Annotated in this window: 49 protein-coding genes and 3 tRNA genes (1 of these 52 running past the window's edge); 25 read left to right on the top strand and 27 right to left on the bottom strand. The window is 72.2% G+C overall.

Annotation, left to right across the window (positions count from 1 at the left end; genetic code table 11):
* The 5 genes from ACZ6NC_RS29570 to ACZ6NC_RS29550 form a co-directional block, all read left to right on the top strand.
* On the top strand, window positions 1-654 hold the end of the coding sequence (locus ACZ6NC_RS29570) for a S53 family peptidase (protein WP_465736820.1). It extends 1,506 nt beyond the left edge of the window; only the last 654 of its 2,160 coding nucleotides appear in the window; its start codon lies off the left edge, out of view; it ends in the stop codon at window positions 652-654.
* Window positions 655-895: 241 nt separating this feature from the next.
* Window positions 896-1,957: a hypothetical protein gene (locus ACZ6NC_RS29565; protein ID WP_465736819.1), complete on the top strand. Its 1,062-nt coding sequence runs from the start codon at window positions 896-898 to the stop codon at window positions 1,955-1,957.
* A 190-nt stretch (window positions 1,958-2,147) separates the two neighbouring features.
* Complete coding sequence (locus ACZ6NC_RS29560; protein WP_465736818.1) at window positions 2,148-2,618, top strand: VOC family protein; 471 nt, start codon at window positions 2,148-2,150, stop codon at window positions 2,616-2,618.
* A 47-nt stretch (window positions 2,619-2,665) separates the two neighbouring features.
* Entirely contained in the window at window positions 2,666-3,583 is a 918-nt protein-coding gene (locus ACZ6NC_RS29555) for a pyridoxamine 5'-phosphate oxidase family protein (protein ID WP_465736817.1), read from the top strand.
* A 229-nt stretch (window positions 3,584-3,812) separates the two neighbouring features.
* Entirely contained in the window at window positions 3,813-5,141 is a 1,329-nt protein-coding gene (locus ACZ6NC_RS29550) for a peptidoglycan-binding protein (protein WP_465736816.1), read from the top strand.
* A 40-nt stretch (window positions 5,142-5,181) separates the two neighbouring features.
* Here ACZ6NC_RS29550 and ACZ6NC_RS29545 read toward each other — a convergent pair whose 3' ends face one another.
* The 4 genes from ACZ6NC_RS29545 to ACZ6NC_RS29530 all read right to left on the bottom strand — a co-directional run bounded on the left by ACZ6NC_RS29545 (window position 5,182) and on the right by ACZ6NC_RS29530 (window position 9,363).
* Window positions 5,182-5,979, bottom strand: a complete 798-nt coding sequence (locus ACZ6NC_RS29545) for a TrmH family RNA methyltransferase (RefSeq protein WP_465736815.1) — start codon at window positions 5,977-5,979, stop codon at window positions 5,182-5,184.
* Between the two features lie 211 nt (window positions 5,980-6,190).
* Window positions 6,191-7,432 (bottom strand): HTTM domain-containing protein, encoded by a 1,242-nt coding sequence (locus ACZ6NC_RS29540; RefSeq protein WP_465736813.1) that lies wholly within the window; start codon window positions 7,430-7,432, stop codon window positions 6,191-6,193.
* Entirely contained in the window at window positions 7,429-8,088 is a 660-nt protein-coding gene (locus tag ACZ6NC_RS29535; RefSeq protein ID WP_465736812.1) for a DUF5819 family protein, read from the bottom strand. Before ACZ6NC_RS29535 ends, ACZ6NC_RS29540 begins: the two co-directional genes overlap by 4 nt.
* A 114-nt stretch (window positions 8,089-8,202) precedes the next feature.
* Complete coding sequence (locus tag ACZ6NC_RS29530; RefSeq protein ID WP_465736811.1) at window positions 8,203-9,363, bottom strand: rhodanese-like domain-containing protein; 1,161 nt, start codon at window positions 9,361-9,363, stop codon at window positions 8,203-8,205.
* Window positions 9,364-9,751: 388 nt separating this feature from the next.
* On the opposite strand from ACZ6NC_RS29530, the gene ACZ6NC_RS29525 reads away from it, so the two are divergent.
* Window positions 9,752-12,514 (top strand): ATP-binding SpoIIE family protein phosphatase, encoded by a 2,763-nt coding sequence (locus ACZ6NC_RS29525; protein WP_465736810.1) that lies wholly within the window; start codon window positions 9,752-9,754, stop codon window positions 12,512-12,514.
* A gap of 78 nt (window positions 12,515-12,592) precedes the next feature.
* Here ACZ6NC_RS29525 and ACZ6NC_RS29520 read toward each other — a convergent pair whose 3' ends face one another.
* The gene (locus tag ACZ6NC_RS29520; RefSeq protein ID WP_465736809.1) at window positions 12,593-13,285 is read right to left on the bottom strand and encodes a hypothetical protein; all 693 of its coding nucleotides are present in this window, start codon (window positions 13,283-13,285) and stop codon (window positions 12,593-12,595) included.
* A 298-nt stretch (window positions 13,286-13,583) separates the two neighbouring features.
* Window positions 13,584-15,404, bottom strand: coding sequence for a phosphatidylglycerol lysyltransferase domain-containing protein (locus tag ACZ6NC_RS29515; protein WP_465736808.1), 1,821 nt, complete (start codon window positions 15,402-15,404; stop codon window positions 13,584-13,586).
* 336 nt (window positions 15,405-15,740) lie between these two features.
* Here ACZ6NC_RS29515 and ACZ6NC_RS29510 point away from each other — a divergent pair, with 336 nt between their 5' ends.
* Both ACZ6NC_RS29510 and ACZ6NC_RS29505 read left to right on the top strand, forming a co-directional pair.
* Window positions 15,741-16,391 (top strand): response regulator, encoded by a 651-nt coding sequence (locus tag ACZ6NC_RS29510; protein WP_465736856.1) that lies wholly within the window; start codon window positions 15,741-15,743, stop codon window positions 16,389-16,391.
* Window positions 16,388-17,530: a sensor histidine kinase gene (locus tag ACZ6NC_RS29505; RefSeq protein ID WP_465736807.1), complete on the top strand. Its 1,143-nt coding sequence runs from the start codon at window positions 16,388-16,390 to the stop codon at window positions 17,528-17,530. The genes ACZ6NC_RS29510 and ACZ6NC_RS29505 overlap by 4 nt, the downstream gene beginning before the upstream one ends.
* 136 nt (window positions 17,531-17,666) lie before the next feature.
* On the opposite strand, the gene ACZ6NC_RS29500 is transcribed toward ACZ6NC_RS29505, so the two are convergent.
* Window positions 17,667-17,750 (bottom strand) — tRNA-Leu (locus ACZ6NC_RS29500).
* Window positions 17,751-18,168: 418 nt separating this feature from the next.
* On the opposite strand from ACZ6NC_RS29500, the gene ACZ6NC_RS29495 reads away from it, so the two are divergent.
* The 6 genes from ACZ6NC_RS29495 to pknB all read left to right on the top strand — a co-directional run bounded on the left by ACZ6NC_RS29495 (window position 18,169) and on the right by pknB (window position 26,777).
* Complete coding sequence (locus ACZ6NC_RS29495; RefSeq protein ID WP_465736806.1) at window positions 18,169-19,038, top strand: FhaA domain-containing protein; 870 nt, start codon at window positions 18,169-18,171, stop codon at window positions 19,036-19,038.
* A 46-nt stretch (window positions 19,039-19,084) separates the two neighbouring features.
* Complete coding sequence (locus ACZ6NC_RS29490) at window positions 19,085-19,624, top strand: FHA domain-containing protein FhaB/FipA (protein WP_148643805.1); 540 nt, start codon at window positions 19,085-19,087, stop codon at window positions 19,622-19,624.
* Window positions 19,625-19,677: 53 nt separating this feature from the next.
* A complete protein-coding gene (locus tag ACZ6NC_RS29485) occupies window positions 19,678-21,318 on the top strand; it encodes a PP2C family protein-serine/threonine phosphatase (RefSeq protein ID WP_465736805.1) in 1,641 nt (546 codons plus the stop codon).
* 141 nt (window positions 21,319-21,459) lie between these two features.
* Window positions 21,460-22,929 (top strand): FtsW/RodA/SpoVE family cell cycle protein, encoded by a 1,470-nt coding sequence (locus tag ACZ6NC_RS29480; RefSeq protein WP_465736804.1) that lies wholly within the window; start codon window positions 21,460-21,462, stop codon window positions 22,927-22,929.
* Complete coding sequence (locus ACZ6NC_RS29475; RefSeq protein ID WP_465736803.1) at window positions 22,926-24,380, top strand: peptidoglycan D,D-transpeptidase FtsI family protein; 1,455 nt, start codon at window positions 22,926-22,928, stop codon at window positions 24,378-24,380. The genes ACZ6NC_RS29480 and ACZ6NC_RS29475 overlap by 4 nt, the downstream gene beginning before the upstream one ends.
* 261 nt (window positions 24,381-24,641) lie before the next feature.
* Window positions 24,642-26,777 (top strand): Stk1 family PASTA domain-containing Ser/Thr kinase, encoded by a 2,136-nt coding sequence (gene pknB, locus ACZ6NC_RS29470; protein ID WP_465736802.1) that lies wholly within the window; start codon window positions 24,642-24,644, stop codon window positions 26,775-26,777.
* 127 nt (window positions 26,778-26,904) lie between these two features.
* On the opposite strand, the gene ACZ6NC_RS29465 is transcribed toward pknB, so the two are convergent.
* The 5 genes from ACZ6NC_RS29465 to ACZ6NC_RS29445 form a co-directional block, all read right to left on the bottom strand.
* Complete coding sequence (locus tag ACZ6NC_RS29465; RefSeq protein ID WP_465736801.1) at window positions 26,905-27,753, bottom strand: class E sortase; 849 nt, start codon at window positions 27,751-27,753, stop codon at window positions 26,905-26,907.
* Between the two features lie 60 nt (window positions 27,754-27,813).
* A complete protein-coding gene (locus tag ACZ6NC_RS29460) occupies window positions 27,814-29,073 on the bottom strand; it encodes a class E sortase (RefSeq protein ID WP_465736800.1) in 1,260 nt (419 codons plus the stop codon).
* A 5-nt stretch (window positions 29,074-29,078) separates the two neighbouring features.
* The gene (locus ACZ6NC_RS29455) at window positions 29,079-29,741 is read right to left on the bottom strand and encodes an aminodeoxychorismate/anthranilate synthase component II (protein WP_465736799.1); all 663 of its coding nucleotides are present in this window, start codon (window positions 29,739-29,741) and stop codon (window positions 29,079-29,081) included.
* 54 nt (window positions 29,742-29,795) lie between these two features.
* Window positions 29,796-29,972 carry a hypothetical protein gene (locus ACZ6NC_RS29450; RefSeq protein WP_174315663.1) on the bottom strand — a complete coding sequence of 59 codons (177 nt, stop codon included), beginning with the start codon at window positions 29,970-29,972 and terminating at the stop codon, window positions 29,796-29,798.
* A gap of 202 nt (window positions 29,973-30,174) precedes the next feature.
* Complete coding sequence (locus ACZ6NC_RS29445) at window positions 30,175-30,936, bottom strand: DUF881 domain-containing protein (protein ID WP_465736798.1); 762 nt, start codon at window positions 30,934-30,936, stop codon at window positions 30,175-30,177.
* A gap of 173 nt (window positions 30,937-31,109) precedes the next feature.
* Here ACZ6NC_RS29445 and crgA point away from each other — a divergent pair, with 173 nt between their 5' ends.
* Window positions 31,110-31,361, top strand: a complete 252-nt coding sequence (gene crgA / locus ACZ6NC_RS29440) for a cell division protein CrgA (protein ID WP_209415492.1) — start codon at window positions 31,110-31,112, stop codon at window positions 31,359-31,361.
* Window positions 31,362-31,701: 340 nt separating this feature from the next.
* Here crgA and ACZ6NC_RS29435 read toward each other — a convergent pair whose 3' ends face one another.
* A complete protein-coding gene (locus tag ACZ6NC_RS29435) occupies window positions 31,702-32,607 on the bottom strand; it encodes a rhomboid family intramembrane serine protease (protein WP_465736797.1) in 906 nt (301 codons plus the stop codon).
* A gap of 288 nt (window positions 32,608-32,895) precedes the next feature.
* Between ACZ6NC_RS29435 and ACZ6NC_RS29430 the strand changes: the two genes are divergently transcribed.
* Window positions 32,896-33,762, top strand: a complete 867-nt coding sequence (locus tag ACZ6NC_RS29430; RefSeq protein ID WP_465736796.1) for a DUF5324 family protein — start codon at window positions 32,896-32,898, stop codon at window positions 33,760-33,762.
* 84 nt (window positions 33,763-33,846) lie between these two features.
* Here ACZ6NC_RS29430 and ACZ6NC_RS29425 read toward each other — a convergent pair.
* The 12 genes from ACZ6NC_RS29425 to dnaA form a co-directional block, all read right to left on the bottom strand.
* Window positions 33,847-33,919, bottom strand: a tRNA-Ala gene (locus tag ACZ6NC_RS29425).
* 190 nt (window positions 33,920-34,109) lie between these two features.
* Window positions 34,110-34,238, bottom strand: a complete 129-nt coding sequence (locus tag ACZ6NC_RS29420) for a DLW-39 family protein (protein ID WP_014137031.1) — start codon at window positions 34,236-34,238, stop codon at window positions 34,110-34,112.
* A 540-nt stretch (window positions 34,239-34,778) separates the two neighbouring features.
* Window positions 34,779-34,855 (bottom strand) — tRNA-Ile (locus tag ACZ6NC_RS29415).
* Window positions 34,856-34,871: 16 nt separating this feature from the next.
* Window positions 34,872-36,257 carry a class I SAM-dependent methyltransferase gene (locus tag ACZ6NC_RS29410; RefSeq protein ID WP_465736795.1) on the bottom strand — a complete coding sequence of 462 codons (1,386 nt, stop codon included), beginning with the start codon at window positions 36,255-36,257 and terminating at the stop codon, window positions 34,872-34,874.
* 242 nt (window positions 36,258-36,499) lie between these two features.
* Complete coding sequence (locus ACZ6NC_RS29405) at window positions 36,500-37,252, bottom strand: DUF3566 domain-containing protein (protein WP_465736794.1); 753 nt, start codon at window positions 37,250-37,252, stop codon at window positions 36,500-36,502.
* A gap of 148 nt (window positions 37,253-37,400) precedes the next feature.
* Window positions 37,401-39,956 carry a DNA gyrase subunit A gene (gene gyrA / locus ACZ6NC_RS29400; RefSeq protein WP_465736855.1) on the bottom strand — a complete coding sequence of 852 codons (2,556 nt, stop codon included), beginning with the start codon at window positions 39,954-39,956 and terminating at the stop codon, window positions 37,401-37,403.
* Between the two features lie 107 nt (window positions 39,957-40,063).
* The gene (gene gyrB / locus ACZ6NC_RS29395; protein ID WP_465736793.1) at window positions 40,064-42,088 is read right to left on the bottom strand and encodes a DNA topoisomerase (ATP-hydrolyzing) subunit B; all 2,025 of its coding nucleotides are present in this window, start codon (window positions 42,086-42,088) and stop codon (window positions 40,064-40,066) included.
* A 258-nt stretch (window positions 42,089-42,346) separates the two neighbouring features.
* Window positions 42,347-42,901, bottom strand: coding sequence for a DciA family protein (locus ACZ6NC_RS29390; RefSeq protein WP_465736792.1), 555 nt, complete (start codon window positions 42,899-42,901; stop codon window positions 42,347-42,349).
* 189 nt (window positions 42,902-43,090) lie between these two features.
* Complete coding sequence (recF, locus tag ACZ6NC_RS29385; RefSeq protein ID WP_465736791.1) at window positions 43,091-44,224, bottom strand: DNA replication/repair protein RecF; 1,134 nt, start codon at window positions 44,222-44,224, stop codon at window positions 43,091-43,093.
* A 74-nt stretch (window positions 44,225-44,298) separates the two neighbouring features.
* The gene (gene gnd, locus ACZ6NC_RS29380; RefSeq protein ID WP_465736790.1) at window positions 44,299-45,174 is read right to left on the bottom strand and encodes a phosphogluconate dehydrogenase (NAD(+)-dependent, decarboxylating); all 876 of its coding nucleotides are present in this window, start codon (window positions 45,172-45,174) and stop codon (window positions 44,299-44,301) included.
* Between the two features lie 167 nt (window positions 45,175-45,341).
* The gene (dnaN, locus tag ACZ6NC_RS29375; protein ID WP_396322984.1) at window positions 45,342-46,472 is read right to left on the bottom strand and encodes a DNA polymerase III subunit beta; all 1,131 of its coding nucleotides are present in this window, start codon (window positions 46,470-46,472) and stop codon (window positions 45,342-45,344) included.
* Window positions 46,473-47,401: 929 nt separating this feature from the next.
* Entirely contained in the window at window positions 47,402-49,282 is a 1,881-nt protein-coding gene (gene dnaA / locus ACZ6NC_RS29370) for a chromosomal replication initiator protein DnaA (protein WP_465736789.1), read from the bottom strand.
* Between the two features lie 464 nt (window positions 49,283-49,746).
* Here dnaA and rpmH point away from each other — a divergent pair, with 464 nt between their 5' ends.
* The 9 genes from rpmH to ACZ6NC_RS29325 all read left to right on the top strand — a co-directional run bounded on the left by rpmH (window position 49,747) and on the right by ACZ6NC_RS29325 (window position 56,694).
* Window positions 49,747-49,884 carry a 50S ribosomal protein L34 gene (gene rpmH, locus ACZ6NC_RS29365; protein WP_148643823.1) on the top strand — a complete coding sequence of 46 codons (138 nt, stop codon included), beginning with the start codon at window positions 49,747-49,749 and terminating at the stop codon, window positions 49,882-49,884.
* A gap of 18 nt (window positions 49,885-49,902) precedes the next feature.
* A complete protein-coding gene (gene rnpA / locus ACZ6NC_RS29360; RefSeq protein ID WP_465736788.1) occupies window positions 49,903-50,331 on the top strand; it encodes a ribonuclease P protein component in 429 nt (142 codons plus the stop codon).
* Window positions 50,328-50,699, top strand: coding sequence for a membrane protein insertion efficiency factor YidD (gene yidD, locus ACZ6NC_RS29355; RefSeq protein WP_465736787.1), 372 nt, complete (start codon window positions 50,328-50,330; stop codon window positions 50,697-50,699). The genes rnpA and yidD overlap by 4 nt, the downstream gene beginning before the upstream one ends.
* Entirely contained in the window at window positions 50,696-51,865 is a 1,170-nt protein-coding gene (gene yidC, locus ACZ6NC_RS29350) for a membrane protein insertase YidC (RefSeq protein WP_465736786.1), read from the top strand. Before yidD ends, yidC begins: the two co-directional genes overlap by 4 nt.
* Window positions 51,866-51,948: 83 nt before the next feature.
* Entirely contained in the window at window positions 51,949-52,479 is a 531-nt protein-coding gene (locus tag ACZ6NC_RS29345; RefSeq protein ID WP_465736785.1) for a Jag family protein, read from the top strand.
* Window positions 52,480-52,660: 181 nt separating this feature from the next.
* Window positions 52,661-53,515 (top strand): 16S rRNA (guanine(527)-N(7))-methyltransferase RsmG, encoded by an 855-nt coding sequence (rsmG, locus tag ACZ6NC_RS29340; RefSeq protein ID WP_465736784.1) that lies wholly within the window; start codon window positions 52,661-52,663, stop codon window positions 53,513-53,515.
* 379 nt (window positions 53,516-53,894) lie between these two features.
* Complete coding sequence (locus ACZ6NC_RS29335; protein WP_465736854.1) at window positions 53,895-54,848, top strand: ParA family protein; 954 nt, start codon at window positions 53,895-53,897, stop codon at window positions 54,846-54,848.
* Entirely contained in the window at window positions 54,845-55,954 is a 1,110-nt protein-coding gene (locus ACZ6NC_RS29330; RefSeq protein WP_465736783.1) for a ParB/RepB/Spo0J family partition protein, read from the top strand. Before ACZ6NC_RS29335 ends, ACZ6NC_RS29330 begins: the two co-directional genes overlap by 4 nt.
* 122 nt (window positions 55,955-56,076) lie before the next feature.
* Window positions 56,077-56,694: a GNAT family N-acetyltransferase gene (locus ACZ6NC_RS29325; protein ID WP_465736782.1), complete on the top strand. Its 618-nt coding sequence runs from the start codon at window positions 56,077-56,079 to the stop codon at window positions 56,692-56,694.
* 110 nt (window positions 56,695-56,804) lie between these two features.
* Here the strand turns inward: ACZ6NC_RS29325 and trxA are convergent, their stop codons facing one another.
* Window positions 56,805-57,131 (bottom strand): thioredoxin, encoded by a 327-nt coding sequence (gene trxA, locus ACZ6NC_RS29320; protein ID WP_465736781.1) that lies wholly within the window; start codon window positions 57,129-57,131, stop codon window positions 56,805-56,807.
* Between the two features lie 139 nt (window positions 57,132-57,270).
* Window positions 57,271-57,671 (bottom strand): NAD(P)/FAD-dependent oxidoreductase (locus ACZ6NC_RS29315; RefSeq protein ID WP_465736780.1); only part of this gene is annotated, 401 nt, incomplete at its 5' end.

Here is a 57,671-nt window from a genome sequence, read left to right as displayed (position 1 = left end):
GTCCTCGGCGAGGCGAGCCCGAAGCTGTACGCGGTCGCCAACAGCAGCAGCTACGGCACGACGTTCCACGACGTGACCACCGGCAAGAACCAGGACTTCTCCACCAAGGCCGGGTACGACCAGGTCACCGGCTGGGGCAGCCCGATCGCGGACGCCCTGAACACCGCGCTGCTCGGCACCACCCCGCCGCCGTCCGGCGGCTGCACCGCGACCCAGCTGATCGGCAACGGCGGCTTCGAGACCGGCTCCGCCGCACCGTGGACGGCGTCCAGCGGCGTGGTCGACAACAGCACCGGTGAGGCCGCGCACGCCGGCTCCTGGAAGGCCTGGCTGGACGGCTACGGCAGCGCCCACACGGACACTCTGTCGCAGACCGTCTCGATCCCGGCCGGCTGCAAGGCCACCCTCTCGTTCTGGGTGCACATCGACACCGCCGAGACCGGCACCACCGCGTACGACAAGCTGACCGTCCAGGCCGGCTCGACCACGCTGACCACCCTGTCGAACGCCAACGCGGCCGCGGGCTTCGTCCAGAAGTCCTTCGACCTCTCGGCCTTCGCCGGCCAGACGGTGACGGTCAAGTTCACCGGCACCGAGGACGCCTCGCTGAAGACCAGCTTCGTGCTCGACGACGCCGCGCTCAGCGTCTCCTGATCACTCCCGTCCCCACCCCGTCGGGGCGGTCCGCACAAGGGCCGCCCCGACCGTGTGTTTCCGCACTGTTTCGAGATCGCTAACCTTGCGGTCGAACACCCGTGAGTACTGTCATACGCACGACTGATGACGTAGCCTCTCGACCGTGCATAGGGTTCCCCACAGCTCGGTGAAGCCGCTGACGGCGCGCCTAGGCGCCGGACCGGCCGCGCCGAACCCGCCTGCTGGGGAAGGTAACCGTATGGGCTCACAACACCCCCAGGACGCCCGGCTCAGGCTGGTCGGCCCGCGCCCCGGCGCGCCCGCACCCGCCGCCACGCCGATCCCGCCCGCCGCCGCAGTACCCACGACCGCAGTACCTCCGGCCCCGGCGCCCGCAACCGCAGCGCCCGGCGCCGGCCGACCCGCGCCCGCCGGTGGCTTCGCCGACGCCCTGAACCTGGCGATCGAGGCCAGCGGCCTCAGCCTGGACCGGATCCGCGCCGCACTCGCCCAACGCGGTGTCAGGGTCAGCGTCACCACCCTGAGTTACTGGCGGCGTGGCCGCAGCCAGCCCGAGCGGGCCAGCTCGCTGCGCGCCGTCCACCTGCTGGAAGAGCTGCTCGGCCTGCCGCACTCCACCCTCTCCGCGCTGCTCGGCCCGCCCCGCCCGCGCGGGCGCTGGGCCGCCGCCGCGAACACGGCACACCTGCGGCTGGAGGACGTCTGGCCGGGCGAGCAGGAGATCGCCGACGTCTTCGCCGAGCTGAACGCCCCGCCGGTCGGCGAGCTGGAGCGGCTCTCCATCCACGACTCGTACTACGTCGACGCCGAGCGCCGCGGCAACCTGCTGCGGATGCGCCAGGTCGTCCGCGCCACCGTCGGCGGGGTGGCCCGCTGCCTGGTCGTGCACAAGGCCGACGAGGAGGCCACCGGCTGCCCCGAGATCACCTCGGTACGGCACGGCCGGCTGGGCAGGGTCCGGCGCCGCCCGCAGGTCGGCCTGGTGGTCGGCGAGCTGATGCTGGACCGGCCGCTCGCGCTGGGCGACAGCACGGTCTTCGAGTACGAGGTGGAGATCCCGCCCGGCGGCCCGACGATGGAGTACAGCCGCCGTTTCGCCATCCCGGTCCGCGAGTACGTGCTCCAGGTGCACTTCGATCCCGCTGCCGTCCCGGTCCACTGCGAGCGCTACGACCGCGCCCCGGGCGAGGACGTCGACCGCCGCCGCGAGCAGCTCTGGATCGGCGCCTCCGCCAGCGCCCACGTGCTCGCCCCCGACCAGCAGCCGGGCCACGTCGGCATCCGCTGGGAGTGGGAGTAGTCCCACCGCGCACCGCGCGACCGGCCTCCGTTCCGCCACCCATTCTCTTGTCATGGCACCGACATCCCCTCGGAGCCTAACCCCTTCGATCGCGAGTACTGGTTGACGCCCTGTCATCTAACCATTAACGTCTATAACAACGGTTAGATGTCGGCGTCCCCGGACGTCCCAGCCACGGGAGTGATCAGCCATGTCCAGCACCACCCTCAGCAGCACCCTGCAGACCGGTCACGTGGGCCTGAACGTCACCGACCTGGACCGCTCGACCGCCTTCTACCGGCGCGCCCTCGGCCTGGAGCTGATCAACGAGGGCACCGACCCGGACCGCCGCTTCGCCTTCCTGGGCCGCGACGGCCGGCTGCTGATCACCCTCTGGCAGCAGAGCGCCGGCACCTTCGCCATCGCCGCGCCCGGCCTGCACCACCTCTCCTTCCAGGTCGACTCGCTGGACGAGGTCCGCGCCGCCGAGCAGGTGCTGCGCGAGCTGGGCGCCGAGTTCGCGTACGAGGGCGTCGTCCCGCACGGCGAGGGCGCGGCCTCCGGCGGGATCTTCTTCACCGACCCGGACGGCATCCGGCTGGAGATCTACACCCCGAAGGGCGTGGACGAGACCGAGGCGGCCGCCCCCACCGCGTCCGCCCCGACCTGCGGATTCTTCTAACCCGGACCGACCGGACCGACCACCCCGCCAGGATCAGGAGGCACGCCATGACCGGCAGTACGCCCTACCACCCGGGCGAGCGCGCGGTGCAGGCCCGGGCGGGCCGCAGCGACCGGGCCGACCACTCGGGCCGTTCGATCGGCAGCACCATCCCGGCCGTGGCCGCCCGCTTCCTGGCCGAGCGGCGGCTCCTGGTGATCGGCGCCGCCGACGCCGACGGCCGGCTCTGGGCCACCCAGCTCACCGGCGGGCCCGGCTTCCTCCGGGCCTCCGACGAGCGGACCCTCACGGTGGCCGCCCGCCCCGCCGACGACGACCCGCTGGCCGCCGCACTGGCCGGGCCGGCCGAGGTCGGCACCATCGCGCTGGACCCGGCCGGCCGGCGCCGGATGCGGCTCAACGGCCGCTCCGTGCCGGACGGCCGGGGCGGCCTGGTCGTCACCGCCGACCAGGTCTACGCCAACTGCCCGAAGTACATCCAGCGCCGCAGCCCGCTGACGCAGCCGGCCGCCGGGACCCCGCACGCGGTGGCCGCCGGGCCGGTCCTCTCCACCGTCCAGCAGCTGGCCGTTGCGACCACCGACACCTTCTTCGTCGCCACGGCCGGCCCGGACGGCCGGGTGGACGCCTCGCACCGGGGCGGCAACCCCGGCTTCCTCCGGGTGCTCGGACCGGACCGGCTGCGCTGGCCCGAGTACGCCGGCAACAGCATGTTCATGACCCTCGGCAACCTGGAGCTCGACCCGCGCGCCGGGCTGCTGCTGCCGGACTTCGAGACCGGCGGGGCGCTGCTGATCACCGGCGAGGCCCGGACCGACTGGTCCGAACAGGCCGCGGCCGGCCTGCCGGGCGCCGAGCGGGTGGTCGACCTCACCGTCACCGGCGTCCTCGAACTGGCCGACGCCACCCCGCTGACCTGGACCGATCCCGAGTACTCGCCCGCCAACCCGCCCGCCGCCGCCTGACCGGGCGTCGCACACCCGGTCTGACCGCCCGCCAGGTTCGTGTCGGCACTACCGTCTCCCCTCCGCCCGCGCCACGCCCGGGCCGCCGAACGGCCGTCACCCGCCCAGACCAACCCGCCGCGCCGCACACCCGTCCGGTTTGGGAGTTTGGTCCCGATGACACGCGCTATCGGCCTGGGAAGGTCAGTCCTGTCGAGCCGTCAGGGCCTGACCAGGAAAGAGGCGGAGAATGACCCCCACCGACCAGCTGACCCCGTTGCTCCGGTTCGACGAGGTCGAACCGGACGACGACTGCATATGCGGGGGCTGCGGCGCCCGCCGCCGGGCCCGGCTGCACGCCGCCGCGGTGCACGAGGGCGGCCACGCCGCGTCCCGCAGCGTCCGCCGCCGCGCCGCCGTGCTGATGGCCGCCGTCGGCACCGCGCTCGGCGGCGGCGCGGCCGGAGCCGCCGGTGCCGTCGCCGCCCCCGCCCCGACCCCGGGCGGCAACAGCGCCACCCAGCCGCCCACCACCCCGCAGGGCGGGGTCAGCGGCCTCCACGGCGACGAGGGCGGCGGCTTCGCCGCCCCGCACGCCACCGCCGTTCCGGTCACCCGGGCGCAGATCATCCAGCGGGCGCAGAGCTGGGTCGACCAGAAGGTCCCGTACGGCATGAGCCGCTACTGGTCGGACGGCTACCGCCAGGACTGCTCCGGCTTCGTCTCGATGGCCTGGGGCCTGGGCAGCAGCCAGACCACCTGGACACTGCCCGACTTCGCCGACCGGATCACCAAGGCCGACCTCCAGCCCGGCGACATCCTGGTCTACAACAACCCGGCCGACCCGCAGGCCGGCTCGCACGTCACCGTCTTCGGCGGGTGGACGGACTCCGCCCGCACCCGCTACCTGGTCTACGAGCAGACCGCGCCCGGCGCCACCAAGCGGGACACCCCGTACGCGTACTGGTCCAACTCCGCCTCGTACGTCCCGTACCGCTACAAGGCGCTCTCCGGCGGCGGCACCAGCAACGACGGCTCCTCGTCGACCGCCTTCCCGGGAGCCGACACGTTCGGCCCGGGCGCGGACAACGCGTACGTCACCGGACTCGGCCGACTGCTGGTGCAGCGCGGCGGCGGCCGGTTCTACACCGAGGGCCCCGGGCCGCGCTGGAGCGAGAGCGACCGCAAGGCCACCGAGGCGTTCCAGCTCGCCCAGGGCTGGCGCGGCGGCGAGGCGGACGGCCTCCCGGGCAAGGACACCTGGGACTACCTGGTCGACAACAGAGGCCACGACATCGACGGCGCCACCCCGCTGCCGCCCCCGCCGGTGACCCCCGGGGTGCCCGCCTTCCCCGGTACCGACAAGTTCGCCCCCGGCGCCGCCAACGACCACGTCCGGCAGCTCGGCGAACAGCTGGTCCGCAGGGGCTTCGGCCGCTTCTACACCCAGGGCCCCGGCCCGCGCTGGACGGAGAACGACCGCCTCTGCGTCCAGGCCTTCCAGGAGGCGATGGGCTGGCGCGGCACCGAGGCCGACGGCTACCCGGGCCCGGACACCTGGAAACGGCTCTTCTCCTGACCGCCGACCGACCGCCGACCAACCGACCACTGGCCGCCGACTAGCCGCCCACTGGCCCGCCCGTGCGTCCGCCCGGCAGGGGAGCACCGGGCGGACGCCCCGACATCCAGTGGAAGAGCCCCATCGCGACGCTGGTCGCCAGGTTGAAGCTGGAGACCCCGGGCTGCATCGGCACCGCGACCAGCCGGTCGGCGCGCGCCTTCAGCTCGTCCGAGACGCCGTGCCGCTCGGTGCCGAAGGCGAGCAGCGCGTCGTCCGGGAAGGACACCGTCCGCACGTCGGCCCCCTCCGGATCCAGGACGTAGAGCGGGCCGGCCGGCAGCTCCGGCAGCGCCAGCCGCTCGACGGCGGTGGCGAAGTGCAGGCCGGCGCTGCCCCGGACGACGGTGGGGTGCCAGGGGTCGAGGTCCCCGGTGGTCACCACGCCGGTGGCGCCGAAGCCGGCCGCCAGACGGATCACCGCGCCCACGTTGCCCAGGTTGCGCGGGTTCTCCAGCAGCACGACCGGCGCCGGCCGGGGCTGCCGGGCGAGCGCGGCCAGGTTGGCCCCGACGGTGGGCCGGGCGGCCAGCGCGATCACGCCGGTCGGGTGCAGCCGGGGCGCCAGCTCCCGCAGCTGCGCCTCCGGCAGCTCGGCCGCCAGGCCGTCCAGCGCGGGCACCACGTCCTCGGCCAGTTCGGCGGCGAGCGCCAGCAGCGCCGCCCGGTCGGCGGTCAGCACCTGCCGGACGTCCCCGCCGAAGCGCAGCGCGTGCTTCAACGCGTGGAAGCCGTCCAGCAGCACCGTCCCGGGCGCCCGGGCACCCGCCCGCCAGGCCCGCACCAGCTCGTCGTTCATGCCGCTCACTCTGCCACCCCGCCGGCCGGAGGCCGCAGCCGCCCGAGTCCGTGCCCGTGACGGCGCCCCTGCCCCTGCCCCTGCCCCTGCCCCTGCCCCTGCCCGTGGCCGTGGCCGTGCCCGTGCCCGTGCCCGTGCCCGTCCGGAACGCCCTGCCGGGTCCGGTCCGCGCGGTGTCTCGGAGTGCGGCGAACCAGGACATGACGGCAGCTCAGGGGAGGGGATCCTTCGGGAGCCGGAGGCCCCGGACACGCGCCCCCACGCCCCCGATCCGCGCGGCCGCCCAGAGCAGCGCCGCCGTCGGCAGGAAGACCGCGTCCGCCGCGACCATCGCCAGCGAGAACACCGGCAGCCCGAGCAGCACCGCGATCCCCAGGTGCTCGGCCATCATCACCACCAGCAGCGCGTTCTTGACCCGCCGGCTGACCAGCGTGAACGGGAACGCCACCTGGAGGATCACCGTGCCGTACGAGATCAGGAAGACCGGCAGCAGGGCCGAGGCGACCAGCCCCGAGAGCCACGGCCAGGGCGTGAAGTAGTCCAGGTGCAGCGGGTAGTAGAGCGCGGTGCCGTCCTGCCAGCGCGAGCCCTGCACCTTGTACCAGCCGGCCGTCGCGTAGATCAGCACCACCTCGGCGGCGATCACCAGCATCGCGCAGTTGTGCACCATGGCCGCCAGCGCGTCCAGCACCGCCCGCGGCTCGCCGTCAGGCCGCAGCCGTCCGAGCGCCCACCAGAGCCCGGCCACCGCCCAGAGACCCCAGAACACCGGCGACCAGCCGACGTACGGGAAGGCCGCCGTCGTCCAGGTCAGGCTCTCGCCGGAGAAGTCGCCGAGCTGGCAGACCAGCAGCACCGCGCCGAGCGCCGCCCAGAGCGCCACCCCGCTCCGGCCGGGCACGCGGCGCCGGGCGTCCAGCGACCAGACCTCGGCGCAGCGGGTGAAGACCAGGTAGACCGCCATCAGGTGGACGACGTTGTCGCCGCCGTCCCCGAGGAAGACGTTGCGGTTCTGCAGCGACAGCACGGTGACCAGGAACAGCACGCTGCTCGCCCTGGTCCGCCAGCCGAGCACCACCGCGACGGCGGCCAGCACCGCCAGGTGGTAGACCAGTTCGAACCAGAGCCGCCCGCCGAACCAGGGCAGCACGGTCAGCGCCCCGTTGTCGGCGAGCAGCCGCTCGGCCAGGTCGAGCGACCAGGGCGAGGTGTCGCCGTACAGCAGCCGCCGGTTGGGCCACTCCCGGAGCAGGTGGGCCAGCCAGACCAGGCCGAAGCCGATCCGCACCGCCGCCGCCTGGTGGCGGCCGAGCACCTGCCCGGTGAACGCGCCGAAGGCCCGCGCGCACAGTTCGCCGACGCCGTGGCCCGGCCGCTGCGGGGGTGGTACCGGGGCGGGCGCGAGCTGCTGGGGGACGGCCGGCAGGAGCCGGTCCGGCGCCGTCTCGTTCACCCGAGCCCCCGGTAGTCCTCGTCGTTCACCGGCCACCACGGCAGTTCCCGGATCTTCGGCGCCGGCGGCGCGGCCTCCCCGCTCCAGCCCGGAGGCGGCACGGTGGCGGCCGTCACCCGGAACTCGATCTCCAGGATCCGCTCGCCGTCGGCCTCGCGGCCGATCCGCTGCAGCGCGATCCGCTTGAGGTACTGCTCGGCGAGCTTGCCGCGCGGGTTGGTCAGCGAGTCGTCCTGGGCACTGTGCGAGCCGTCGTAGAAGTCCCAGGCCCGGCGCAGCAGGTTCTGGTCGGCGTGGCTGGGAGCCGGGTTGCCACGGATCGCGGCGATGTCCCGGACGGTCAGCCCGACCCAGTCGTGGGTCCGGGTGGCACCGCCGGCCACGACCGTACGGACCCGGGCGTCCAGGCTGACGTTCTGCTGGAGCGGGTTGGGCGCGAACAGCTTCCAGTTCTGCTCGAACTCCGGGTACACCACGCCGTCGACCTGCTCCCGGTACTCCCGGGAGACCGAGTTGGCCGGGGCCACGTGCAGGAACACCGCGCCGAGGAAGAGCCCGGTGACCGTGACCAGCACCACGGCGGCCACGGCGAGTACGGCCAGCGCCGGCGTCGACCAGGCCCTGCCGCCGGGCGGGTCCTCCGCGCTCTCGGTCATGCACTCTCCCCCAGCCTTCGGCCGGGAGGTGGCCCCACCCGGACGGGCGCCGCCGGTCCGTCCCGGCTCGGTCGCGCGCCCATCCTGCCCTACCCGGGCCGGGTGCGCGGGGGACTACAGAACGTACGCGTCCTGGCCGTTGCCGCCCACCATCGGACGGCCGGCGCCCTCCCACGCGTACATGCCGCCGTCCACGTTGACCGCGTCCCGGCCGTTCTGCACCAGGTACTGGACGACCTGCGCGGAGCGCCCGCCGACCCGGCAGAGCACGTACAGCTTCTCGTCCGGCAGCTCGCCGATCCGAGCGACCAGCTGTCCCATCGGGATGTGCAGCGCACCGTCCACGTGCCCGGCCTCCCATTCGTCCTGCTCACGGACGTCCAGCAGGGCGGCGTCGGCGGGCACGGAGGCGGCGTCGGTGGTGGGGATCTGGGCGAACATCGTCTGGCTCTCCTGGGGCTCGGTCGGGTCACCGCCATTGTCCCCCACCGACCGGCCACCGAGGAGCCGCTCCAGCTCGGCCTGCTGGGCGGCGGCCTTGGCGAGCAGCTGCTCGGCCAGCTCCTCCAGCAGCCCGTCCGGGTCCTGCGGGGCGAGGGCGAGCAGCTGGCCCATCGCGGTGTTCTCCAGCCGGACCTGCTCGGTGGCGGTCGCGGCGATCTTGGCGTTGAGCCACTCCAGCCGCCGGCGCAGCCAGCCGAGCCGGTCGGGGGAGTCGAACGCGGGCGCCGCCTCGGGGGCGGTGGACCACTCGGCGGCCAGGCCCTCCAGCGCGGCGCTGTCGCCGTACGCGTAGGCCTCGTTGACCCGGGCGAGGAACACGGCCCGGCGCTCCTGCTCGGCCGGGTCGGTGGTCAGGTCGGGGTGGGCGCGGCGGACGAGGTCGCGGTAGATCCGCTGGGCCTCCCGGCCGGGCCGCACCCGGGCCGGCGCGGCCGGCGGCGGGGCCGCGTCCTGCTCCTGGACGCTGTCGAACAGCGCGTCCAGGTCGGGGAGTTCGTCCACCCGCCGGCGCGCCTCGGCGGCCCGCCGGAGGTCCTCCGGGTGCCCGGTCCGGGCGGCCACCGTCTCGGCGACCAGCGCGTCCAGCTCGTCCAGCCGGGCGTAGAGCGGGCCGAGCAGCTGGTGGTGGATCAGGGCGAAGTTGTCGATCTCGACCCGCAGCGTCTGCATGTCGACGTCCATGGTGAGCCAGGCGAGTTCGGCGGCGGCGACCCGCTCCTCCAGCTCCTGCTGCTCCGGGTCCGTCCAGCGGACGGGGATCTGCGCGGTCACTTCTCGCCTCTGTCTCGTCCTGTCGCGGCCTGGTCCGGTCCGGCCGGCCCCGCGGGCGACCCTCCCGGTACGGCGTACCCGCGCCCCGGGCGGCCCGGCCGCCCACCCTACCCTCGCACGCGCTGCTCCGACCGGGTGGACGGGGAGTGCGGGCCGGCACCCGTGCGCCCGCCTCGCTGCCCTCGGCAGCCGCTTCGAGGCACGCACCACCCGATTGTTCGCCCGCTCACTCGCTCACGGAGTGACACGCAACTGATACTGATGAATCTCCCCGTTTCGCTATCGAGCCCGGCCCTGTCCGTGCTTCGCTGGTATCCGCACAGCGTGCCTTCCTCCAGAGAGACGGCCGCCTCCAGGCGTGGCGGCCAGGCGGGAGCAGACCGAATCCATGGTGGACGAGCCCGACTCCACACCGCGCCCGGCGGCCACCGCCGCCGAGCCCGCGGCCGCACCATGTGACCAGCCGTCAGGCGTGGTCGCCCTGGTGCGGCTCGCCCTCGTGCTGGTCGACCGGTCGGGCCGGATCGCACAGTGGAGCCGGGCCGCAGAGGAGCTCTTCGGGCACCGCGCCGAGGTCGTCCGCGACCGCCCCGCCACCGGGCTGCTGCCCGCCGTCGAGCCGCGCAGCGCCCCCGGGCCCGCCACCACCGCCCGCCGCCGCTGCGACGCACTGGACACCCTCGCCACGCTGACCGCCGACGGCCGCCCGTGGGCCGGGCGGATGCCGGTCGTCGACCGCGAGGAGCACCTGCGCGACGTGCTCTGGTGGGCCTACCGGCCGGCCGGCCCGGGCGGCGGCCTGCTGGCCCTGGCCGCCGACGCCCGGCCGCTGCGCTCGGCCGGACCGCGGCTGGCCCTCGGCGAGCGGCTGCTGCCGTTCGCCGCCGCGCCCGCCGCCCGGGGCGGCTTCCACCGGCTCTCCGCCACGCTCGCCCCGCCGGGCCGCCCGGTGCCCGACCCGCTCGCCCGGCTGCTGCCGGCCGGCCCCGCCGACCAGCGGGAGCAGCTGCTCGACGGGCTCGGCCGGGCCGGGCTCCCCGCCCTGCGGCTCGACCCGGTCACCGTGCTGCCCGTGCTGCCCGCCGACGGGCCGGCCGGCACCGCGCACGCGGCCGCCGGAATCGGCCGCCGCTACCCGACCGCCCAGCAGCGCGCCGCCCGGCTCGGCCCGCCACCGCAGCCCGAGCAGAGCGCACCCGGGCGGCGCCCGCCCGGCCCGCTGCCCGCCCCGCGCGAGGCCGCCGACCGGCCCGCCCGACCCGCCGGCGCCGTCAGCGGCGCGCCCGCGGCGGCCCCGTCCGTCCCGGCCCCGCCCAGAGGAGGCGCCACCATCGAGCAGGCCGCCGTCGAGTCGTCCGCCAACGGCCACCAGGTCCGTCGGGGCGACCAGGCCCCACCCGCGACCGTCCCCGCCCCCGCCCGAGCGGACGGCGGCGCACCGCCCGGCGGGCGGCTGGGCCCGTTCCTCACCAACGGCCAGGCCGGCGAGCAGCTGGCCCTGCTGAACGAGGTCGGCGGCAAGGTCGGCACCACCCTGGACCTCGGCTTCACCGCACGCGAACTCTGCCAGGTACTCGTCCCCCGGGTCGCCGACTTCGCCTGCGTCGACCTGGTGGACGGCCTGATCTCCGACTCCGAGCTGCCCGAGGCCCGGCCGGACGACGACACGATGCTGCGCCGGGTCGCCCTGGTCTTCAACGAGTCCGCCGGCCAGTGGGACCACGTCCTCGCCGAGGGCTCGCTGGTCGCCATGCCCCGCCGTACCCCGCCCGGCATGGCCCTCCAGCTGAACCAGCCGGTCCTGGTCCCGGTGGTCAGCCAGGACGTCGCGGTCGACTACGCCGCCGCGCTCGGCGGCGTACGGCTCGCCTCGGTGGTCTCCGGCCGCTCGATGCTGGTGGTGCCGCTCTCCGCCCGGGGTACCGTGCTCGGCATCCTCAAGCTGCTCCGGCTGCCCGACCGCGCCCCCTTCGACGAGGGCGACGCCGCCACCCTCAAGGAGCTGGCCGCCCGCGCCGCGCTCTCGCTGGACAACGCCCGGCTGCACCGCGCCGAGTCCAAGGTCGCCACCATCCTGCAACGGTCGATGATCCCGACCCGCCCGCCGCAGATCCCCGGCGTGCAGATCGCCCACCGCTACCTGCCGGGCGACTCCAAGGCCGAGGTCGGCGGGGACTGGTTCGACGCGATCCAGCTGCCCGGCAGCCGGGTCGCCCTGGTCGTCGGCGACGTGATGGGCCACGGCCTGCACTCCGCCGCCGCGATGGGCCGCTTCCGCACCGCGATGCAGACCCTCGCCGCCCTCGACCTGCCGCCCGGCCAGCTGCTGCGCCACCTGGACAACCTGGCCCACAAGCTCGGCGACGACCATCTCGCGACCTGCCTGTACGCGGTCTACGACCCGATCAACCGGACCTGCGAGCTGGCCAGCGCGGGCCACGTCCCCCCGGTGCTGGTGCACCCGGACGGCAGCGGGGAGCTGCTGGAGATCCCGGCCGGCGCGCCGATCGGCGTCGGCGGGGTGCCGTTCGTCGCCAAGACCATCGACGTGACCGACGGCTCGATGCTGGTGCTCTGCACCGACGGCCTGGTCGAGGTCCGGGGCGGGGACATAGGGGCCGGGCTGGCCGCGCTCTGCGGCAACCTGATCGACCCGCAGCAGAGCCCCGAGCAGGCCTGCGACGTGGTGCTGGAGCGGCTGCACTCGGACGACCGCAAGGACGACGTCGCCCTGCTGGTGGCCCGCTTCGACGGCGTCGCGCCGACCGAGGTGGCCACCTGGGACCTCACCGTGGACCACCGCGAGGTCCGCCGGGCCCGCGCGCTCGTCCGCGAGCAGCTGGCCGGCTGGCACCTGGAGGCGCTTGCCGACACCACCGAGCTGCTGGTCAGCGAGCTGGTGACGAACGCCGTCCGGGTCGCCCGGGACCGCGTCCAGCTCCAGCTGATCCGGGTCGACAAGCTGCTGGTCGAGGTCAGCGACGACAACCACAATCTGCCGTCCCTGGAGCCGGCCGAGCAGCTCGGCGAGACCGGCCGCGGTCTGACCCTGGTCACCAAGCTGGCCGAGCGCTGGGGCACCGCCCGCAAGGCGGTCGGCAAGGTGGTCTGGTTCGAGCTGCCGCTGCCGCCCGCACCGCCGACCGGCTGATCGCCGTCACCGGGTGCGGGCTCCGGCCCGCACCCACGGGTACCGCGCGCCGCCACATCCCGGTGCGGCGGCCGAGCCTCAGTGCAGGGCCGCGCCTGCGGGCGTCCGGCGGCGGGCCTCCGCCGCCACCTCGATCGAGGCCACCGCGGCCACCGACGTCGCCGCCCCCACCCCGGCCAGCACCCGCGGCCAGAAGTCCCCGAAGACCTCCACCGAGACGGCGATCAGCAGCGCGGTGATCACCGCGACGACGTGCTCCAGGCCCGCCAGGTTCGGCAGGATGACCGCCTCGCCGACCATCAGCGCCGCCACGAGCCCGGCCGTGAACCACGCCCGGGAGCGGAACGCGATGCAGATCGCCAGTGCCACCACGGCCGCCGAGGGGCCGGTGTCACGGACGTACGCCACCCACTTCGGGAAGCCGAACATGTGGTCCGGCCCGATCGCCACGCCCACCCGGGCGAAGAGCGTCCCGGCCAGGGTGCAGGCGTAGGCCACCACCAGGGTCAACCGACGCCCGAGCACGATCTCGGCGATGCCGAAGACCACGAAGACCTGGGCCAGCGCCCCCCAGACCGGGAGGTCCAGCGCCGGCACGTACAGCGAGAGCGGTGTGCGCAGCAGCGAGACGTCCAGCGGCAGCGCCGCCTTCACCACCCCGATGTGGGTGACGAGCCGCTCGCCGCCCGGCAGGTGCTGCACGATGCTGAACAGCAGGATCAGGGCGGTCGCCGCAGTGGCGAGCGGCACGGCCGCGAGTTTCTTCGCCATGAGCCGCTCACGGACCGTCCCGAACAACGTTCCCCACTCGGCGACAGCGGCCGCACCGGCAATAGCCAGCGGCCCCTTTCGCACGCCCCCCGCGTGGGTCCTGTGAATCACAGCCGTCTCTCCAAATCCCCGAAGCCATCCCCGAAGCCGGAACGCCTTCCCGACCACTCCAACATTAGAAGCCGGTTAATGAATCCACATCGGCATAAATGTTGATCGCCATCATCCTCTGGGGGGAGATAAAACCCCGAAACACCCCCAACCGGACGACGGCCCCCTCCGCCCCCCGGCGGAGGGACTACCCCTTCCCACCCCGCGCCGCCACCGGCACCCGGGGAGCCGCGGCCGCGGCTCCGGAGTGTCGACGACGGAACAGGGCGGGCAGGCTCGGTGCGGTGATGAAGCCCTCGGCCCGCGCGCTGGCGATACCGATCCGCGGAATCTCGCTGCTCTTCTCGAACAGCAGGTAACGCGGCTCCCAGATCGGCCGGTACTTGGCGTTGGCCCGGTACAGCGATTCGATCTGCCACCAGCGCGAGAAGAAGCCCAGGACCGAGCGCCAGAGCCGGAGGACCGGCCCCGCGCCGAGCCGTGAACCACGCTCGAAAACGGAACGGAACATCGCGAAGTTCAATGACACCCTGGCCAGGCCGACCTCGTCCGCCCGCTGGAGAAGTTCGATCACCATGAACTCCATCAGGCCGTTCTCGGTGTCCCGGGCCCGGCGCATCAGATCCAGCGAGAGCCCGTCCGCCCCCCACGGCACGAAGCTCAGCAGCGCCTTCAGCTCACCGTCCCCGTCGTGGCACTCCAGCATCACGCAGCGCCCGTCGCCCGGGTCGCCGAGCCGGCCCAGCGCCATCGAGAAGCCGCGCTCGGTCGCCCCGTCGCGCCAGTGGTCGGCCTTGGCCACCAGCTCCGCCATCTCGGACTCGGGAATGGACTCGTGGCGGCGGATCCGCACGGTGTACCCGGCCCGCTTGACCCGGTTGTAGGCCTGGCGCACCACCCGCATCGCCCGGCCGTCCAGCGAGAACTCGTCCAGCTCGACGATCGCCTCGTCGCCCAGCTCCAGCGCGTCCAGCCCGTGCCGGGCGTAGATCACCCCGGCCTCCTCGGAGGCCCCCATCACGGCCGGCGCCCAGGCGTGCTCGCGGGCCTCGGCCAGCCAGGCGTCGATCGCGCCGGGCCAGGCCTCCGGGTCCCCGATCGGGTCGCCCGAGGCCAGCGAGACGCCGCCGACCACCCGGTACGTCACCGCCGCCTTGCCGCTGGGGGAGAAGACCACGGCCTTGTCCCGGCGCAGCGCGAAGTAGCCCAGCGAGTCCCGCTCGCCCTGCTTGTCCAGCAGCGCGCGCAGCTTCTCCTCGTCCTCCGCGGTCAGCAGCTCCTTGTCCTTGGGGCTGCGGAACGCCACGTAGAGCACCAGCAGGAAGAGCACCGCGCCCATGGCGTTGATGACGGCGTTCACCCAGGTCGGCGAGTCGATGACCGAACGCAGGTGCTGGGTCGGCGTGATGGTGATCATCCGGCCGACCGAGTAGCGGAAGAGGTCCCAGAAGCCGGCGCCGGTGAGGCTGTTGTTCAGCCAGACCAGCAGCGCCCCGACCAGGCCGCCGAAGACCAGGCCGGCGACGAAGGTGGCGGCCGCCGTCTTCGGGTTGGAACGGTCGCCCTTGGAGGTGAACTCCTTCCGCCCGACCAGCAGCGCCAGCACGAACAGGCAGGTCAGCACGGTGGAGATGTAGTTCAGCACGTGGTGGTTGAACCGCTCGCCCGGGAGCGCCATGGCGACCAGGTAGAGCACCGCGAAGAGCCCGGCCAGCGCCACGTTGAAGATCCACGCGGCCCGCTTGCGCCGCCGCATCCCGACCGCCAGGAACAGCGACAGCACCGCGCTGCTCAGACCGGCCGTCATCAGGTAGGGGGTGAAGTACTCGCCCTCGTTGTGCTCGGTCACCTGGTCCTTGAACGGCACCAGCAGCACCGTCACCAGGTTCAGCAGCGCCAGCAGCCGCAGGTACCAGACGGTGGCCGCGGCGGCCCGCGGTCGCCAGCGCTCGCTCAGGGCGGCTGACCTGGGCTCGGCGGACGGCTCCGGCTTCACAGTGGACGACACAGCTCAATTCCAAACGATCAGATGGTGGGGCGCATCCGCACACGGCCCGGCGCCGGGCGCCCGCACGGGCCCGACGGACTGACCGGCGGCCCGAAACCGCGGCCGAGAACCGCAAAGGGGCAGCCAACTCCATGGTTCCCCACCCAAGGTGAGAATTGCGTGAACCGGGTTGCCGATTCCGACCCCCGCCGAACGGCGGGGGTCCGCCCACCGCACGTTTCGGCGCCCCGGGCCGTCACGCCCTAGTCTCGAAACTGCTCAGGGAGACTGCATCGAGCGGACCGGCCGCCCGGCCGCCCGAACCGAGGAGGGACCATCACCACCACCCGCGTGCTGATCGTGGACGACGAGATCCTGGTCCGCTCCGGCCTCGGCCTCATCGTCGGCTCCGCGCCCGATCTGGAGGTGGTCGGCGACTGCTCCGGCGGCCAGGCCGAGCAGTGCGTCCAGCGCCTGCGCCCGCACGTGGTGCTGCTCGACATCCGGATGCCCGACCTGGACGGCATCTCGGTGCTGCGCCGGCTGCGCGCCCTGCCCGAGCCGCCGGCCGTGGCGATGCTCACCACCTTCGACAGCGACGAGTACATCGGCACCGCGCTGCGCGCCGGCGCGGCCGGGTTCCTGCTCAAGGACACCGCCCCGGAGCAGCTGGTCCATGCCGTCCGGGTGCTCGCGGCCGGCGGCAACATCCTCTCCCCGACCGTGACCCGCACCGTGATCGGCGGCTACGTGGACGGCGGCGGCCCGGACGCGGAGGCCGCCACACTGGCCCGCACCCTCACCGGCCGCGAGCTCGACGTGCTGGCGCTGCTCGGTGAAGGCCTGTCCAACGCCGAGATCGCCGACCGCCTCTTCCTCGGCACCGGCACCGTGAAGGACCACATAAGCGCGATCCTCGGCAAGCTCGGCGCCGCCAACCGGGTGCAGGCCGCCGTCATCGCCCACCGGGCCGGTCTGGTCCGGCCGAAGCCCGGCGACGGGGCATGAGCGCCGAGCCACCCCCCGCCAGACGCCACCCGGCCTGGCTCACCGCGCCGTGGCTGATGCTGCTGCTGCCCACCCTCTACTCCCTGGTGGACGCCGCGCTGGTGGCCCGGGACGCGCCCTGGTGGCAGGTGCTGCTCTCCACGCTCGCCGCCGTCGTCCTGCTCTGGCGCCGGCGCTTCCCGGTCACCGTGCTGCTGCTGACCATGCCCGGCAGCTACGTCGACGACATCTGGCTCGCCCCGATCACCGCCGTCTACACGGTGGCCGCCGAACGCTCCAGCCCGCGCGTGGTGGTGCCCTGCGCGACCCTCTTCGCCCTGGTCGAGTTCTTCCACTGGCCGATCTCCGAGCAGACCTTCGCCCTCAGCCGGGACACCGCGCTGTACGCCATCCAGTCCGTGATGCTGGCCGCCGGTCCGGCCGCCACCGGCATGCTCGCGCGGACCAGGCGGGAGCTGGCGGCCCGGCTGGACGAGCTGACCCGGGGCCAGGAGCGGGAGAGCCGGCTGCTCGCCGAACGGGTGCTGATCAGCGAGCGCGGCCGCCTCGCCCGGGAGATGCACGACGTGGTCTCGCACCAGGTCAGCCTGATCAGCATCCAGGCCGGCGCACTCCAGGTCAGCACCGCCGACCCGGCCGCCGCGACCACCGCCCGGACCATCCGGGAGCTCTCCGTGCGCACCCTCGACGAGCTGCGGCAGATGGTCGGGGTGCTGCGCGCCGCCGGCTCGCGCGGGGACGCCCCGCTGGCCCCGCAGCCCCGGCTGGCCGACCTGCCCCGGCTGATCGAGGAGAGCGGCCTGGCCGCCGAGGCCGAGCTGTCCCCCGGTGACCGGCCGTGGCCGGAGGCGGTCGAACGGGCCGCCTACCGCACCGTGCAGGAGGCGCTCACCAACATCACCAAGTACGCCCCGGACGCCGCCGTGCACGTGAAGGTCCGGACCCGGGGCCACCGGCTGCAGGTCGAGGTCCGCAACGACGCCCCGCCGGTCCGGCCCGCCGAGACGCTGCCGGGCGGCGGCCACGGTCTGGTCGGCCTGCACGAGCGTGCCCAGCTGCTCGGCGGCACCCTGTCGGCCGGCCCGACCCCCGACGGCGGCTTCGAGGTCCGCGCCGACCTCCCCGCCACCCGCGGCTGACCCCGCTCCCCCGGCTGAACCCCACCGGCCACCGGCGTCCGCCCGGTGGCCGGTGGCGGCACTCCCCGGAGCCGGCCGGGGGAGCCCCGGACAACGAGAAAGCCCCGCAGATCCGAAGATCTGCGGGGCTTCGCTGTGCGCGAGGGGGGAGTTGAACCCCCACGCCCTTTCGGGCACTGGAACCTGAATCCAGCGCGTCTGCCTATTCCGCCACCCGCGCATGGGTGTTTGTCGTGGTTGCCAGCCGATCAGCCGACCCGCTCGGTACCATGTGGCCTTCGCGGTTCTTCGATCCGGCTCCCTTGCGGGCGCCCCTTCCGACGTGGAAAACATTAGCACGACCTGCGGGGCACCTCCGAATCCGTTTCCCGGGGAGGCCGAGCGCATCCGAACGGATGCCCGGCGAACAGGCGAGCGAGGGATGGCGACCCCCTCCGGCGGGTAGCCCTGGCGTGCTGCCGCCGGGATGCGTCACCCTGTGTGTCCGAGCCCACCCCCGGTCACCACTCGGACGGGGAACCGTACGGATGGCCGCGGCGTGGATACGATCAGTACGGAAGTACCGCAAGTAGGCGTCACCGGCTCTCCCCGGGATCCGGTCGGCAGGCAGGCGAACGAACCCTGGAAGGGGGTGTCCCATGGGAGTGCTGAAGAAGTTCGAACAGCGACTTGAGGGTCTCGTCAACGGCACCTTCGCCAAGGTGTTCAAGTCCGAGGTCCAGCCCGTGGAGATCGCCGGCGCTCTGCAGCGTGAGTGCGACAACAACGCGAGCATCTGGAACCGCGACCGCACGGTCGTGCCCAATGACTTCATCGTCGAGCTGAGCCCGCACGACTTCGAGCGCCTGAGCCCCTACTCCGGCCAGCTGGGCAGCGAGCTCGCCGGCATGGTCCGCGAGTACGCGGAGGCCCAGCGGTACTCCTTCATGGGCCCGCTCCAGGTGAACCTGGAGAAGGCCGACGACCTGGACACCGGCCTGTACCGGGTGCGGAGCCGCACGCTGGCCGCCGAGGAGCCGCCGCAGCAGCAGGCCCCGGCGCAGCCCGCCCAGGGCGGCTACGGCCGCCCGCCGGCCGCCCCGGCCCCCGGCGCACCGTGGCAGCAGCAGGGCGCCGCGCCGTACGGTGCGCCCCCGCCGCCGGCCGCGCCCCCCGCCATGCCCCCGGGCCAGCCCGCTCCCGCCGGCGGCAACGTCCGCCCGTTCCCGGGCGCCGGCCACGGCACCTCGGTCCGCCGCTGGATCGAGGTGAACGGCGCCCGCCACCAGATCACCGGGAACGCCTGCGTGCTCGGCCGCTCCACCGAGGCCGACGTGCGGATCGACGACCCCGGGGTGTCCCGCAAGCACGCCGAGATCCGTCCCGGCACGCCCTCGATGGTGCTCGACCTGGGGTCCACCAACGGCATCGTGGTGGACGGACAGCACACCCAGCGCGCTACGCTCCGCGACGGCTCTCGAATCGTCGTGGGCTCCACCACCATCGTCTACCGACAGGTCGAAGGGTAGTGTCCGATTTGTTCGCTCGCTTCGCTCACTCACGGGCGGGCCGGCCATGTCAGAACTGACCCTCACGGTCATGCGGCTGGGCTTCCTCGCCGTACTGTGGCTGTTCGTCATCGTCGCGGTCCAGGTGATCCGCAGTGACCTGTTCGGGACACGGGTGAACCCCCGTTCCTCCCGTCGTGGCGGTGCCGCCACGGCGGCCGCTGCGCCGGCCCCCGCGCCCGGGCGCGCCCCACAGGGCCCGTCCGGCGCCCCCGCTGCCCAGCAGACCCAGGGCGGCGGGCGCCGCCGCGGCGCCCCGACCCAGCTGGTCGTGGTGGCGGGCTCGCTGGCCGGCACGACCGTCGCGCTGCAGGGCCAGACCATCACGCTGGGTCGCGCGCACGACTCCACCATCGTGCTGGACGACGACTACGCGTCCTCCCGGCATGCCAGGATCTATCCGGATCAGACTGGGCAGTGGACGGTCGAGGATCTAGGCTCCACCAACGGCACCTATCTGGACCGGCAGCGCCTGACGGCGCCGACGCCGCTCCAGCCGGGCATGCCGATCCGTATCGGCAGGACCGTCATCGAACTGCGGAAGTAGTAGCGCATGAGGGACAGCATCCCGTCCATGACCCAGAGGGGGGCTCAGGTCGCATGACCCTGGTGCTGCGCTTCGCCGCCGGCTCCCACAAGGGGCTGATCCGGGAGGGGAACGAGGACTCCGGCTACGCCGGGCCACGGCTGCTGGCCGTGGCCGACGGCATGGGCGGCGCCGCGGCCGGCGAGGTCGCGTCCTCCGAGGTGCTCGGCTCGATCGTCCGGTTGGACGAGGACGTGCCGGGCGCCGACCTGCTGACCCTGCTCGGCGAAGCCGTCCAGGGTGCCAACGACCGCCTCCGGCAGATGGTCGAGGAGGACCCGCAGCTGGAGGGCATGGGCTGCACCCTCACCGCGATGCTCTGGACCGGGCAACGGATGGGCCTGGTGCACGTCGGCGACTCCCGCGCGTACCTGCTGCGGGACGGCTCGCTGGTGCAGATCACCCAGGACCACACCTGGGTGCAGCGGCTGGTCGACGAGGGCCGGATCACGCCCGAGGAGGCCGAGACCCACCCGCAGCGCTCGCTGCTGATGCGGGCGCTGGACGGCCGCGGCCAGGTCGAGCCCGACCTGTCGATCCGCGAGGTCCGGGCCGGCGACCGCTACCTGATCTGCTCCGACGGCCTCTCCGGCCCGGTCAGCCACCAGACCCTCCAGGACACCCTCGGGAGCTTCTACTCCCCCGAGCAGACCGTGCAGGAGCTGATCCAGCTCGCGCTGCGCGGCGGCGGTCCGGACAACATCACCTGCATCGTGGCGGACGTCATCGACGTCGGCGCCACGGACACCCTGAGCGGCCAGTTCAACGACGTCCCGGTGGTCGTCGGCGCGGTCGCCGAGACCCCGCCGTCCTCGGCCGCCGCCGACCGGTCGATCCGGGACACCCCGGCCGGCCGGGCGGCCGGCCTCGGGCGCTCCCCGCAGGGCGCCTTCGGCCCCGCCGAGGGCTACGACGGCGGCTACGGCGCCGCCCCGGCCGGCTTCGGCCCGGCCGAGGGCTACGGCGCGGGCGAGCCGCCGGTCTACGGCACCGAGGAGTTCGACGACGAGGAGCGGCCGAAGCGCAAGGGCAAGGCGCTCAAGCTCTCGCTGGTCGCGCTGGTCACCCTGGGCCTGCTCGGCGGCGCCGGCTTCTTCGGCTACCAGTGGACCCAGGACCAGTACTACGTCGGCGCGGACGGCGACCACGTCGCCGTCTACCAGGGCCTCAACCAGAGCCTGGCCGGCCTGAGCCTGTCCTCGGTGCACACCTCGTACAAGGACATCGAACTCAAGTACCTGCCGCAGGACCAGCGCACCCTCGTCGCCAACACCATCTCGGCCAGCAGCCTCGGCGACGCGGGCGACAAGGTGAAGAAGCTGAGCGAGCAGGCCGCGTTCTGCCACAAGGTCGCGGACACCCGGGCCAACGCCGCCAACCAGGCGGCGGGCACCCCGGCCGCCGGACAGCCCGGCACCGCGCCCGCCGCGGCGGTGTCGCACGTCGGGTTCGTGACGGCCACCTCGCCCAGCCCGTCCGCGACCAACCGGGGCCCGGTGGCGGTCGCGCCCAGCGCCGCCCCCACCCCGACCCCGACCCCGAGTACGGCGGCCCCCAGCCAGAGCGCCGCCGCCCCGGCCACCGGGCCGCAGAACGACCTGCCCGGTTTCAGCGACGAGGAGCGGCAGAAGGCCGACTCCTGCCCGAAGCCGTGACGGCCGCGACCCGACATAGGCCCGCCCGGAGCGGGCCTGCCGGCCGTCAGGGAGCGGCCACCAAGTGAGACAGCGAAGCGAGCGAAGCATCGAAGGGCGTGTGTGGGCGAATGCCCCTGCCGAGCGAAGCGAGGTGGGCGCATGAGTACCTTTGATGTGAGCAACGGCGCGGACAGCCGGGCCGGGAACGTGCCGACCGACCGCGCCTCCTCCCGGCGCCGGGGCAACACCACCATCTCCCCCCAGGGCACGCCCAACCGGCGCAACACCGAGCTGGCCATGCTGGCCTTCGCGGTGGTGCTGCCGGTCCTGGCGTACGCCAACGTGGGCCTGGCGATGGACGACTCGCTGCCCGCCGGCATGCTCGGCTACGGCCTCGGCATGGGCGCGCTCGCGCTGATCGCGCATCTGCTGATGCGCCGCTTCGCGCCGTACGCGGACCCGCTGATGCTGCCGATCGCCACCCTGCTCAACGGGCTCGGCGTGGTGATGATCTGGCGGCTCGACAAGGCCGGGAAGCTGCTGCACAACAACTACCCCGCGGCCGCCAACCAGCTGATGTGGTCGGGCCTCGGGGTGGCGTTCTTCATCTTCGTGATGATCTTCCTGAAGGACCACCGGGTCCTCCAGCGCTACACCTACATCTCGATGGCGGCGGCCCTGGTGCTGCTCGCGGCGCCGGCCTTCTTCCCGGCCCGCAAGGAGGACTTCGGCGCCAAGATCTGGATCCGGATGGGCGCCTTCTCGATCCAGCCCGGCGAGTTCGCCAAGATCATCCTGACCGTCTTCTTCGCCGGCTACCTGATGGTGAAGCGGGACGCCCTGGCACTGGCCAGCCGCCGCTTCATGGGCCTCTACCTGCCGCGCGGCCGCGACCTCGGGCCGATCATCGTGATCTGGCTGCTCAGCCTGCTGATCCTGATCTTCGAGAACGACCTCGGCTCGTCCTTCCTGTACTTCGGCCTCTTCGTGGTGATGCTCTACGTCGCCACCGAGCGCACCAGCTGGATCGTCTTCGGCCTGCTGATGTCGGTCGGCGGCGCCGTCGCGGTGGCCTCCACCGCCAGCCACGTCAAGGTCCGCATCGACGCCTGGCTCGACCCGATGGCCGCCTTCGGGCCCAAACCGCCGGCGGGCTCGACCGAACAGATCGGCCAGTCGCTGATGGCGCTGGGCTCCGGCGGTGTCACCGGCTCCGGCCTCGGCCAGGGACGCTCCTGGCTGATCGACTTCGCCGCCAAGAGCGACTTCATCCTCGGCTCGTTCGGCGAGGAGCTCGGGCTCACCGGCCTGATGGCGATCTTCATGCTCTACGCCCTGCTGGTCCAGCGTGGCCTGCGCACCGCGGTCGCCGCCCGGGACCCGTTCGGCAAGCTGTTCGCCGTCGGCCTCTCCTCGGCCATGGCACTCCAGGTCTTCGTGGTGGCCGGCGGCGTCACCGGCCTGATCCCGCTGACCGGTATGACCATGCCGTTCCTCGCCCAGGGCGGGTCCTCGGTGGTCGCCAACTGGGCCCTGGTCGCGATCCTGCTGAAGATCAGCGACAGCGCCCGCCGCCCCGGGGCGGAACCGGCCCCGGCCACCGAGACCCAGGGGGGAACCGCCTCGTGAACAAGCCGATCCGCCGGGTATCGATCTTCTGCCTCATCCTGATCCTGGCCCTGATGGTGCGCACCAACTGGGTGCAGGGGGTCCAGGCCGACGCCTGGGCCACCAACAAGAACAACAAGCGCCAGGTCTACGACCGGTACGCCCACCCGCGCGGCAACATCATCGTCGGCGGGCAGCCGGTCACCCAGTCCGACTTCGTCAACGGCCTGCGCTTCAAGTACAAGCGCTCCTACACGGACGGGCAGCTCTACGCCCCGGTCACCGGCTACACCTCGGCGTTCCAGAACACCGGACTGGAGGGCCTGGAGGACGACGTCCTCGCCGGCACCGACGACCGGCTGTTCTTCCGCAACACCCTGGACATGCTGACCGGCGAGCAGAAGAAGGGCGGCGACGTCCTCACGACGATCAACGCCAAGGCCCAGAAGGCCGCCTTCGACGGCCTCGCCGGCAAGAAGGGCGCGGTGGCGGCGATCGACCCGCGCACCGGGGCGATCCTCGCGCTGGTCTCCACCCCGTCCTACGACCCCAGCACCTTCTCCGGCTTCGAGTCGTCCGACAGCAAGGCCTACAACGACCTGCTCAACGACCCGAACAAGCCGCTGCTCAACCGCGCGCTTCGCGAGACGTACCCGCCCGGCTCGACGTTCAAGCTGGTCACCGCGGCGGCGGCGTTCGAGAACGGCGTCTTCCAGGGCATCGACGACCAGACCCAGACCCCGAAGCCGTACGTCCTGCCGGGCACCAAGACCGAGCTGAAGAACGAGAGCGACAACGAGCCCTGCGAGAACGCCACGCTCAAGGTCGCCATGGACTGGTCCTGCAACACCGTCTACGGCAAGATCGGCGCCGAGCTCGGCAAGGAGAAGATGCGAGCGCAGGCCGAGAAGTTCGGCTTCAACAGCACGGTGGACACCCCGGTCCGCTCCGAGAAGAGCATCTTCCCGACCAACTCCACCCCGGACGGGGTCGCGCTGGACTCGATCGGCCAGCACGACACCCGGGCCACCCCGCTCCAGATGGCCATGGTCTCCGCCGCGATCGCCAACAACGGCTCGCTGATGCAGCCGTACCTGGTGGACCAGGAGCGCTCGGCCTCGCTGACCACCATCTCCAAGCACACCGAGAAGCAGTTCTCCCAGGCCATGAGCCCGGCCACCGCGCAGAAGCTGCAGGACATGATGGTCTCGGTGGTCGAGAACGGCACCGGCAAGAACGCCAGGATCCCGGGCCTGACCGTCGGCGGCAAGACCGGTACCGCGCAGCACGGCGAGGACAACGCCGGCCTGCCGTTCGCCTGGTTCACCTCGTACGCCAAGACCGCCGACGGCCAGTCCGTCGCGGTGGCGGTCGTGGTCGAGGACGGCTCCAACAACCGTGACGGCATCAGCGGCGGCCGGCTGGCCGCGCCCATCGCCAAGGCGGTCATGCAGGCCGCCCTCGGCAAGTAGGGAGCGACGTCACGAGTGAGTGGAATGTCACGATCGGCACCCCCGTCCGGATACCGGTCTGATATCGGCCGACGGGCGGCTCCGGTCCGGCGCCGTCCGACCGGTAGCGTATCCGCAAGCAGCGGGTGTGCCCGTTGCCGCCCGCGAGGCGTCACAGGGTCCTGATCGCAGAACCACCCGGGGCCGGGCCGGCGTCACTCAGAGCGTGCGGGGACACCTACGTCACAACCTCACCGGCGGGTGAGGGAGAGGGTCGGAACTATGGAAGAGCCTCGTCGCCTAGGCGGCAGGTACGAGCTTGGCGGCGTCCTCGGACGCGGCGGCATGGCCGAGGTGTACCTCGCCCATGACAGCCGGCTCGGCCGTTCCGTCGCAGTGAAGACGCTCCGGGCCGACATGGCCCGCGATCCGTCCTTCCAGGCCCGCTTCCGTCGTGAGGCACAGTCCGCGGCGTCGCTGAACCACCCCGCGATCGTCGCCGTGTACGACACCGGCGAGGACTACATCGACGGTATCTCCATCCCGTACATCGTGATGGAGTACGTCGAGGGGTCCACCCTGCGCGAGCTGCTGCACTCCGGCCGCCGGCTGCTGCCGGAGCGTGCGCTGGAGATGACCATCGGCATCCTGCAGGCCCTGGAGTACTCGCACCGGGCCGGCATCGTGCACCGCGACATCAAGCCCGCCAACGTCATGCTGACCCGGCAGGGCAACGTCAAGGTCATGGACTTCGGCATCGCGCGGGCGATGGGCGACGCCGGGATGACGATGACGCAGACCTCCGCCGTCATCGGCACCGCCCAGTACCTCTCCCCCGAGCAGGCCAAGGGCGAGCAGGTCGACGCCCGCTCGGACCTCTACTCCACCGGCTGCCTGCTGTACGAGCTGCTGACCGTGCGCCCGCCGTTCGTCGGCGACTCGCCGGTCGCGGTGGCGTACCAGCACGTCCGGGAGGAGGCGCAGCCGCCGTCCGTCTTCGACCCCGAGGTGCGCCCCGAGATCGACGCGATCGTGCTGAAGGCGCTCGCCAAGGACCGCGACTACCGGTACCAGAGCGCCGACGAGATGCGCGACGACATCGAGCGCTTCCTCGACGGCCTGCCGGTGGCCGCCGCCCAGCAGGCCGCCGCGTACGGCATGGGTGCCGCCGGGTACGGCTACGACCAGAACGGCTACCCGCAGCAGCACGACCCGTACGGCCAGACCAACGTGCTGCCGCAGCAGCCCGGCGGCCCCACCACGGTGCTGCCGCAGGCCGGCGGCCAGCCCGGCTACGGCCAGCAGCCCGGCTATCCGGACGACGGCTACGGCCAGACCTACGCCGGCGGCCCGGGCGGCGGCAACGACGGCTACGACGACGGCTACGGCCGCGGTGGCCGGCGCGGCGAGGAGCCGCCGAAGAAGAGCAACACCTCCTGGATCGTGCTGGCGGTCGCTGCCGTGCTGGTCCTGGTCGGCACCTTCTTCGTCGCCCAGGCGATGTTCGCCGACAAGAAGGACACCGCCAAGGAGGCGCCCAAGGTCACGGCGCCGAAGCTGGTGGGCCTGAGCCTGGCCGAGGCCAAGACCGCGGCCCAGCAGGCCGGTCCGAAGCTGGTGGTGACCGAGGGCGAGAAGATCGCCTGCCCAGACTCCAACATCAAGAAGGACCAGGTCTGCACCCAGACCCCGGCGGCCGCCACCCAGGTCGCCGAGACCGCCACGATCACGGTGCAGCTCTCCTCCGGCCCGGCCAAGGCGAGCGTGCCGACCGTGGTCGGCAAGACCAAGGACCAGGCCACCAAGGCGCTCACCGACGCCGGCTTCACCAACGTCACCACCGAGTACAAGGACGACGACACCGCTCCCCAGGAGACGGTCACCGCCCAGGACCCGGCACCCGGTGCGCCCGGTGACCCGACCGCGCCGGTCAAGCTCATCGTCTCGCAGGGCAAGGCCAAGGTCGCCGTCCCCGGCGTGGTCGGCCAGCAGAAGGAGGCCGCGCAGGCCACGCTGGAGAGCGCCGGCTTCCAGGTCGACGCCTCGAAGACCACGACGACCAACGACCCGACCAAGGTCAACACCGTCGCCTCGCAGTCGATCCCGCCGAACAGCAAGGCCCCGGCCAACTCGAAGATCGTCCTGATCGTCTACAAGGCGCCGGACAAGGCCACCGTCCCGCCACTGCAGAACGCCAAGCTCCAGGAGGCGATCGACAAGCTGGGGAAGGCAGGCCTCGGCTACAGCGTGGTCGGCCCGCAGGACCCGAACGCCGTGGTGATGGGCAGCAACCCGCCGGCGGGCACCCAGCTCGACCCGAACACGCAGGTGATCCTGATGACCAAGCCGGCGGAGCCCGCCAAAGGGGGCGACACCCCCAACCCGTCAACCTCTCCCCCCAAAGGGGGGAACCCCTAGCCCCTGGTTCCCCTGGTTCTGAGGCAGACGCCCGAGGGCCCGTCGCAATCACTGCGGCGGGCCCTCGGGCATTCCCGGCGCCCCTGGGGGTTTCCTTCCCGGCGCGCCGGGCGGGACTGTCAGACACCTAGGAGTGGCGCAGCTCCGGCGGCGGCGTGCGCTTGGCGTCCATGTCGTCCACCCGGACCAGGCTGCCCCAGACGGCCATCCGGTAGCGCGAGGTGTAGACGGGAGTGCAGGTGGTCAGCGTGATGTAGCGGCCCGGGCCCTGGTAGCCGGAGCCCTTGGGGACGGGTGCGACGATGCCGGTGTCGTACTTGGACGTCTCCGGCAGGGTGTTGTCGACCTTGTAGACGTACCACTTGTCCTTGGTCTCGACCACGATCGCGTCGCCCTTGTGGACGGCGTCGAGGTCGTGGAACTTCGCCCCGTGGCCGTCCCGGTGCGCGGCCAGCGCGAAGTTGCCGGTCTCGTCCCAGGGCATCGCCGCGCGGTACGGCTGGTCGTACACCCCGGCGACGCCCTCGGCCAGGGTGGCGGTGTCGGTGCCCATCCGGATCAGCACCTGGAAGTCCTTGCCCATCGCCGGGACGTGCAGGAAGCCGACCCCGTCACCCGCGCCGTAGGCCGGGCCGGGCGCGGCGGGAGCACCGGACGCGGCGGGAGCACCGGGGGTGGCGGGAGCACCGGGGGTGGGCGTCGCGCCGGGGGTGGCCGGGGGAGCGGCGGTGGGGCCGGCCGCCCAGGAGCTGCGCAGCTTGTCGGAGGCCTGGGCCGCGGAGGCGTCGGCCTGCACGTTGGTCCACCAGAGCGAGTACGCGACGAAGAGGCCGAGCACCAGGCCCAGGGTGATCAGCAGCTCGCCGAAGACGCCCAGGGCGGCCAGCGCGCGGCCACGCCCCTTGCCGGCGGGCGGGGGCGGGGGTGGTGGGAAGGCCTCCTCGGCCGCCGGTTGCGCCGTCGCGTCCTGGGTCACTCTGCTCCCCCTCGTACCTGTCCACGGGTGCGGCGGCCGTCCGCCGCACCTCCGCTGCCGCTAACCGACCGTGAGACCGGGCGGCTTGCCCTGGCTCCGCGGCCGTTCCTCGATCATCTTGCCAAAGACGATCAGACGGGCCTTGGAGCTGAACTCCGGCGTGCAGGTGGTCAGGGTGATGTACCGGCCGGCCTGGCCGTACCCGGACCCGTTGGGCACCGGCTTGATCACGCTCACGTTGGACGGCGGGGTCTCCGGAATGCCGCCGGTGACCTCGTACGTGTAGTACGCGGTCGCGGTCTCCACCACGATCTTGTCGCCCTTGGTGAGCTGGTTGATGTGCCGGAACGGCTCGCCGTGGGTGTTGCGGTGCGCGGCCAGCGCGAAGTTGCCGGTCTTGTCGGCCGGCATCCCGGTGCCGGTGTAGTGCCCGACCAGGCCCTTGTCGAGCACCGCCGGCTTGGAGGTGCCCTCGGCGATCGGGAACTTCAGGCCCAGCTTCGGCAGGTGGATGATCGCGAAGCCCTTGCCGGGCTCGAAGGTCTCGGGCTTGGCCGGATCCGGCGCCGGCGGCCCGGACGCACCGGGGGCCGGCTGGGCGGCGCCGAACTGCTGCTCCAGCTGGTTGCGGGCGCCGTCGGCGGCCGCATCGGCCTGCACGTTGGTCCACCAGAGCTGGTACGAGACGAACAGCAGCATCACCAGGCCGAGCGTGATGCAGAACTCGCCGACGAACCGGGCGGCCACCACGGCCACCGACTCCTTGGGGCGCGCCGGCCCCCCGGCCGCGGCGCGGCCGCTCGCCCGGCGGCGCCCGCCGCCCGAGCGCACCGACATCCGGCCCTGCGCGGCCCGGCGCCGCTCCGCCCGGCCACCGGCAGGCGGCGCGTCGAGACCGGCGGCGGCCGGCAGGAGACGCAACTGCAGGGTCTGGTCGGCCAGCCAGGGGTACTCGGGCTGGCCCGGACCGTCGGGGCCCTCGGTGCCACCAAGGCCGTCAGGGCCACCAGGGGCGCCCGAGCCGCCCTGCCGGGGCGCCTGGGGCTGCCGGGGCGGTTCGGCCTGCTCGTAGACGCCCCAGGCGTCCTCGGCCCCACCCTGCGCCGGGTGGCCATGCCGAGCGGGGACGGCCCCGCCCTGCGGGAACTGCTGCGCCTGGTACGGGTCGTACTGCTCGTTCTGGCCGCTGTGGCCGCTTTGGCCATACTGCTCGTATTGCGCGCTCCGGCCGTGCTGCGGGCCCTGGCCGTAGCCGTACTGGCCGCCCTCGTGCGGGCCGGCCCCCGACTGGTAACGCCCCTCCGGACGCACCGCGGTCACGCCGCTCAGCCCCGGCCGATCACCGGGGCGAGCCCGGCCGAACGGCCGACGGCCAGCGGATCGCCGCACTCGGCCAGCCAGTTGGCCAGCATCCGGTGCCCGCCCTCGGTGAGCACCGACTCCGGGTGGAACTGCACGCCCTCGACCGGCAGCTCGCGGTGGCGCAGCCCCATGATCACGCCGCTCCCGGTCCGGGCGGTGACCACCAGCTCGTCCGGCACGGTGGCGGGCTCGACCGCCAGCGAGTGGTAGCGGGTCGCGGTGAGCGGCGAGGCCAGGCCTTCGAAGACCCCGCCGTCCTCGTGCTCGACCAGCGAGGTCTTGCCGTGCAGCAGCTCGGGCGCCCGGCCGACCACCGCCCCGTACGCGACCGCGATCGACTGGAGACCCAGGCAGACACCGAAGACCGGAAGCCCGATCGCCGCGCAGTGGTGCACCATCTCGATGCAGACCCCGGCCTCCTCCGGCGCACCGGGCCCGGGGGAGAGCAGCACCCCGTCGAAGCCCGTCGCCCCGTCGCGGCGCACCGCGTGCTCGACCGTCACCTCGTCGTTGCGCACCACCTCGCAGGTGGCGCCGAGCTGGTAGAGGTACTGGACCAGGTTGAAGACGAAGCTGTCGTAGTTGTCGACGACCAGGATGCGGGGCGGGGTCGGCTGGGTGGTCATTCGCGCGCTATCTCCGTGGGATGCGGGGGCTGGGAGGAGGAGCAGGGCCGCCGGTCAGCCGGCGGCGCCGTCGCCGCCGTCCACTGTGACGTCGCCGAAGGGGAGCAGCGGTTCCGCCCACGGGAAGACGTACGTGAAGAGGAGGTAGACCAGCCCCAGGACGAGGAGCAGCGAGATGAAGGCCCGGACCAGGGTGTTCCCCGGAAGGTGACGCCAGATCCAGCCGTACATGGTGCTCCCTCGACGTAACAGACTGGGGTCAAGAGTAGACCCGTGATCCAGGGCCGCGGGGCGGGCTTCCCACAGTGGCACCGGCCCGCTGCCGCCCGGCCGTTGCTGCCCGGCCGTTGCTGCCCGGCCGTTGCCGCCCGTCGCCGGTCCCGCCCGCCCGCGACGGCCCGCCCGCTACTGGCCGCCCGCTACTGGCCGGTCGCTACTGGCCGGTCGCCGAACGCAGGTCGGCGGTGCCGGAGTAGCCGGGCACGGTGAGGTCGCCGCTCTCCTGGACCTTCCAGCCCAGCCCGTACGCCTGCACGTACTGCTGGTAGTTGCGGATCGTCGGGTCCGTCTCCACCGCCGAACGCAGCGCGTCGGTCTTCCCGACCGCCTTGACCACGTAGGGCGGCGAGTAGACCCGGCCCTGGAGCAGCAGGGTGTTGCCGACGCAGCGGACGGCGCTGGTCGAGATCAGCCGCTGGTCCATCACCTGCACGCCCTCCGCGCCGCCGCGCCAGAGCGCATTGACCACCGCCTGGATGTCCTGCTGGTGGATGACCAGATCGTTGACGCCGGGCTCGGGCACCCCGGGGATGCGCGCGGTGGCGTTCGGCGGGGCGTCGTTGAGGGTGACGGTGAGGCCGGGCCCCTGCAGCGGCTCCAGCGCGGCGCCCTGCCGCAGCGCGTCCTGCCGGGAGGCCTCGGCCGGGCTGCCGCCCTGCTGCTCGGTGAGCTCCTGCGAGCGGGCCTGGAGATCGGCGAGCTGCGCCTGCGACTGCTGGTTCTGCGCGCTGCGCTGGCGTATCACGTCGCTGAGGCTGAGCAGCGAGTTGTCGGTGCGCAGGTCGGTCCCGCGGGCGGTCTGCGCGCTGATGTAGAAGAGCAGCCCGGCGAGCGCGAATACGGCGCAGGTCAGGGCACGGCCGACAATTCGGGTGCCGGAGGCACGGGTACGGGCAGGCCGAGGGGGAATCGACAAATTAGTCACCGTACCCTTATCTCCTTCGGACCCGCCGAACCACTACGCTAACGGACGCCGGTGGCATGTGCGGGGGCGGTCCCCATAGCGTTCTCCACAACCGCCACTGCCGGCCGCCCGACCCCCGCTGAAGCCCTGCGCGGTCTCACAGCGCATCGACAGGAGAGCTCCTCGTGCCGAAGTCTCGACTCCGCAAGAAGTCCGATTACACCCCGCCGACCACGGCCGCCGCGGTGAAGATCAGCACGGGCCGCAGCTGGGTAGCCCCCCTGATGCTGGCCCTGTTCCTGGTCGGACTGGTGTGGATCGTCACCTACTACGTGACCAGTGGCAGCTGGCCGGTCGAGAGCTGGCACAACTGGAACATCCTGGTGGGCTTCGGCTTCATCGCGGCGGGGTTCGGCGTCTCCACCCAGTGGAAGTGACGCCGGGGCTCCAGCCCTGAGCGCATTCCGCCGTCCCGGGAGAGTTCCGCCCGGGACGGCGCTGTGGTGCGCCCGGACGTGGTCGTGCGGATCGGCGGCGTGGAGTTCCGCCGCCCGGTTATCCCGCTTATCGCGCTTATCCACATGGTTATCCACACTGGGGAAAAGTCCCACCGGCCTGTGGATAACTCACGCCCGGCGTACTTTCCACACCCCCGCGCGCCGCCCCCCGAATGCCGAACAGTCGCAGCGGGACACGCGTAGAACAGTACCTGGCGATGCACTCGCCCGACTGGCTGTGCACTACTCCCCGCCCGCTGTGGACAAACGTCCGGACGCGTCACCCGCCGTAGCGGGCCATCCCGATCAGGACCATCAGCAGCACCAGGCCCGCCACCGCGGCCACCGTCAGCGCCTGGACGGGCACCCGGCGGTCCCGCGGGGCGTACATCAGCCCGACCGCGGTCAGCGTCCCGGCGATCAGCCCGCCGATATGCGCGCGCCAGTCGATGCCGCTCAGCGAGAAGGTGACGATCAGGTTGAAGACCAGCAGCGCGACCACCGGGCCGAGCGGCGCCCTGACCCGCTTGTACATCACCACGGTGGCGCCGAGCAGGCCGAAGATGGCGCCGGAGGCCCCCAGGGAGTTCATGAAGCCGCCGGCCAGCAGGAAGGCGAAGGCACTGCCGGCCAGGCCCGAAAGCATGTAGACGGCCAGGAAGCGGAGCCGGCCGAGCGCCGTCTCCAGCGTCGGGCCGATCACCCAGAGCATCACCATGTTGGTGGCGATGTGCCAGGGCGCGATGTGCAGGAAGGTCGCGGTCAGCAGCCGGTACCACTGGTCCGGCCCGGCCGCGACGCCGTACGGGAAGCCGGTGATCTGCGGGCCCACGCTGAACAGCGAGAGGTCCTCGGACAGCCACGGCTTGAGCACATAGGCGGCGAGGACGAAGACCACCAGGTTGATCCCGATCAGGGCCTTGGTGACCAGCGCACCGTCCGCGGCCGGCTGCCCGCCGAACCGGGTGGTCGCCTGTCGCACCTCCCGGTTAGCGCCGTGGACGCACTCCGGGCAGTGGAAGCCCACCGAGGCGTTCACCATGCACTGCGGGCAGATCGGCCGGCCGCACCGGGAACAGCCGATCCCGGTCTCCTGCTCGGGGTGCCGGTAGCAGCGCGCCAGGCCGGCCCCGCCCTCGGGCCCCGGGGTCCGGTCCGTCGGCGGCCTGGGCTCGTCCGGGAGCATCAGCGGTTTCCCCTTCTCGCACGCCTGCTACGCAATCCCCGCGGCGCCCCGCCGAACGGGGTACCACCGGGATCGCCAGCGTACTGCGGCGCGATCGGCCGCGGGCGATCCCCGGCGTCTCCTCTTCTCGTCCCTGCCCCGCCTCCCCGCCTCGCCGCTTTCCCCGTCTGCTCCGCTGCGCCCGCCCCGCGTACGGCCCATCCCGGAGTGCTGTGGGACAAAACAGCATGCATGATCAGCATTCAGGTGGATATGTGCATAAAGGACGCCACCCAGGAGGAGAGACTCGTGACCCGTTTGGACTCAGCTCGTGAGACGGCCGGCAAGACCCGGGACACCCTCGCGCCCTACGCCGCCACCGCCAAGGAAACCGCGGCGCAGCTCGCGGACGGCGCGAAGCAGCGGCTGGGCCCCGCCCTGGACTCGATCGGGCCGAAGGCCGCCCACGCCGCCCACAACGCCCGCGTCCAGTACGACAAGCGCATCGCCCCGCAGCTCGGCCACGCCTTCGCCAGCCTGCCGCCCGAGGCCCAGCAGAACGCGCTCAAGGCCCTGCACCGCGCCCAGGAGGCCGCTCTGGCCGCCCGGCTCTCCGCGGCCCACGCCGCCGACCAGGCCCGCGCCACCGTCGGCCCGAAGGTCGCCAACGTGGTCGACGGGGCCCGCGCCACCGTCGTCCCCGTCGCGCAGGAGGCCCAGACCCGCGGTGCCGCCGCGCTGACCGCCCTGCACGGCCACGTCACGTCCGCCGAGATCAGCGACCTGGCCGCCCGGAACCTCAAGAAGGAGCACCGCAACAGCTGGGCCACCGGCCTGGCGGTGGCCGGCGCCCTCGCGATCGGCAGCGGCATCGTGGCCTGGCAGTGGTGGCGCCACCACGGCAACCCCGAGTGGCTGGTCGAGCCGCCGGACGCCGAGCGGACCCCGGCCACCGGCTCCTCCGGCGCCCACGCCGCGAGCACCGCCGCCGGCCCGGCCGACACCCCGGTGAACGGCTCAACAGCCGGGTCCGCCTCCGGCGGCACCACCGACGCCGCCGCGGCCCGTGGCGAGGCCGACGCCGGCGCCGACGCCCCCAAACCCGGCCCGACGCCCGGCAAGCCGGCCCCCGGCGACGAGCGCCCGAAGCCGCACGACCCGCGCAAGCCGCACTGACCGGCGGCCATGGCCACCCGCCCCGCAAACGCCGATCGGCCGCTGACCCGAATTCAGGTCAGCGGCCGATCGGCTGTTCCACTGTGGAGCTTAGGAGACTCGAACTCCTGACATCTGCCTTGCAAAGGCAGCGCTCTACCAACTGAGCTAAAGCCCCTCGACGGCACTGTGCGCACCGCCGGGCACTAGCGTACCGGGTTCCGGCGCGAATCCCACGCCCTCCCCGGCACCTACTGCCCGAACGGTGCCAGGAAGCCGGCGGGCCCGGTCATCCGACCGGGCCTACCGGCCCGGGAGACGCCGTGCGGCGCCTCCGAAGATCGTCGATCGTCAGATCGTCCGGGTCCTCAGCGACCGGCCGGGACCGGGTCGGTGGCCTCGGTCCACAGGTCCTGCTCGGCGCGGTCCGCCTGGACCTGACGGTAGACAAAGAAGCCGCCGAGGGCGACCAGGGCGACCAGGAGAAGCTTCTTCACCGCGGGACCTCGTCCTTCTTGCGTAGCGGACTCAACAGCCGTGCCCCGACCGGACGGCCGGGTCGACGAGTCCATGAATTGTTACGAGCACGAACGGGCTGCCGGGTGCCAGACTGCCCTTGCGGCCGATGATACACACCGGTGTCCCAATCGTGACCAGCCACCGCTGCCTCCAACCAACCGGTCCGGCCGGAGGATTGACGCCACACCTTCTGTCGTACGGTCGGCCCGGCCCGAGCCGGGCCCAAAGCCGGCCCGGGCCCGTCCCCCGCCACGTCCGAGCCAGGCCCGATCCCGGCCCGTCCCACGCCACGGGATCCGGTGCGACTTCCGCGCCCACAGCGCCGGCCGGTCGACGAAGGCCGGCGCGACCAGCGCACAGGCCAGCTCGGGAATGCTCATCGCCCGGAACAACGCCATACCGCCACCACCTCTCCACCTGCCCTACCCGTACAACCCCCGGGACGGGCACGCGGTTCCACCAGGCGGCCGCGGAAACGCCGAAGGGCCCGGAGCGAGATCGCTCCGGGCCCTTCGCGGTGGTGGGCCTAACAGGACTTGAACCTGTGGCCTCTTCCTTATCAGGGAAGCGCTCTAACCGTCTGAGCTATAGGCCCTTGCCGCACTGAAAGATTAGCGGACCGACGGCCGATCTCCAAAATCCGGTCCGGCAGGGCTCGCGGCAGGGCTCTGCTGGTGAGGGGCGGTGGCGGGGCGGAGCAGCCACTCCTCGCGGGTCGCGGGGAGGTGGGCGGTGCCGTCGGGACCGGTGCGGACGGCGAGGATCTGGTTCACGCCGATCCGGTTCTCCTCGAAGGCGAGCGCCGAGGCCGCCATGTAGAGCCGCCAGACCCGGGCCCGCCCGCGGCCGGCCAGGCGGACCGCCTCCGTCCAGCGCGCCTCCAGGTTGGCCACCCACTCGCGCAGGGTCAGCCCGTAGTGCTCGCGCAGTGACTCGACGTCGCGCACCTCGAAGCCGGCCTCCTCCAGCCGGGCCACGGTGGAACCGACGGGGGAGAGCTCGCCGTCCGGGAAGACGTAGCGGTCGATGAACGGGCTGGGGCGGTACGGCTCGCCGGGGTGGTCGGGGCGGCGGGCGATCTGGTGGTTGAGCAACCGGCCTCCGGGCACCAGCAGCCGGTAGAGACCCTCGGCGTAGACGCGGTACTGCGCGGCGCCGACGTGCTCGGCCATGCCGACGCTGGAGATCGCGTCGAACGGGCCGTCCGGGATCTCCCGGTAGTCCTGCAGGCGGATCTCCACCTGGCCGGCCAGGCCGGCCTCCTCGACCCGGTGACGGGCCAGCGCGACCTGCTCGGCGGAGATGGAGACGCCGACCGCCGTGACGCCGTAGTGCCGGGCCGCGTGCAGCACCAGCGAGCCCCAGCCGCAGCCGACGTCCAGCAGGCGCATCCCGGGCCGCAGGCCGAGCTTGCGGCAGATGAGGTCGAGCTTGGCCTCCTGGGCAGCCTCCAGGCTCTTCGCGGCGGGCTCCCAGTAGGCGCAGGAGTACACCATCGACGAGCCCAGCACGAGGCCGTAGAAGTCGTTGCCGACGTCGTAGTGGTGGCTGATGGCCGCGCGGTCCCGGCCACGGCTGTGCAGCCGTCCCTGGCCCGTCCCGGCCTCCTCCGGCGGCGGGGCGGGCTGCGGGCCCAGCGCACCGGCCCGCAGCAGGGCCCCCAGCGCCCGGCGGCCCTCGGGGCCGAGGACGTCGCCCGGGCCCAGCCGCAGCCGGCGGATCTCGGGGAGCTCGGAGAACTGCGCCACGGCCGTCAGCACCTCGTAGAGGTCGGTACCGGGGGCTACTTCGAGGTCCCCCGCGACATAGGCCCGGGCCAGGCCCAGCTCGCCCGGCTGCCACAGCAGTCGGCGCAGCGCGCGCCGGTTGCGCAGCACGACGGTGGGCGCCCCCGGCGGCCCGGCCGTGCTGCCGTCCCAGATCTGCACCCGCAGCGGAACCGGGAGCCCCAGGAGCCCCTCCAGGGCCTCGACCAGTTGCTTTGCGAGCTGAGCCATCGCGCGCCTCCGTCCAGCCGTACCTGCACAGCCGTACCAGCCCCGGCCGGTCGGGCCGGGGGGCGGCCAGCGGCAGTCGGAAACTCGGAACGAGCGCACCCAGCAAATCCCACCGCGGCGGACACCGATCCGGGCGGCACGCCGCGGGGGCCGGGTGTCACCCGAATGCCGACGGGCCCCGCAGGCTGAAACAGCCTGCGGGGCCCGCTCATTCCGTCCGCGGAGGAAATTCTGACCGAGGGTCAGTCCTCTTCGGCGAGGGTCAGCTCGATGCCGCCGGTGAAGCCGGCCGCGGCGTTGTAGATGAACGCCGACAGCGTGGAGAGCGCGGTGAGCAGCACCACGTCGACCACCGCGATCAGCGAGGTGAAGGTCATCACCTTGCCGAACCCGACGTAGTCCATCAGGTTGATGCCGCTGTTCGGGGCCTCACCGGCGGTGACCTCCTTGAGGGTCTTCGTCAGCGAGTCGAAGACGCCGAGCGAGTCCAGCGTCATCCACAGCACGGCGGCCGCCACGATGATGATGATCCCGACCGCCACCGACAGCAGGAAGCTGACCTTCATGACCGACCACGGGTCGGCCTTGGTCACCCGCAGCCGGGCCTTGCGGGTCCGGCCCAGGCCGGACCCGGCCGCGGCCGGCGCGGCGGCCGGCCGGCGCGGGGCACCGCCCGCGACGGGCGTGCCGCCGGGCGGGGTGTTACCGCTGACCCGGGTGCCCCGGGGCGGCGTCGGCTGCCCCTTGGCGTACGTGGTCGGCTGCGAGAACCCGCCCGAACCCGGCGCCGGCGCGCTCGGCGGCGGAGGCGTGGCCGACTGGCCGCCGTACGTCGCCCCGCCGCCCTGGCCCGCCGCACCGACCGGTGGCATCAGCGAGGTGGACGAGGCCGGGTGCTCGGCCGGCGGCTGCGGCACCCCGTAGCCCCCGCCGCCCTGTGCTGCGCCCGGACGGCCGCCGGTGGCTCCTCCCGCAGCACCCGTGGCTCCACTCACTGGTCCTCCCGCACTTCCCACCAGGACGGCGGCACCGCCCTGCGTCGTCACTCGTCATCCAGCGCCCGGCGGGATTGCCCGGAACTGGTCGGCGGCCGGTGCCACCGCGCCCCTTCTCTGGACGCGGCGGCACCGGCTGCGGTTCGGATCAGGCCTGGGCGTCCTCGCCGCCGGCCGCCGTCTCCGTACCCTCGGCCACCTCGGGGGACTCGGCGCCTTCGACCTCGTCCTCCACCGACTCCTCGTCCTCGGCCTCCGCGTTGCGGGCCATGCCCACGACCGCGTCGCGCTTTCCGAGGTTGATCAGTTGGACGCCCATGGTGTCACGTCCGGTTTCACGAACCTCGGAAACCCTCGTGCGGATCACCCCACCCGACAGGGTGATCGCCATGATCTCGTCGCTGTCGTCGACCACCAGGGCGCCGACCAGCGAACCGCGGCCCTCGACGATCTTCGCCGCCTTGGTGCCGTAGCCACCGCGTCCCTGGACACGGTACTCGTCCACCCCGGTGCGCTTGGCGTAGCCGCCGTCGGTGGCGGTGAAGACGTACGTGCCCGGTCGGACGACGTTCATCGAGAGCAGCTCGTCGTCCTCGCGGAAGGCCATGCCCTTGACGCCGGAGGTGGCGCGGCCGGTGGGCCGGAGCGCGTCGTCGGTGGCGGTGAACCGGATCGACTGGGCCTTCTTGGAGACCAGCAGCAGGTCGTCCTCGGCGGAGACCAGCTCGGCACCGATCAGCTCGTCGTCCCGGCCCTGCTCGTCCTGGCGCAGGTTGATCGCGATCAGGCCGCCGGAGCGCGGGGAGTCGTAGTCCTTCAGCGCGGACTTCTTCACCAGTCCGGCCCGGGTGGCGAGGACGAGGTAGGGCTTGTCCTCGTAGGTGCGCACGGCCATCACCTGGGTGATGTGCTCCTCCGGCTGGAAGGCCAGCAGGTTGGCCACGTGCTGGCCGCGGGCGTCGCGCCCGGCGTCGGGCAGCTCGTAGCCCTTGGCGCGGTAGACCCGGCCCTTGTTGGTGAAGAACAGGATCCAGTTGTGCGTCGTCGTCACGAAGAAGTGGTCGACGATGTCGTCCTGCTTCAGCTGGGCACCGCGCACGCCCTTGCCGCCGCGCTTCTGCGAACGGTAGAGGTCGGAGCGGGTCCGCTTGACGTAGCCGCCACGGGTGATGGTGACGACGATGTCCTCCTCGGCGATGAGGTCCTCGATGGAGAGGTCGCCGTCGGAGGGGATGAGGGTCGAGCGCCGCTCGTCGCCGTACTTCTCGACGATCGCGGTGAGCTCCTCGGAGATGATCTCCCGCTGGCGGACCGGGGAGGCCAGGATCGCGTTGTACTCGTCGATCTTGCGCTGCAGCTCGTCGTGCTCGTCCATGATGCGCTGGCGCTCCAGGGCGGCCAGCCGGCGCAGCTGCATCTCCAGGATCGCGTTGGCCTGGAGCTCGTCGATGGTGAGCAGGTTCATCAGGCCGCTGCGGGCCGCGTCGGCCGACTCGGAGGCCCGGATCAGCGCGATGACCTCGTCGATCATGTCCAGCGCCTTGAGCAGGGCGCGCAGGATGTGCGCGCGCTCCTCGGCCTTGCGCAGCCGGAACCGGGTACGCCGGACGATGACGTCGACCTGGTGGTTGACCCAGTGCCGGATGAAGGCGTCCAGCGAGAGCGTGCGCGGCACGCCGTCGACCAGGGCCAGCATGTTGGCGCCGAAGTTGGTCTGCAGGTCGGTGTGCTTGTAGAGGTTGTTCAGCACCACCTTGGCGACGGCGTCGCGCTTGAGCACGATCACCAGGCGCTGGCCGGTGCGCGAGGAGGACTCGTCGCGGACGTCGGCGATGCCGGCGACCTTGCCGTCCTTGACCAGGTCCGCGATCTTCAGCGCGAGGTTGTCCGGGTTGACCTGGTACGGCAGCTCGGTGATCACCAGGCACTGGCGGCCCTGGATCTCCTCGACCTCGACCACCGCGCGCATGGTGATCGAGCCGCGCCCGGTCCGGTACGCCTCCTCGATCCCGCGGCGGCCGACGATCAGGGCGCCGGTCGGGAAGTCCGGGCCCTTGATCCGCTCGATCAGGGCCTCCAGCAGCTCCTCGTTGGAGGCATCCGGGTGCTCCAGCGCCCAGAGCGCGCCGGAGGCGACCTCGCGGAGGTTGTGCGGCGGGATGTTGGTGGCCATGCCGACCGCGATGCCGGTGGCACCGTTGATCAGCAGGTTGGGGATGCGCGCGGGCAGGACGGTGGGCTCCTGCGAGCGGCCGTCGTAGTTGGCGGCGAAGTCGACGGTCTCCTCGTCGATGTCGCGCATCATCTCCATGGCCAGCGGCATCATCTTGCACTCGGTGTAGCGCATGGCCGCGGCCGGGTCGTTGCCCGGCGAGCCGAAGTTGCCGTTGCCGTCCACCAGCGGCATCCGCAGCGACCACGGCTGGGCCAGGCGGACCACGGTGTCGTAAATCGAGGTGTCGCCGTGCGGGTGGTAGTTGCCCATGACGTCGCCGACGACGCGGGCGCACTTGTAGTAGCCCTTCTCGGGGCGGTACCCGCCGTCGTACATCGCGTAGAGCACGCGCCGGTGCACCGGCTTGAGGCCGTCGCGGACCTCGGGCAGCGCGCGGCTCACGATCACGCTCATCGCGTAGTCGAGGTAGGAGCGCTGCATCTCGGTCTCGAGCTCGATCGGCTCGACCCGGGACACGAAGGTGTCGATGGCGGTGCTGGCGTCCGGCTGCTCGCCGTCGGGACGGTTGTCGTCGACCACTGGTGGTCAGTTTCCTTTCACGCGTGACTGGACTGTGCTGGCAGGGGCGGGCCCCGTCACACGTCCAGGAAGCGGACGTCCTTGGCGTTGCGCTGGATGAAGGAGCGGCGGGCCTCGACGTCCTCGCCCATCAGGACGGAGAAGAGGTCGTCGGCGCGGGCCGCGTCCTCCAGGGTGACCTGCATGAGCAGACGGTGGGCCTGGTCCATGGTGGTGACGCGCAGCTCCTCGGCGTTCATCTCGCCGAGACCCTTGAACCGCTGGATCGCGTCGTCCTTGGGCAGCCGGCGCCCGGCCGCCACGCCCGCGGCGATGGTGGCGTCGCGCTCACGGTCGGAGTAGACGTAGTCGAAGTCGTCCTTGCCCCACTTGATCTTGTACAGCGGCGGCATCGCCAGGTACACGTACCCGGACTCGACCAGCGGCCGCATGAAGCGGAACAGCAGGGTGAGCAGCAGGGTGCGGATGTGCTGCCCGTCGACGTCGGCGTCCGCCATCAGGACGATCTTGTGATAGCGGAGCTTGGACTCGTCGTAGTCCTCCTGGATGCCGCAGCCGAAGGCCGAGATCAGCGCCTGGACCTCGGTGTTCTGCAGCACCTTGTCGATCCGGGCCTTCTCGACGTTCAGGATCTTGCCGCGGATCGGCAGGATGGCCTGGATGCGCGGGTCGCGGCCCTGCTTGGCGGAGCCGCCGGCGGAGTCACCCTCGACGATGAAGATCTCGCACTCGGACGGGTCCTTGGACTGGCAGTCGCTAAGCTTGCCCGGCAGCGAGGCGGATTCCAGCAGGCCCTTGCGACGGGTCAGGTCGCGCGCCTTGCGGGCGGCGACGCGCGCGGTGGCGGCCTGGATGGACTTGCGGATGATGTCCGCGGCCTCGTTGGGGTTGCGGTCCAGCCAGTCGTTCAGCTGCTCGTGGACGACCCGCTGGACGAAGGTCTTCGCCTCGGTGTTGCCCAGCTTGTCCTTGGTCTGGCCCTCGAACTGCGGCTCGCCGAGCTTGACCGAGATGATCGCGGTCAGACCCTCGCGGATGTCCTCGCCGGAGAGGTTGTCGTCCTTCTCGCGGAGCAGCTTCTTGTCCCGCGCGTAGCGGTTCACCAGGCCGGTCAGCGCGGCGCGGAAGCCCTCCTCGTGGGTACCGCCGCCGTGCGTGTGGATGGTGTTGGCGAAGGAGTAGACACCCTCGGTGTACGAGGAGTTCCACTGCATCGCGACCTCCACCGAGATCGTCTTCTCCTTGTCCTCCGCCTCGAAGTCGATGACCGAGGGGTGGATCACCTCGCCCTTGCGGGAGTTGAGGTGGGCGACGAAGTCGGCGATACCGCCGTCGTACCGGTACGTGACGGAGAGCGGCTTGCCCTCCTCGTCGGCGTGCTCCGGACGCTCGTCGGTCAGCGAGATGGTCAGTCCCTTGTTGAGGAACGCCATCTCCTGGAAGCGCCGGGAGAGCGTCTCGAAGGAGTAGACCGTGGTCTCGAAGATGTCCGGGTCCGCCCAGAAGGTGACGCTGGTGCCCGTCCGGTCGGTCGCCTCGTGCTGTGCCAGCGCCGCGGTCGGCACGCCCTGCTTGTACTCCTGCGTCCAGCGGTGGCCGGCCGTGTGGATCTCCACCGCCAGCCGGGTGGAGAGCGCGTTGACCACCGAGACGCCGACGCCGTGCAGACCGCCGGAGACCGCGTAACCGCCGCCGCCGAACTTGCCGCCCGCATGCAGGACGGTCAGCACGACCTCGACGGCGGGCTTGTCCTGGCCCGGGACGATGCCGACCGGGATACCGCGGCCGTTGTCCACCACCCGTACCGCACCGTCGAGCAGGATCGTGACCTCGATGGTGTCGGCGTGCCCGGCCATGGCCTCGTCGACGGAGTTGTCCACCACCTCCTGCACCAGGTGGTGCAGGCCGCGCTCACCGGTCGAGCCGATGTACATGCCGGGGCGCTTGCGGACGGCGTCGAGGCCCTCCAGCACCTGGATCGCGTTGGCGTCGTAGGGCTGCCCTGTCACGGGGTCGGTGGATTCTGGGGTCTGGCTGGAGTTGCCGGAATCGGCCACGAAGCGCCCTCTCTGGCACAGCACGGGCCGCATCCCCGCCCCGGGACGGGCAGGCGTGCGACCACGGCGTTTCGACTCGGTTGCTACTAGCAACAGTGTTTGGCTTTCAGTCTACCGGTACGACTGACAGAGATGGGCGTTTGGCAGCCCCTGAGGGCAGATATACCGCCCTGAATCCCCTCTGCACATGTCCCGATACTCGCCCCGGGGGCTCAGAGCGCCTGGAAGGGCCGTCAGGGGTTCCGGAAGATCCCGGTCCGCTCGACGCCGCGCCGGCCGCGGTCAGCCCCAGGTGTCGCCCGGCCCCTTGCTGCCCGGCGCGCGCAGCCGGCCGTAGCCGCGGACCGGCGCGGCCGGGCCCAGCACCTTGATCGTCTTCACCGTGCCGTGGCCGAGCTCGTGGTTCAGACGGGCCACCAACTGCCGTGCCAGCCAGCGGAGTTGGGTGGCCCAGGCGGTGGAGTCGCACTGCACGGTGAGCACCGCGGCCTCGTCGTCGTAGGAGGTGGGCGCGCAGTGCGCGGCGATGTCCGGGCCGACGATCTGCGGCCAGCGGCCCATCACCCCGCCGACCGCGGCCGAGGACTCCCAGCCCCGCTCGGTCAGCAGCCGGTTCAGCGCCGCCCCCAGCGGCACCGGGTCACGGCCGTCCGAACGGGCGCCGCTGCGCAGGCCGGTCCGCTTCGCCTCACGCTTCTCCCGGACCTGCTCCCCGCGCTGGCGGGCCTGCGCCCGGGCCGCCCGCAGCGCCGAGCGGGCCAGGTCGGCGCCGGTTGGGCCGCCGGCGGCCGGATCGGCGCCGACCGGCTGCGGGGGGTTCTCGGCCGGCTCGCTCACGGCGATCTCCTATCCCCAGGCTGTGGACAACGGTGAGCCGTCCAGCGTACGGGAGCGGGAGGGCGGCGGGCGGCCGGTGCACAGGCTGTGCACGGGCGGAAAGTGTGAGGGTGTGAGGGGGGCCACTGTCGCGGAGGGCCGGGGGCGGACGCCGGGGCGGATGTCAGGGGCCGGAAGCAGGGGCGGGTTTCAGGCGTCGACCCGGCGCACCGCGCCGTCGGCCACCGTGTACCGGGCCCCGGCCAGGGCCTTCGGCACGTCCTCCGCGACCGCCGCGGTGACCAGCACCTGCTCGCCGCCGGCCACCAGCTCGGCCAGCCGGTCCCGGCGGGTGGCGTCCAGCTCGGCGAAGACGTCGTCCAGGATCAGCACCGGCTCCCCGCCGTCGGCGCGCAGCAGCTCGTACGAGGCCAGCCGCAGGGCCAGCGCGAACGACCAGGACTCGCCGTGGCTGGCGTAGCCCTTGGCGGGCAGCGGTCCGAGTCTGAGCACCAGCTCGTCGCGGTGCGGACCGACCAGCGTGATCCCGCGCTCGACCTCCTGCTTGCGGACGGCCTGGAGAGCCTGGAGGAGCTGCTCCTCGGCCTGCTCACGGCTGGACGGCAGCTCGCCCTCGAAGGAGCTGCGGTACTCCAGCGCGGTCTCGCCCCCGGTGGGCGCGAGCTGCCCGTACGCGGCCGCCACCAGCGGCTGCAGGGCGGCCACCAGCTGGATCCGGAAGGCGGTCAACTCGGCTCCGGCGCGCGCCAGATGGCCGTCCCAGACCTCCAGGGTGGAGAGGTCGGCACCCTTGCCGCCACCGGCCCGGCGGGCCATCGCGGCGGTTTTCAGCAGCGCGTTGCGCTGCTTGAGCACCCGTTCGTAGTCCTGCCGGACCCCGGCCAGCCGGGGGGCACGGGCGGTCAGCAGCTCGTCCAGGAAGCGCCGGCGCTCGCCCGGGTCGCCCTTGACCAGGGAGAGGTCCTCGGGGGCGAACAGCACGGTGCGCAGCAGGCCCAGCACGTCGCGCGGACGGACGTTGTCCGAACGGTTGATCCGGGCCCGGTTGGCCTTGCCCGGAGCGATCTCCAGCTCCACCAGGGTGGAGCGGCCACGGTCCACCACGGAGGTGCGGATCACCGCCCGCTCGGCGCCCAGCCGGATCAGCGGCGCGTCGGTGGCGACCCGGTGGCTGCCCAGGGTGGCGACGTAGCCGATCGCCTCGACCAGGTTGGTCTTGCCCTGGCCGTTCGGCCCGACGAAGGCCGTCACGCCCGGGTCGAGGGGCACCTCGGCCCGGGCGTACGACCGGAAATCGGCGAGCGACAGATGCGCGACGTGCATGGCTGTGGACTGCGCTCGCCTTCTGTGACTGTGTCATCCGGGGGACGACCCCCGGCCCCCGACCGGTACTGGGACTACTTCGACTCGACCGCGTGGCCGCCGAACTGGTTGCGCAGCGCGGCGATCATCTTCATCTGCGGCGAGTCGTCCTGGCGGGAGGCGAAGCGGGCGAAGAGCGAGGCGGTGATCGCCGGCAGCGGCACGGCGTGGTCGATCGCGGCCTCGACGGTCCAGCGGCCCTCGCCGGAGTCGGCGGCCCAGCCCTTGAGCTTGGCCAGGTGCTCGTCGTCGTCCAGGGCGCGGACGGCCAGGTCGAGCAGCCAGGAGCGGATGACGGTGCCCTCCTGCCAGCTGCGGAAGACCTCGCGCACGTCGGTGACCTCGGGGGCGGCCTCCAGCAGCTCCCAGCCCTCGGCGAAGGCCTGCATCATCGCGTACTCGATGCCGTTGTGGACCATCTTGGCGAAGTGGCCGGCGCCGACCGCGCCCGCGTGCACCGAGCCGAAGTCGCCCTCGGGCTTGAGCGCGTCGAAGACCGGCTGGACCTTGGCGACGTGCTCGGCGTTGCCGCCGTACATCAGCGCGTAGCCGTTCTCCAGGCCCCAGACACCGCCGGAGACGCCGCAGTCGACGAAGCCGATGCCCTTGGCGGCCAGCGCCTCGGCGTGCTTGATGTCGTCCGTCCAGCGGGAGTTGCCGCCGTCGACCACCACGTCGCCGGGGGAGAGCAGCTCGGCGAGTTCGTCCACGGTCGCCTGGGTGGCGGCGCCGGCCGGGACCATGACCCAGACCACGCGCGGGCCCTGGAGCTTGGTGACGAGCTCCTGGAGGCTCTCGACGTCGGAGATGTCCGGGTTGCGGTCGTAGCCGATGACGGTGTGGCCGGCGCGGCGGATCCGCTCGCGCATGTTGCCGCCCATCTTGCCGAGACCGATGAGGCCGAGCTCCATGACCAAGTCCTTACCTGTGATGACCTGTGGTGACGTGCCTGCCGACGGCGCCGTTGCCGCGCTGCCCTGAGCCTACGCGCTGAAGTGACACGGCCTCCCCCGGTCGGGGCCCGACCGGGGGAGGCCGTCCACAGGCTGTGCACAGCCTGTGGGTATCAGCGGTGAGGTCAGCCGGAGAGGCGGACCGGCATGATCAGGTACTGGTAGGCCTCGTCCGCCTCGGTGTCGACCGAGGCCTTGCCGCTGAGCAGGGCCGGCTTGGTCGGCGTGGTGAAGCTCAGCTGGGCGTAGGCGGAGTCGATGGCCTTGAGGCCCTCCTCCAGGTAGCCCGGGTTGAAGGCGATCGAGATGGCGTCGCCCTCCAGGGAGGCGTCGATCCGCTCGGTGGCCTGGGCGTCGTCGCCCGAGCCGGCCTCCAGCGTCAGGACGCCCTCCTCGAAGTTCAGCCGGACCGGGGTGTTGCGCTCGGCGACCAGCGAGACGCGCTTGAGCGCCTCCAGGAAGGGCTGGGTCTGGATCGCGGCGATCGCGTTGAACTCGGTCGGGAAGAGGCTGCGGAACTTGGGGAACTCGCCCTCCAGCAGCCGCGTGGTCGTCCGGCGGCCGGCGCCCTCGAAGCCGATCAGGCCTTCGCCCGCGCCGCCCGAGGAGAGGGCGATCGAGACGTTGTCGCCGCTGCCCAGGGACTTGGCGATGTCCTGCAGGGTCTTGGCGGGCACCAGGGCGACCGCGGAGATGTCCGGCTGCTCGGGCTTCCAGAGCAGCTCGCGGACGGCGAAGCGGTAGCGGTCGGTGGCGGCCAGGGTGATCCGGTCGCCCTCGATCTCGACCCGGACACCGGTGAGCACCGGCAGGGTGTCGTCGCGGCCTGCGGCCACCGCGGCCTGGCTGACGGCCGAGGCGAAGACGTCGCCGGGGACGGTGCCGGTGGCGGTCGGCATCTGGGGCAGGGCCGGGTACTCGTCCACCGGGAGGGTGGGGAGGGTGAACCGGGAGCTGCCGCAGACCACGCTGACCCGCTGGCCGTCGGTGGAGATCTCCACAGGCCTGTTGGGAAGGTTGCGCGAGATGTCGTTCAGCAGCCGGCCGGAGACCAGCACGGTGCCGGCCTCCTCGATGTCGGCCTCCAGCTCGACCCGGGCCGAGACCTCGTAGTCGAAGCCGGACAGCGCCAGGCTGCCGTCCTGTGCCGTCAGCAGCAGGCCGGCCAGCACCGGCACCGGCGGCCGTGCCGGGAGGCTGCGGGCAGCCCAGGCCACCGCCTCCGCGAGGACGTCACGCTCCACCCGGAACTTCACCGGTAACCGCCTCCTGGATCGAGCGCTCCCGCTCGCACGTCTGGTTCTTCTGATCTTGGTCTTCGGTGCGCCTGGCCGCCGAGCTCTGCCACTCCGCTTCCGGTCGCCGAGGACAGTCTGACGTACTCCACCGACAGACGGGGCAGACGGGCGGAAGCAAGCCGAACAGATGTCGGGGTCCGGTTGTCCACAGATTTCGAGCCCACCCGCTTTTGAACGAGTCGACTGGTCTATAGGTGTAGCAGTAGTAGTAGGGCCTGTGGAAACCGTGGATAACCCCGTTTTCGCAGGTCAAGCCCGGTTTTTTGTCCACAGGAGGTGTGGACGGCGGCTGTGGACGGACACGGGCTGCTGTGGACAGCGGAGCGTTACCCACAGGCCACGGTCGGTATCCACAGGTTATCCCCAGCGCTGTCCCCAGATCCGGGCCCGGTTATCCACGGGCGCCGGTCAACATTACGTGACGCCTTTCACACCAGGGCATGAACGCTACCTCACGGTTGTCGAACTGTGGACCCAGCTGTGGACAACCTGGGGATAACCCGGACGGCCCTGGGGACAACCGGTGGATAACCCGGACGGCCCACTGACGGCCCGCCAATTGTCCACACCCTGTGGATAACCGTTGTGCACAAGTCCACAGGCACCTGACCTGCGCGGAAGAGCGTAGCGGCGGTCGGCCTGTGGAGGAATTCTGGATAACTCGGGACTCCCCGGCCTGTGGACGGTGGAGAAGCGGCTCCGGCTGTGGACAACTGCCCTGCGCGCCCGGCGGGTTCGAATCCCCGGTCAGATGTTCGATGCGGCCTGTGGGCCGGCGGAGCGTCCGTCACCCGCATCCCTGCCCAGCGAATCGGCGGTGCACACCTGTGGATATGCCGAAAGGGCGTCAGGATGGCTCCTGACGCCCTTCAACGGCCCTGGGCGGACTAGCTCTTGATGCGGTTGGTCAGCTCGGTCACCTGGTTGTAGATCGAGCGGCGCTCGGCCATCAGGGACCGGATCTTGCGATCGGCGTGCATCACCGTGGTGTGGTCGCGGCCGCCGAACTGGGCGCCGATCTTCGGCAGCGAGAGGTCGGTCAGCTCGCGGCAGAGGTACATGGCGATCTGGCGGGCCGTCACCAGCACCCGGCTGCGCGAGGAGCCGCAGAGGTCGTCCACACCCAGCCCGAAGTACGCGGCGGTCTGCTGCATGATGACCTGCGCGGTGATCTCCGGGCCGGCGTCCTCGTCCCCGCCCGGGATGAGGTCCTTGAGGACGATGCCGGCCAACTCCAGGTCCACCGGGGCCCGGTTGAGGTTGGCGAAGGCGGTGACCCGGATCAGGGCGCCTTCCAACTCCCGGATGTTGCGGGTGATTCGGGAGGCGATGAACTCCAACACGTCCGCCGGGGCGTTCAGTTGCTCCTGGATCGCCTTCTTGCGCAGGATCGCGATCCTGGTCTCCAGCTCCGGCGGGGTGACGTCGGTGATCAGCCCCCACTCGAAGCGGTTGCGGAGCCGGTCCTCCAGCGTGATCAGCTGCTTGGGCGGCCGGTCCGAGGAGAGCACGATCTGCTTGTTGGCGTTGTGCAGGGTGTTGAAGGTGTGGAAGAACTCCTCCTGCGTGGACTCCTTGCTCGCCAGGAACTGCACGTCGTCCACGAGCAGGATGTCCATGTCCCGGTAGCGCTTGCGGAACGCGTCCGCCTTGCCGTCCCGGATCGAGTTGATGAACTCGTTGGTGAACTCCTCCGAGGACACGTAGCGCACCCGGGTCCCCGGGAAGAGGCTGCGCGAGTAGTGCCCGATGGCGTGCAGCAGGTGGGTCTTGCCCAGCCCGGACTCGCCGTAGATGAAGAGCGGGTTGTACGCCTTGGCCGGGGCCTCGGCGACCGCCACCGCCGCCGCGTGCGCGAAGCGGTTGCTCGCGCCGATGACGAAGGTGTCGAACAGGTACTTGGGGTTCAGCCGGGCTGCCGGCTCGTCCTTGCGGGAGCCGCCGGCCGGGGGAGCGCCGGGCGGGGCCGGGACGCCGGGCACGGCCGGGCGGTCGGTGGCGCGCTCGGCGGGGCCCTTGTCCGAGGGGCGGCCGGGGGCCGGGCGGGCCGCGGGGGAGCGGCGGCCGGCGGCGGTCCGGGGGTGCTCGCCGGGGCCGGGGCCGTAGGCGCCGCCGAACAGGTCGCCCTGGGTGGTCGCGGACGGTCCGGGGAGCGGCCGGGGAGCCGGGCGCGAGGTGGGGGGCTCCGGCTCGGGGTAGCCGGAGGACTGCTCCGGGTAGCCCTGGTGGCTCTCCCAGGGCGGCTGCTGGGCCGGCCCGCCGTAGGGCGAGGGCTGGCCGCCGCCGTACGCCGGGGCCTGGCGCTCCTCGTAGCCACCCGTCCCGTACTGGTCGTGCTCGTACTCGGACTCGTAGGGCCGCTCGTACTGCTGGTGGCCCGGGTGCCCCTGGTGGGGCTGGTGGCCGTACTCGCCGCCGCCCTCGGAGCGCGCCCACGGCTCGACAGCCTGCGGCTCGGCGGCCGGCGGTTCGGCCGGGGCCGGCGCGGGGGAGGTGGGCACCGCGTTCGCGTCGACCATCACGGCGATCCGGACCGGCCGGCTGAGCTCGCGGCTGAGGGCCTCGGTCAGCTGCGGCAGCAGCCGGCCCTCCAGCACCTGCTTGGCCCGCTCGTTGGGGGTCGCCAGCAGGGCGGTGTCGTGCATCATCCACATCGGCTGGGTGCGCTGCACCCACTGCTTGTCCATCTCCCCGACGTCCGGGTCGCTGACCAGCCGCTCGACGACTCTCGCCCAGACCGGGACGAGGTCGCTGTTGACATCAGCCACTGGTGCACGCTTTCTCGGGTCCCCGCGGCTCCAGCAGGGGTGGTGGATCAAGAGACTGTGGATCTGCGGTCCGTTGACGAAGAACAAACCAGACAAGTCCTGCAACGGTAGTCAGCGAACAGAGCCGGATCAAGTCGTTGTCCACAGGCTGTGGGCGAAGGGGTCGGTGGGTGGGACGCGGAGTGGGCCGTCGGGTGGGTCCGGGCCGGCCGCCGCGAACGGCTGGTTTGACCCTCGCGCCCCGTCCCGCGTACCGTAACCAGGTCGAGTTGTCGATGGCCGCTGCCGCATGTCCGCGGGTCCACCCGCTCCATAAGGCGCGCAGCACGGGCGCCGTGGATTGCCTCAAACCCCAGCCGAACTGGGGCGATGGGCCGGATTTCCGTACAGGGGAGATCACGCGGACGCACGGTGACGGCCAAGCGACACCCCGTCATCCTACGATTCACCTCAGGAGCCCCCGAGTGAGCAAGCGCACCTTCCAGCCGAACAACCGTCGCCGCGCGAAGACCCACGGCTTCCGGCTGCGTATGCGTACCCGCGCCGGCCGCGCCATCCTGGCCGCCCGCCGTGGCAAGGGCCGCAGCGCCATCTCCGCCTGATCCGCGCAAGAGTCTGTTGTGCTGCCCTCCGAAAACCGGCTGCGGCGGCGCCAGGACTTCGCGACCGCAGTGAAACGCGGTCGCCGGGCCGGCCGGCCCCTTCTGGTCGTCCATCTCAGCAGAGACGGGGACCCGAAGGGGCAGGCCGACCGGACCAGCGACTCCCGCCCGCACGTCGCCGAGGGGACTCCTTCGGCGCGTGCGGGTTTCGTCGTGAGCAAGGCCGTCGGCCCGGCCGTCGTCCGCAACCTGGTCAAGCGCCGGCTTCGCCATCTCGTCCGTGATCGTCTGTCCAGGCTGCCCGCCGGTAGCCTGATAGTGGTGCGTGCGCTGCCCCAGGCTGCGTCCGCCTCGTACCAGGACCTCGAACGCGACCTGGACGCGGCGCTCAAGCGGTTGCTGAAGGTGGAGCCCGCCGCGACGGCGCCGACAGGAGCAGGGCGATGAAGTACCTGCTGATGGGTCTGATCAGGGTGTACCAGTGGACCATCAGCCCACTGCTCGGTCCGGTGTGCCGTTACTACCCCTCCTGCTCGCACTACGGCTTCGAGGCCGTGAAGACGCACGGGGCGGTCAAGGGCGGTGGCCTGACCGTGTGGCGCATCCTGCGCTGCAATCCGTGGACGCCAGGCGGGGTCGATCATGTCCCGCCGCGCAAGCATCCGGTGTGGCACCGACGACTGCGAGACCTGCTGAACAGCCGGTCCGCCGCTGAGCAGCCGGTGACCATGCCCCCCGCCGGTCCGGACCCCGAGGGCCCGGCGACCATTGGTCCCTTGGGGCCGATCCCAATGTCCAAGGAGCCTGACCGGTGACCTTCTCCTTCCTGAACCCCCTGTACACAGCGGTGTCCTGGATCATCGTCCAGTTCCACTCGCTGTACAGCCACATCTTCGACCCGAACGGTGGCTGGGCCTGGGGTCTGGCCATCGCCTCCATGGTGGTCGTGATCCGGATCTGCCTGATCCCGCTCTTCGTGAAGCAGATCAAGGCGACCCGGGCCATGCAGGCGATCCAGCCGAAGATGAAGGCCATCCAGGAGCGCTACAAGAACGACAAGCAGCGCCAGTCCGAAGAGATGATGAAGCTGTACAAGGAGGCGGGTACCAACCCGTTCTCCAGCTGCCTTCCCATCATCGTGCAGGCGCCGTTCTTCACCGCCCTCTACGGCGTGCTGGCCAAGGTCGCCAAGAGCGAGCCGATCGGCGTCATCGATGGTGACCTGCTGACCAGCGCCGGCCAGGCGCACATCTTCGGTGCCCCGCTCTCGGCGACCTTCGTCGGCAGCAGCGAGACCAGCGTCAAGATCGTCGTCGCGGTCATGATCATCATGATGTCGCTGTCGCAGTTCATCACGCAGCGCCAGCTGATGACCAAGAACGTGGACCTCACGGTCAAGACGCCGTTCATGCAGCAGCAGAAGATGCTGATGTACGTCTTCCCGATCATGTTCGCCGTGATGGGCATCAACTTCCCCGTCGGTGTGCTGGTCTACTGGCTGACCACCAACGTCTGGTCCATGGGCCAGCAGCTGATCGTCATCCGCAACAACCCGACTCCGGGCAGCAAGGCCTGGGACGAGCGCCAGGACCGCCTGAAGAAGCAGGGCCGGCTCAACCCGGACGGCTCGGTGATCAAGGGCGCGCTCTGGGGCCTCCTGCCTCCGAAGAAGACGGCCCCCACCTCCGCCGAGGCCGTGGTCGAGGACGCGGTGCAGGTGCGCCGCCAGCAGCCGCGCAAGCAGACCAAGGCACAGCGCCAGCACGGCGGCGCCCAGACCGCCAGCCTGACCAAGGACGACGCGGCCCCGGCCGAGGAGCCCGCCAAGGCCGAGCAGGCCGTCCCGGCCGAGTCCGGCAGCGCCAAGCCGGCCGCGAGCCGGCCCGGTGGTGCCAAGTCGGGACCGGCCCGGCAGTCGGGTGGCCGGCAGCAGCCGAAGCGTGGCGGGCAGGGCGGCCAGCGGCCGAAGAAGAAGTCCTGACCCGACCGGCCGGCCCCGCTCAGCGGCCCCCCGAACCTCGTTCCCGGCCCACCACCCGGGCCCATCCCTGAAGGAGTCCATCAGTGACGGAAGGCACCACCTCCGCCGTCGAGGTCGAGGACGCTGCCAGCGCCGACGAGAGCCTCATCTCCCGGCTGGAGCAGGAGGGCGACATCGCGGCGGACTACCTGGAGGGTCTGCTCGACATTGCCGACCTCGACGGTGACATCGACATGGACGTGGAGGGTGACCGAGCCCTGGTGTCCATCGTCAGCGACGGCAACGACCGCGCGCTGCATCGCCTGGTCGGCCAGGACGGCGAGGTGCTGGAGGCCCTGCAGGAGCTGACCCGGTTGGCTGTCCACCGGGAGACCGGCGAGCGCAGCCGCCTCATGCTGGACATTGCCGGCTTCCGGGCCCGCAAGCGGTCCGAGCTGGCGGCGCTCGGGGCCAAGGCCGCGGAGCAGGCGAAGAGCTCGGGGGAGCAGGTCAAGCTGCGGCCGATGACGCCGTTCGAGCGCAAGGTCGTCCACGACGCGGTGGCCGCGGCCGGGCTGCGCAGCGAGTCGGAGGGCGAGGAGCCCCAGCGGTGCGTGGTCGTGCTGCCGGCCTGAGCCTGGGGAAGTCGATGACCGGCCGCTCCGGCGACCGGTGACCGTCAGAGGACTCGACCCCGTCCGCCTCGTGCGGGCGGGGTCGTTGTCCCTTCGCGGGGTGTTGCTGCCCGGCGAGAGATGTTTCACGTGAAACGGTGCGGAGAACGGGTCGGTGGATCCGGGGAGCAGAGAGGTCGAGATGGACACGGAGAGCGCGGCTGCCGGTGGACCGGTGGCGGGTGCCGGTGGTTCCGACGCCGAGGGTCCGGCGGGTCCGGTCACCGAGGGCGCGGCCGACCCGGCCGCCGAGGGGCTGGCCGAGGCCCCGGCCGTGGCCCGGGAGGTCTTCGGCGACCGCTTCGACGCCGCGGTCCGCTACACCGAGCTGCTGGCCACCGCGGGTGTCCAGCGCGGGCTGATCGGCCCCCGCGAGGTGCCCCGGCTCTGGGACCGCCATGTGCTGAACTGCGCGGTGCTGGCCGAGCTGCTGCCGCCCGGCTCCACCCTGTGCGACGTCGGCTCCGGGGCGGGCCTGCCCGGTATCCCGGTCGCGCTGGCCCGCCCGGACGTCTCGGTGACGCTGCTGGAGCCGCTGCTGCGCCGGACCACCTTCCTGGAGGAGGTGGTCCGGGAGCTCGGCCTGGAGAACGTCACCGTACTGCGCGGCCGGGCCGAGGAGATGGTCGGCAAGCTCGCGGTGGACGTGGTGACGGCCCGGGCGGTCGCCCCGCTGGACCGGCTGGCCGGCTGGGGCCTGCCGCTGCTGCGCCCGCACGGCCAGATGCTGGCGCTCAAGGGTGACAGCGCCGAGCAGGAGCTGGCGGAGTCGCGGGCCGGGCTGGCCAAGCTGGGCGCCGTCGAGTGGACGGTGATCTCGGTCGGTGAGGGCACCCTGGAGACCTCGACCCGGGTGGTCCAGGTCAAGGCGGGGGAGAGCCCCGGCGGGGTGAAGGCGGCCACCCGGCGGGCCAAGGCGGCCCGGGCCGGACGCAACGCCGCCGCCGTGCGCGGCGCCGGCGAGCGCGGCCGGAGCGGGCGGCGCCGCAGCCGCTGAGGTCCCGGGCCCGGGTGCGGGCCCGGGCCGGTGCATGACGCTCGACACGGGCGGGTGGTCCTCGGACCGCCCGCCCGTTCGCATTCCGGCGGCGATGCGGCGAGGTGGCCCGGTGGCGAGGTGGCCCGGTGGGCCCGGTGGTGTCGGGCGGGCGGACGGCGGAGTGACGGCGGAGTGACGCGAATCCGTCGGAGTGTCGCACCGTCAGATTTCCGACATAGCGGGCATGGTGTTTCACGTGAAACGTCGCTCTCTCCTCTCCGACGGTATCGATCTTCGGCTCCGCCGCGGGCTCGGCCTCTTCCGGGCGGCGACTGTTGCCGCTCCGGTTCCACGTGAAACACTGACCCCCATGCAGGACTCGGAGACCATCGACCAGATCGATGACACGCCCATCGCGCGTGCTGCCCAGGCTGCGGTCCAGGCGATCGGCCGAGCGGGCGAAGGCCTGCCCCGGCCCGCCGACACCCGGGTGATCGTGGTGGCCAACCAGAAGGGCGGGGTGGGCAAGACCACCACCACCGTCAACATGGCCGCCTCGCTCGCCATGCACGGACTGCGCGTCCTGGTGGTCGACCTCGACCCGCAGGGCAACGCCTCCACGGCGCTCGGCATCGACCATCACGCCGAGGTGCCGTCGATCTACGACGTCCTGGTGGAGGGCAAGCCGCTGGCCGACGTGGTGCAGCCGGTGGTGGACGTCGAGGGCCTGTTCTGCGTCCCCGCCACCATCGACCTGGCCGGTGCGGAGATCGAGCTGGTCTCGCTGGTCGCCCGGGAGAGCCGGCTCCAGCGCGCCATCGCCGCGTACGAGCAGCCGCTGGACTACATCCTGATCGACTGCCCGCCCTCGCTCGGCCTGCTGACCGTGAACGCCCTGGTCGCCGGCGAAGAGGTGCTGATCCCGATCCAGTGCGAGTACTACGCGCTGGAGGGCCTCGGCCAGCTGCTGCGCAACGTCGAGCTGGTCCGGGCACACCTCAACCCGACGCTGCACGTCTCCACCATCCTGCTCACCATGTACGACGCCCGGACCCGGCTGGCCGCCCAGGTCGCCGAGGAGGTCCGGACGCACTTCCAGCAGGAGGTGCTGAGCACCGCGATCCCGCGCTCGGTCCGGATCTCCGAGGCGCCCAGCTACGGTCAGACGGTGCTCACCTACGACCCGGGCTCGACCGGCGCGCTCTCCTACCTGGAGGCCGCCCGGGAGCTGGCGATGCGGGCGGTGTCCGCGGGCGGCAACGGCTCGTTGGTGGGGCAGCAGCGGTACGGCAGCGGTACGGGGCAGGGCGCCCCCATGGCACAGCACGGTAAGACGGAGGGCAATCGGTGAGTGGTCGCAGGGGTCTGGGACGAGGGCTCGGGGCGCTGATCCCGGCTGCCACACCGGCAGCCGGCGGGGCAGTGGCAGAGTCCGCGGCGGCCACGGCCGCACCGGCCTCGGTGGTCTCCACCGGGACGGTGTCGCCGGTGGCGGTGCCGGTGCTGCCGACCGGCCGCGGCACGGTGGCGGCGAAGGCCGCCGCGGAGAGCCTGCGGGAGCAGGCCGACCGGGAGCGGGCGGCGGAGCCCGCCGGGCCGGACCTCGCCGAGGTGGCCGGCGCGCGCTTCGCCGAGCTGCCGCTGGACTCGATCACGCCCAACCCGCGCCAGCCGCGTGAGGTCTTCGACGAGGACAAGCTGGCCGAGCTGGTCGCCTCGATCAAGGAGGTGGGTCTCCTCCAGCCGGTCGTGGTGCGCCAGGTCGCGCCCGAGCGCTTCGAGCTGATCATGGGCGAGCGCCGTTGGCGGGCCTCCCGGGAGGCCGGTCTGGAGCAGATCCCGGCGATCGTCCGGGCCACCGAGGACGACAAGCTGCTGCTGGACGCCCTGCTGGAGAACCTGCACCGGGCGGAGCTGAACGCGCTGGAGGAGGCCGCCGCCTACGACCAGCTGCTGCGGGACTTCTCCTGCACCCACGACGAGCTGGCGGACCGGATCGGCCGCTCGCGTCCGCACGTGTCCAACACCCTGCGGCTGCTGAAGCTCTCGCCGTCCGTGCAGCGCAGGGTGGCCGCCGGCACGCTGACCGCGGGGCACGCCAAGGCGCTGGTCGGCGTGCCGGACGCGGAGCGGCAGGAGGAGCTGGCGAAGCGGATCATCGCGGAGGGCCTCTCGGTGCGGACCACCGAGGAGATCGTCAAGCTGATGGACCCGGAGCAGAAGCAGAAGCGCCCGGCCGGGCCGAAGGCCGGCAAGCTGCTCTCCCCGGCCTTCAACGACCTGGCGAGCCGGCTCTCGGACCGTTTCGACACCCGGGTCAAGGTCGAGGTCTCGCAGCGCGGCGGCAAGCTGGGCAAGGGCAAGGTCGTGCTGGAGTTCGGCTCGGTGGAAGACCTCAACCGGATCCTGGACAGTCTGGCCCCGGGCGAGGACGGGCTCCGACTGTCGCAGGGCTGAGCGAGCTTAGGGCGTGACCCGATGGGTGCATGTTCCACGTGAGCGGTGTTTCACGTGAAACATGCACCCATCGCCGTTCGGGGGGAATGCTCGACTGTGGAGTGGACGAGGAGGTGCGGGGCATGGGACGCCGGATCGCTCCGCTGACACTGGACAACCTCGTGGATCTGCCGACCACCTGCCGCTCCTGCGTGTTCTGGGAGCTGGACCCGGTGAGCGGCCGCGCGGCGGTGGAGTCCGGGAAGCCGGAGCTGGAGAAGGAGGGGTGGATCTCCGCGGTGCTGCTGGAGTGGGGCTCCTGCGGCCGGATCGTCTACGTGGACGACAACCCCGCCGGCTTTGTGCTCTACGCCCCGCCCGCGTACGTCCCGCGGTCACAGTCCTTCCCGACCAGTCCGGTCTCGCCGGATGCGGTTCAGCTGATGATCAGCCGGGTGCTGCCGGGCTACCAGCGGCAGGGGCTGGGCCGGGTGCTGGTGCAGACGGTGGCCAAGGACCTGCTGGGGCGCGGGGTGAAGGCCATCGAGGCGTTCGGCGCGGTCGGCCGGCAGCCGCCGAGCTGCGTCCTGCCGGTCGACCATCTGCTCGCGGTCGGCTTCAAGACCGTCCGGCCGCACCAGCGCTACCCGCGGCTGCGGCTGGAGGCCCGGAACACGCTCTCCTGGCGCGGGGACGTGGAGGTGGCGCTGGAGCGGCTGCTGGGCGGGGCACGCAAGGAACCGGCGCTGCGGCCGTTCTAGGGCTTGTCTGACAATTCCTGGGGGCGGGGCATCAAGGGGCGGGGCAGAGACGACGAGGGCGGGGCTCCCGGTGGGGAGCCCCGCCCTCGTGGCGTCGCGGTGGGCCGGACCTAGATGAACTCGGCCAGCTCGCGCAGCAGCGCGGCCTTCGGACGGGCGCCGGTGATCGACTTCACCGGCTCGCCGCCCTTGTAGACGATCAGGGTCGGGATGGAGATCACGTTGTACGCCGCAGCGGTCTGCTGGTTGGCGTCGACGTCGAGCTTGGCGATGGTCAGCTTGTCGGCGTGCTCGGCCGCGATCTCTTCCAGGATCGGGGCGACCTGGCGGCACGGGCCGCACCAGGTGGCCCAGAAGTCGACCAGAACGGGCTTCTCGCTGTCCAGGACATCGGCCTTGAACGTCGCGTCGGTGACGGTGGTGGTGGCGCCGGCCACGGGGACTCCTCGGGGTCAAACGGAGAGGGCTGCTGCCAGGAGACAACAACGGGCGGGCCCGATCTGTTTCTTGCCTGGCGGGAGCGGGGGTGTTTCACGTGGAACACCCCCGCCGGGGTCGATCGGGTCGTGCGGGGACTCAGACCGCGACGGTGGCGGCCTGGGCCTCCAGGTCGGCCAGCGAGGCCAGGTAGCGCTCGGCGTCCAGCGCCGAGGAGCAACCGGTGCCGGCGGCCGTGATGGCCTGGCGGTAGGTGTGGTCGACGACGTCGCCGGCGCCGAAGACGCCGGGGATGTTGGTCCGGGTGGAGGGGGCCTCGACCTTGAGGTAGCCCTCGGCGTCGAGGTCCAGCTGGCCCTTGAACAGCTCGGTGCGCGGGTCGTGGCCGATGGCGATGAACAGGCCGGTGACGGCCAGCTCGCGGGTCTCGCCGGTGGTGGTGTCGCGCAGGGTGACGCCGGTCAGCTTCGGGTCGCCGTGGATCGCCTCGACCGCGCTGTCCCACTCGAAGCGGATCTTCTCGTCGGCGAAGGCGCGCT

The organism is Kitasatospora sp. NPDC041988 (genome assembly GCF_055588525.1).
The sequence above is the reverse complement of the archived record's forward strand: the minus strand, read 5'-3'. Positions and strand labels throughout refer to the sequence as shown.

Excerpts from the sequence above, each read along its gene's own strand:
- yidD (WP_465736787.1), top strand. The coding sequence starts at position 50,328 with ATGAAGTACCTGCTGATGGGTCTGATCAGGGTGTACCAGTGGACCATC.
- rsmG (WP_465736784.1), top strand. The coding sequence starts at position 52,661 with ATGGACACGGAGAGCGCGGCTGCCGGTGGACCGGTGGCGGGTGCCGGT.
- ACZ6NC_RS29550 (WP_465736816.1), top strand. The coding sequence starts at position 3,813 with ATGACCCCCACCGACCAGCTGACCCCGTTGCTCCGGTTCGACGAGGTC.
- recF (WP_465736791.1), bottom strand. The coding sequence starts at position 44,224 with ATGCACGTCGCGCATCTGTCGCTCGCCGATTTCCGGTCGTACGCCCGG.
- ACZ6NC_RS29495 (WP_465736806.1), top strand. The coding sequence starts at position 18,169 with ATGGGAGTGCTGAAGAAGTTCGAACAGCGACTTGAGGGTCTCGTCAAC.
- ACZ6NC_RS29410 (WP_465736795.1), bottom strand. The coding sequence starts at position 36,257 with ATGGCTCAGCTCGCAAAGCAACTGGTCGAGGCCCTGGAGGGGCTCCTG.
- gnd (WP_465736790.1), bottom strand. The coding sequence starts at position 45,174 with ATGGAGCTCGGCCTCATCGGTCTCGGCAAGATGGGCGGCAACATGCGC.
- ACZ6NC_RS29555 (WP_465736817.1), top strand. The coding sequence starts at position 2,666 with ATGACCGGCAGTACGCCCTACCACCCGGGCGAGCGCGCGGTGCAGGCC.
- ACZ6NC_RS29565 (WP_465736819.1), top strand. The coding sequence starts at position 896 with ATGGGCTCACAACACCCCCAGGACGCCCGGCTCAGGCTGGTCGGCCCG.
- ACZ6NC_RS29520 (WP_465736809.1), bottom strand. The coding sequence starts at position 13,285 with ATGGCGAAGAAACTCGCGGCCGTGCCGCTCGCCACTGCGGCGACCGCC.
- pknB (WP_465736802.1), top strand. The coding sequence starts at position 24,642 with ATGGAAGAGCCTCGTCGCCTAGGCGGCAGGTACGAGCTTGGCGGCGTC.
- ACZ6NC_RS29450 (WP_174315663.1), bottom strand. The coding sequence starts at position 29,972 with ATGTACGGCTGGATCTGGCGTCACCTTCCGGGGAACACCCTGGTCCGG.
- ACZ6NC_RS29545 (WP_465736815.1), bottom strand. The coding sequence starts at position 5,979 with ATGAACGACGAGCTGGTGCGGGCCTGGCGGGCGGGTGCCCGGGCGCCC.
- ACZ6NC_RS29325 (WP_465736782.1), top strand. The coding sequence starts at position 56,077 with ATGGGACGCCGGATCGCTCCGCTGACACTGGACAACCTCGTGGATCTG.
- ACZ6NC_RS29505 (WP_465736807.1), top strand. The coding sequence starts at position 16,388 with ATGAGCGCCGAGCCACCCCCCGCCAGACGCCACCCGGCCTGGCTCACC.
- ACZ6NC_RS29490 (WP_148643805.1), top strand. The coding sequence starts at position 19,085 with ATGTCAGAACTGACCCTCACGGTCATGCGGCTGGGCTTCCTCGCCGTA.
- ACZ6NC_RS29535 (WP_465736812.1), bottom strand. The coding sequence starts at position 8,088 with ATGACCGAGAGCGCGGAGGACCCGCCCGGCGGCAGGGCCTGGTCGACG.
- ACZ6NC_RS29480 (WP_465736804.1), top strand. The coding sequence starts at position 21,460 with ATGAGTACCTTTGATGTGAGCAACGGCGCGGACAGCCGGGCCGGGAAC.
- ACZ6NC_RS29485 (WP_465736805.1), top strand. The coding sequence starts at position 19,678 with ATGACCCTGGTGCTGCGCTTCGCCGCCGGCTCCCACAAGGGGCTGATC.
- ACZ6NC_RS29525 (WP_465736810.1), top strand. The coding sequence starts at position 9,752 with ATGGTGGACGAGCCCGACTCCACACCGCGCCCGGCGGCCACCGCCGCC.
- ACZ6NC_RS29435 (WP_465736797.1), bottom strand. The coding sequence starts at position 32,607 with ATGCTCCCGGACGAGCCCAGGCCGCCGACGGACCGGACCCCGGGGCCC.
- ACZ6NC_RS29455 (WP_465736799.1), bottom strand. The coding sequence starts at position 29,741 with ATGACCACCCAGCCGACCCCGCCCCGCATCCTGGTCGTCGACAACTAC.
- ACZ6NC_RS29560 (WP_465736818.1), top strand. The coding sequence starts at position 2,148 with ATGTCCAGCACCACCCTCAGCAGCACCCTGCAGACCGGTCACGTGGGC.